The 56,985-nt window shown below is 71.9% G+C and carries 52 protein-coding genes (1 of these 52 running past the window's edge); 38 read left to right on the top strand and 14 right to left on the bottom strand.

Annotated elements, in window-relative coordinates:
• Positions 1–35: 35 nt before the first annotated feature.
• The 3 genes from J2Z30_RS01285 to J2Z30_RS01275 form a co-directional block, all read right to left on the bottom strand.
• The gene (locus tag J2Z30_RS01285; protein ID WP_078956959.1) at positions 36–734 is read right to left on the bottom strand and encodes a hypothetical protein; all 699 of its coding nucleotides are present in this window, start codon (positions 732–734) and stop codon (positions 36–38) included.
• Positions 735–818: 84 nt separating this feature from the next.
• Entirely contained in the window at positions 819–1,835 is a 1,017-nt protein-coding gene (locus J2Z30_RS01280; RefSeq protein ID WP_078956960.1) for a thioredoxin domain-containing protein, read from the bottom strand.
• A 93-nt stretch (positions 1,836–1,928) separates the two neighbouring features.
• A complete protein-coding gene (locus tag J2Z30_RS01275; RefSeq protein ID WP_044576934.1) occupies positions 1,929–3,254 on the bottom strand; it encodes a DUF2252 domain-containing protein in 1,326 nt (441 codons plus the stop codon).
• 214 nt (positions 3,255–3,468) lie between these two features.
• On the opposite strand from J2Z30_RS01275, the gene dnaE reads away from it, so the two are divergent.
• Complete coding sequence (gene dnaE / locus J2Z30_RS01270; RefSeq protein ID WP_044576937.1) at positions 3,469–7,014, top strand: DNA polymerase III subunit alpha; 3,546 nt, start codon at positions 3,469–3,471, stop codon at positions 7,012–7,014.
• Between the two features lie 213 nt (positions 7,015–7,227).
• Here the strand turns inward: dnaE and J2Z30_RS01265 are convergent, their stop codons facing one another.
• Positions 7,228–7,407, bottom strand: coding sequence for a hypothetical protein (locus J2Z30_RS01265; RefSeq protein ID WP_044576941.1), 180 nt, complete (start codon positions 7,405–7,407; stop codon positions 7,228–7,230).
• A gap of 303 nt (positions 7,408–7,710) precedes the next feature.
• On the opposite strand from J2Z30_RS01265, the gene J2Z30_RS01260 reads away from it, so the two are divergent.
• From J2Z30_RS01260 to J2Z30_RS01245, 4 genes are all read left to right on the top strand, one after another.
• Positions 7,711–9,027, top strand: coding sequence for an NYN domain-containing protein (locus tag J2Z30_RS01260; protein WP_044576944.1), 1,317 nt, complete (start codon positions 7,711–7,713; stop codon positions 9,025–9,027).
• A 675-nt stretch (positions 9,028–9,702) separates the two neighbouring features.
• On the top strand, positions 9,703–10,743 hold the full coding sequence (locus J2Z30_RS01255; protein WP_044576947.1) for an ABC transporter ATP-binding protein: 1,041 nt from the start codon (positions 9,703–9,705) through the stop codon (positions 10,741–10,743).
• Positions 10,744–10,983: 240 nt separating this feature from the next.
• A complete protein-coding gene (locus J2Z30_RS01250; RefSeq protein WP_020872096.1) occupies positions 10,984–11,742 on the top strand; it encodes an ABC transporter permease in 759 nt (252 codons plus the stop codon).
• 59 nt (positions 11,743–11,801) lie between these two features.
• Positions 11,802–12,560 carry a magnesium transporter gene (locus tag J2Z30_RS01245; RefSeq protein WP_044576950.1) on the top strand — a complete coding sequence of 253 codons (759 nt, stop codon included), beginning with the start codon at positions 11,802–11,804 and terminating at the stop codon, positions 12,558–12,560.
• 1,081 nt (positions 12,561–13,641) lie between these two features.
• On the opposite strand, the gene ybaK is transcribed toward J2Z30_RS01245, so the two are convergent.
• The 3 genes from ybaK to J2Z30_RS01230 are packed head-to-tail and all read right to left on the bottom strand — an operon-like array spanning position 13,642 to position 16,548.
• Positions 13,642–14,145: a Cys-tRNA(Pro) deacylase gene (gene ybaK / locus J2Z30_RS01240; protein ID WP_044576956.1), complete on the bottom strand. Its 504-nt coding sequence runs from the start codon at positions 14,143–14,145 to the stop codon at positions 13,642–13,644.
• A gap of 11 nt (positions 14,146–14,156) precedes the next feature.
• Positions 14,157–14,897 carry an LON peptidase substrate-binding domain-containing protein gene (locus J2Z30_RS01235; protein WP_044576960.1) on the bottom strand — a complete coding sequence of 247 codons (741 nt, stop codon included), beginning with the start codon at positions 14,895–14,897 and terminating at the stop codon, positions 14,157–14,159.
• 55 nt (positions 14,898–14,952) lie between these two features.
• Positions 14,953–16,548, bottom strand: a complete 1,596-nt coding sequence (locus J2Z30_RS01230; RefSeq protein WP_044576963.1) for a hypothetical protein — start codon at positions 16,546–16,548, stop codon at positions 14,953–14,955.
• Positions 16,549–16,704: 156 nt separating this feature from the next.
• Between J2Z30_RS01230 and hisD the strand changes: the two genes are divergently transcribed.
• From hisD to hisF, 8 genes are read left to right on the top strand one after another with little or no spacing between them, the layout of a single operon-like run.
• Entirely contained in the window at positions 16,705–18,030 is a 1,326-nt protein-coding gene (gene hisD, locus J2Z30_RS01225) for a histidinol dehydrogenase (RefSeq protein ID WP_044576966.1), read from the top strand.
• A complete protein-coding gene (locus tag J2Z30_RS01220) occupies positions 18,027–19,145 on the top strand; it encodes a histidinol-phosphate transaminase (protein WP_044576969.1) in 1,119 nt (372 codons plus the stop codon). The genes hisD and J2Z30_RS01220 overlap by 4 nt, the downstream gene beginning before the upstream one ends.
• Complete coding sequence (hisB, locus tag J2Z30_RS01215) at positions 19,142–19,735, top strand: imidazoleglycerol-phosphate dehydratase HisB (RefSeq protein ID WP_044576972.1); 594 nt, start codon at positions 19,142–19,144, stop codon at positions 19,733–19,735. Before J2Z30_RS01220 ends, hisB begins: the two co-directional genes overlap by 4 nt.
• A gap of 1 nt (position 19,736) precedes the next feature.
• Positions 19,737–19,901 (top strand): CG2302 family histidine operon protein, encoded by a 165-nt coding sequence (locus J2Z30_RS01210; protein ID WP_044576976.1) that lies wholly within the window; start codon positions 19,737–19,739, stop codon positions 19,899–19,901.
• Complete coding sequence (hisH, locus tag J2Z30_RS01205; RefSeq protein ID WP_372453217.1) at positions 19,898–20,536, top strand: imidazole glycerol phosphate synthase subunit HisH; 639 nt, start codon at positions 19,898–19,900, stop codon at positions 20,534–20,536. Before J2Z30_RS01210 ends, hisH begins: the two co-directional genes overlap by 4 nt.
• Positions 20,537–20,590: 54 nt before the next feature.
• A complete protein-coding gene (gene priA / locus J2Z30_RS01200) occupies positions 20,591–21,322 on the top strand; it encodes a bifunctional 1-(5-phosphoribosyl)-5-((5-phosphoribosylamino)methylideneamino)imidazole-4-carboxamide isomerase/phosphoribosylanthranilate isomerase PriA (protein ID WP_044576982.1) in 732 nt (243 codons plus the stop codon).
• Positions 21,319–21,729, top strand: coding sequence for a Rid family hydrolase (locus tag J2Z30_RS01195; RefSeq protein ID WP_044576985.1), 411 nt, complete (start codon positions 21,319–21,321; stop codon positions 21,727–21,729). Before priA ends, J2Z30_RS01195 begins: the two co-directional genes overlap by 4 nt.
• The gene (gene hisF, locus J2Z30_RS01190) at positions 21,726–22,508 is read left to right on the top strand and encodes an imidazole glycerol phosphate synthase subunit HisF (protein WP_044576987.1); all 783 of its coding nucleotides are present in this window, start codon (positions 21,726–21,728) and stop codon (positions 22,506–22,508) included. Before J2Z30_RS01195 ends, hisF begins: the two co-directional genes overlap by 4 nt.
• Positions 22,509–22,757: 249 nt before the next feature.
• Here the strand turns inward: hisF and J2Z30_RS01185 are convergent, their stop codons facing one another.
• Positions 22,758–23,123 (bottom strand): MerR family transcriptional regulator, encoded by a 366-nt coding sequence (locus J2Z30_RS01185; RefSeq protein WP_044576992.1) that lies wholly within the window; start codon positions 23,121–23,123, stop codon positions 22,758–22,760.
• 81 nt (positions 23,124–23,204) lie between these two features.
• Between J2Z30_RS01185 and J2Z30_RS01180 the strand changes: the two genes are divergently transcribed.
• Complete coding sequence (locus tag J2Z30_RS01180; RefSeq protein WP_044576995.1) at positions 23,205–24,305, top strand: alkene reductase; 1,101 nt, start codon at positions 23,205–23,207, stop codon at positions 24,303–24,305.
• A gap of 2 nt (positions 24,306–24,307) precedes the next feature.
• Here the strand turns inward: J2Z30_RS01180 and J2Z30_RS01175 are convergent, their stop codons facing one another.
• Positions 24,308–24,778 (bottom strand): OsmC family protein, encoded by a 471-nt coding sequence (locus J2Z30_RS01175; RefSeq protein ID WP_044576998.1) that lies wholly within the window; start codon positions 24,776–24,778, stop codon positions 24,308–24,310.
• A 193-nt stretch (positions 24,779–24,971) separates the two neighbouring features.
• Between J2Z30_RS01175 and J2Z30_RS01170 the strand changes: the two genes are divergently transcribed.
• The 3 genes from J2Z30_RS01170 (at position 24,972) to J2Z30_RS01160 (ending at position 27,781) form a co-directional block, all read left to right on the top strand.
• Positions 24,972–25,706, top strand: coding sequence for an SDR family oxidoreductase (locus J2Z30_RS01170; protein ID WP_044582081.1), 735 nt, complete (start codon positions 24,972–24,974; stop codon positions 25,704–25,706).
• Positions 25,707–25,813: 107 nt separating this feature from the next.
• Entirely contained in the window at positions 25,814–26,677 is an 864-nt protein-coding gene (locus J2Z30_RS01165; RefSeq protein ID WP_044577001.1) for a polysaccharide deacetylase family protein, read from the top strand.
• Between the two features lie 273 nt (positions 26,678–26,950).
• Positions 26,951–27,781 carry an endo alpha-1,4 polygalactosaminidase gene (locus J2Z30_RS01160; RefSeq protein ID WP_044577003.1) on the top strand — a complete coding sequence of 277 codons (831 nt, stop codon included), beginning with the start codon at positions 26,951–26,953 and terminating at the stop codon, positions 27,779–27,781.
• A 66-nt stretch (positions 27,782–27,847) separates the two neighbouring features.
• Here the strand turns inward: J2Z30_RS01160 and J2Z30_RS01155 are convergent, their stop codons facing one another.
• Positions 27,848–28,480, bottom strand: a complete 633-nt coding sequence (locus J2Z30_RS01155) for a TIGR03085 family metal-binding protein (RefSeq protein ID WP_044577006.1) — start codon at positions 28,478–28,480, stop codon at positions 27,848–27,850.
• 341 nt (positions 28,481–28,821) lie between these two features.
• Positions 28,822–29,790 (bottom strand): hypothetical protein, encoded by a 969-nt coding sequence (locus tag J2Z30_RS01150; protein ID WP_245387424.1) that lies wholly within the window; start codon positions 29,788–29,790, stop codon positions 28,822–28,824.
• 143 nt (positions 29,791–29,933) lie between these two features.
• Between J2Z30_RS01150 and hisI the strand changes: the two genes are divergently transcribed.
• The 18 genes from hisI to J2Z30_RS01065 all read left to right on the top strand — a co-directional run bounded on the left by hisI (position 29,934) and on the right by J2Z30_RS01065 (position 51,374).
• Complete coding sequence (hisI, locus tag J2Z30_RS01145) at positions 29,934–30,323, top strand: phosphoribosyl-AMP cyclohydrolase (protein ID WP_044577009.1); 390 nt, start codon at positions 29,934–29,936, stop codon at positions 30,321–30,323.
• Positions 30,324–30,362: 39 nt separating this feature from the next.
• A complete protein-coding gene (locus tag J2Z30_RS01140; RefSeq protein WP_308279610.1) occupies positions 30,363–31,898 on the top strand; it encodes an anthranilate synthase component I in 1,536 nt (511 codons plus the stop codon).
• Positions 31,899–32,036: 138 nt separating this feature from the next.
• The gene (locus J2Z30_RS01135) at positions 32,037–32,732 is read left to right on the top strand and encodes a TIGR02234 family membrane protein (protein WP_044577016.1); all 696 of its coding nucleotides are present in this window, start codon (positions 32,037–32,039) and stop codon (positions 32,730–32,732) included.
• 1,140 nt (positions 32,733–33,872) lie between these two features.
• Positions 33,873–34,136 carry an HGxxPAAW family protein gene (locus J2Z30_RS01130; protein WP_044577019.1) on the top strand — a complete coding sequence of 88 codons (264 nt, stop codon included), beginning with the start codon at positions 33,873–33,875 and terminating at the stop codon, positions 34,134–34,136.
• 117 nt (positions 34,137–34,253) lie between these two features.
• Positions 34,254–34,664, top strand: a complete 411-nt coding sequence (locus tag J2Z30_RS01125) for a DUF2752 domain-containing protein (protein WP_044577022.1) — start codon at positions 34,254–34,256, stop codon at positions 34,662–34,664.
• Between the two features lie 157 nt (positions 34,665–34,821).
• Positions 34,822–35,631 (top strand): indole-3-glycerol phosphate synthase TrpC, encoded by an 810-nt coding sequence (trpC, locus tag J2Z30_RS01120; protein WP_044577025.1) that lies wholly within the window; start codon positions 34,822–34,824, stop codon positions 35,629–35,631.
• Positions 35,632–35,654: 23 nt separating this feature from the next.
• Positions 35,655–35,807 carry a tryptophan biosynthesis modulator TrpM gene (gene trpM, locus J2Z30_RS51605; protein ID WP_372453215.1) on the top strand — a complete coding sequence of 51 codons (153 nt, stop codon included), beginning with the start codon at positions 35,655–35,657 and terminating at the stop codon, positions 35,805–35,807.
• A 69-nt stretch (positions 35,808–35,876) separates the two neighbouring features.
• Complete coding sequence (gene trpB / locus J2Z30_RS01115; RefSeq protein ID WP_044577028.1) at positions 35,877–37,124, top strand: tryptophan synthase subunit beta; 1,248 nt, start codon at positions 35,877–35,879, stop codon at positions 37,122–37,124.
• Positions 37,124–37,942 (top strand): tryptophan synthase subunit alpha, encoded by an 819-nt coding sequence (gene trpA / locus J2Z30_RS01110; protein ID WP_044577031.1) that lies wholly within the window; start codon positions 37,124–37,126, stop codon positions 37,940–37,942. Before trpB ends, trpA begins: the two co-directional genes overlap by 1 nt.
• A 72-nt stretch (positions 37,943–38,014) precedes the next feature.
• Positions 38,015–38,833: a DsbA family protein gene (locus tag J2Z30_RS01105; RefSeq protein WP_044577034.1), complete on the top strand. Its 819-nt coding sequence runs from the start codon at positions 38,015–38,017 to the stop codon at positions 38,831–38,833.
• Positions 38,834–38,903: 70 nt separating this feature from the next.
• Positions 38,904–39,896 carry a prolipoprotein diacylglyceryl transferase gene (lgt, locus tag J2Z30_RS01100; RefSeq protein WP_044577038.1) on the top strand — a complete coding sequence of 331 codons (993 nt, stop codon included), beginning with the start codon at positions 38,904–38,906 and terminating at the stop codon, positions 39,894–39,896.
• A 188-nt stretch (positions 39,897–40,084) separates the two neighbouring features.
• On the top strand, positions 40,085–40,816 hold the full coding sequence (locus J2Z30_RS01095; protein WP_044577041.1) for a VIT1/CCC1 transporter family protein: 732 nt from the start codon (positions 40,085–40,087) through the stop codon (positions 40,814–40,816).
• A 300-nt stretch (positions 40,817–41,116) separates the two neighbouring features.
• Entirely contained in the window at positions 41,117–45,667 is a 4,551-nt protein-coding gene (gene gltB / locus J2Z30_RS01090; protein WP_078956961.1) for a glutamate synthase large subunit, read from the top strand.
• Positions 45,660–47,120 carry a glutamate synthase subunit beta gene (locus J2Z30_RS01085; protein ID WP_044577045.1) on the top strand — a complete coding sequence of 487 codons (1,461 nt, stop codon included), beginning with the start codon at positions 45,660–45,662 and terminating at the stop codon, positions 47,118–47,120. The genes gltB and J2Z30_RS01085 overlap by 8 nt, the downstream gene beginning before the upstream one ends.
• 275 nt (positions 47,121–47,395) lie before the next feature.
• Positions 47,396–47,818: a GntR family transcriptional regulator gene (locus J2Z30_RS01080; RefSeq protein WP_044577047.1), complete on the top strand. Its 423-nt coding sequence runs from the start codon at positions 47,396–47,398 to the stop codon at positions 47,816–47,818.
• Positions 47,815–48,747 carry an ABC transporter ATP-binding protein gene (locus J2Z30_RS01075; protein ID WP_044577050.1) on the top strand — a complete coding sequence of 311 codons (933 nt, stop codon included), beginning with the start codon at positions 47,815–47,817 and terminating at the stop codon, positions 48,745–48,747. Before J2Z30_RS01080 ends, J2Z30_RS01075 begins: the two co-directional genes overlap by 4 nt.
• Positions 48,744–49,817 carry an ABC-2 membrane transporter-related protein gene (locus J2Z30_RS01070; RefSeq protein ID WP_044577053.1) on the top strand — a complete coding sequence of 358 codons (1,074 nt, stop codon included), beginning with the start codon at positions 48,744–48,746 and terminating at the stop codon, positions 49,815–49,817. Before J2Z30_RS01075 ends, J2Z30_RS01070 begins: the two co-directional genes overlap by 4 nt.
• Before the next feature lie 57 nt (positions 49,818–49,874).
• On the top strand, positions 49,875–51,374 hold the full coding sequence (locus tag J2Z30_RS01065; protein ID WP_044577056.1) for a glycosyltransferase family 39 protein: 1,500 nt from the start codon (positions 49,875–49,877) through the stop codon (positions 51,372–51,374).
• A gap of 58 nt (positions 51,375–51,432) precedes the next feature.
• Here J2Z30_RS01065 and J2Z30_RS01060 read toward each other — a convergent pair whose 3' ends face one another.
• A complete protein-coding gene (locus J2Z30_RS01060) occupies positions 51,433–51,906 on the bottom strand; it encodes a PPOX class F420-dependent oxidoreductase (protein WP_044577059.1) in 474 nt (157 codons plus the stop codon).
• Positions 51,907–52,026: 120 nt separating this feature from the next.
• On the bottom strand, positions 52,027–52,914 hold the full coding sequence (locus tag J2Z30_RS01055) for a hypothetical protein (RefSeq protein WP_044577062.1): 888 nt from the start codon (positions 52,912–52,914) through the stop codon (positions 52,027–52,029).
• Between the two features lie 241 nt (positions 52,915–53,155).
• Between J2Z30_RS01055 and J2Z30_RS01050 the strand changes: the two genes are divergently transcribed.
• The gene (locus J2Z30_RS01050) at positions 53,156–53,953 is read left to right on the top strand and encodes a S1 family peptidase (RefSeq protein ID WP_044577065.1); all 798 of its coding nucleotides are present in this window, start codon (positions 53,156–53,158) and stop codon (positions 53,951–53,953) included.
• A 63-nt stretch (positions 53,954–54,016) separates the two neighbouring features.
• Here the strand turns inward: J2Z30_RS01050 and J2Z30_RS01045 are convergent, their stop codons facing one another.
• The gene (locus J2Z30_RS01045; RefSeq protein ID WP_044577068.1) at positions 54,017–54,403 is read right to left on the bottom strand and encodes a VOC family protein; all 387 of its coding nucleotides are present in this window, start codon (positions 54,401–54,403) and stop codon (positions 54,017–54,019) included.
• A 717-nt stretch (positions 54,404–55,120) separates the two neighbouring features.
• On the opposite strand from J2Z30_RS01045, the gene J2Z30_RS01040 reads away from it, so the two are divergent.
• Both J2Z30_RS01040 and pepN read left to right on the top strand, forming a co-directional pair.
• Positions 55,121–55,507 carry a chorismate mutase gene (locus J2Z30_RS01040; RefSeq protein WP_044582083.1) on the top strand — a complete coding sequence of 129 codons (387 nt, stop codon included), beginning with the start codon at positions 55,121–55,123 and terminating at the stop codon, positions 55,505–55,507.
• A 79-nt stretch (positions 55,508–55,586) separates the two neighbouring features.
• Positions 55,587–56,985, top strand: partial view of an aminopeptidase N gene (pepN, locus tag J2Z30_RS01035; protein WP_044577072.1) — the 5' portion only. Its footprint extends 1,223 nt past the window's final position; only the first 1,399 of its 2,622 coding nucleotides appear in the window; the start codon lies at positions 55,587–55,589; its stop codon lies beyond the right edge, outside the window.

Genomic DNA, 56,985 nt, shown 5'->3' with positions numbered 1-56,985 from the left:
GTCAGTGATGCGTACGGGGGTGTGGAGCGCTGTGCTCAGGCAGCGGCCGAGCGGGGCGGTCCACGACGCACCACGGAGTGCACGAGGAGAGGGAGCGCCGGTGCCGGGCGCACCGGCCGTACGGGCCGGGGGGCCCGGCGGCGGGGCAGCAGGGCCGCCGTATGGACCGCGACGGCCAGCAGCAGCGGTCGGAAGGCGAAGGCGGCCAGGGAGACCAGCAGACGGCTCAGGGCGGCCTCGCCGCGCCGCAGCCAGGCCGCGGCGATCAGACCCACCGCGATATGCGCGGCGAGCAGCAGCCAGGGGGTGGCGGAGCTCACGGCGGCCGCCAGCGGGGTGGCGACGCCGTTCTGGGAGACGCCGGGCAGCGGACCGCCGAGGTCGCCCCCGCCACACAGCACGGTGACCCCCATGGAGCGCAGGGAGCCCGCCACCGGGCCGCCGGACTCTCCATAACACGCCTGCTGGCCGGTGGTGAAGATCGTGTCGGCGGCCAGCTCCAGGGGGATCATCAGGGCCGCTATGGACCAGAAGCCCCGCTCCCGGCCCGCGAGGGCGTACGCGACGGCGAAGACGGCCACCGCGAGCGCGCCGACGGTGCCCAGCGGCAGCGGGGCCCGTGACAGCAGGACATGCGAAGCCGAGGACAGCGTGACGCACAGCGCCGTGAAGAGCGCCGCGCGCACTGCCCTCAGCTGCGGTCCGGTGCCGTCCATGACTTCGAATTCTGCCATGAACGGCTGTAGGGACCATGTGAAGAGTCGGCCTGGCCGTCGGCTACCCGCCTGACCTGCTGGTTCACCCCTTGACCTGCTGGTTCACCCCTTGAGCTGCTTGTTCACCGCGTCCGTGAACTCCGTCGCGGTCGCGGGGGTGGAGCCGCCGCTGCCGGTCAGCTGGGAGCCGTCGAGCTTGACGGTGGGGGTGCCGCTCACCCCGGAGGCGTCGTAGTCGGCGATCATCTTCTTCGCCCAGGGGTCGTAGGTGCCCTCGCGCAGAGCCTCCCGGAAGGAGGCGTTCGTCTTGAGCGCGTACACCTCCTGGGAGACGGCCATCAGCTGGTTGTCGTCGGCGTAGGAGTCCTTGCTCTCCTCGGGGTGGTTCTTCGGCGACATCAGGGCGGCCTTGTAGTCGAGGAAGGCGTCGGTGCTCACGTCCAGTGCCGCCCCGAGGGCGCTCAGGGCGTTCGCGGAGCCGTTGCCGCCCATGGTCTCGTCGAGGATGGCGGCGAAGTGGAACGAAACCTTGTACTTGCCTGCCTTGATGTCCTTGGCGATGGTCGGCCCGACCGACTGGTCGAAGGAGGCGCACGGCGGGCAGCGCAGATCCTCGTAGACGTCGAGGGTGTGCTTGGCATCGGCCTCGCCGATCACCACGGTGGTACCGCTCGGCCCGGAGCTGTGGGCGGGCGTGACGAGATCTCCCGAGCTCTCCGAGCCGCCCCCGGAGCCGTCCGGGTCCCCGGAACCGCCGGAGCCGCCCGAGCCGTCGGAACCGCCCGAGCCGTCGGAGCCCGGCGGGCCCTGGACGACAGCGTCCGACGAGCCGCCCCCGGAGCCCTTGTCGTCATCCGTGAACACGAGAACGCCCGCGAACACCGCGGCGGCGGCCGCCACCGCGATGACGGCCGTAAGGCCGCCGTTGCGCTGCCGGTCCGCCGGTCCTGGCGCGCCGCCCCAGGGCCCGCCATCCGGGCCGGGCGGCGGGCCCTGGGGCGGCGGGGGAGCGGGCGGGAAGCCCGGAGGCTGATCCGGGGGCGGCGGATGACCCGGCTGCTGGTACGGATTCTGCTGCGGGTCTCGCTCGCCCCCCGGCGGCTGCTGTCCAGGCCACATGACAGACAACGATAGGGGGGCGAGCGCCCCCCGGCCATGGCCGGGGTGACGATCAACGGCCCCGGGGGACGGACGCTCCCGGGGAGGAGGCGATCAGAGGCCGGGGATGCGGCCGTTGCGGAAGAGGTCCACGAAGATCTGGTGGTCGGCGCGGGCGCGGGCACCGTAAGAGTGCGCGAAGTCCACCAGGAGCTCGGCGAAGCCGTCCTCGTCGGCGGCGATCACCGCGTCGATGGCGCGCTCGGTGGAGAACGGCACCAGCGAGTGGCCGCTCTGGTCGTCCGCGGCCGCGTGCATGGTGGCCGTGGCCCGGCCCAGGTCGGCCACGACCGCCGCGATCTCGGCCGGGTCGTCGATGTCGGACCAGTCCAGGTCCACCGCGTACGGCGACACCTCGGCGACCAGCTGCCCCGCCCCGTCCAGCTCGGTCCAGCCCAGCCACGGGTCGGCGTGGGCCTGGAGCGCGCGCTGGGAGATCACGGTGCGGTGGCCCTCGTGGTGGAAGTACGACCGCACCTGCTCATCGGTGATGTGCCGGGAGACCGCCGGGGTCTGCCCCTGCTTCATGTAGATCACCACATCGTTCTCCAGGGCGTCGCTGTTGCCCTCCAGAAGGATGTTGTACGAGGGGAGCCCGGCGCTGCCGATGCCGATGCCCCGGCGGCCCACCACGTCCTTGACGCGGTAGGAGTCCGGGCGCGAGAGACTGGATTCGGGGAGCGTCTCCAGATAGCCGTCGAAGGCGGCCAGGACCTTGTAGCGGGTGGCCGCGTCCAGCTCGATGGACCCGCCGCCGGCCGCGAAGCGGCGCTCGAAGTCGCGGATCTCGGTCATCGAGTCCAGCAGCCCGAAGCGGGTCAGCGAGCGGGCGTCACGCAGCGCGTCCAGCAGCGGGCCCTCCGCGGTCTCCAGGGTGAAGGGCGGCACCTCGTCGTTCTTGGCGCCGGTGGCCAGGGCGTGGACGCGCTCGCGGTAGGCGCCGGCGTACGTCCGCACCAGCTCGGTGATCTTCTCGTCGCTGAGCGCCTTGGTGTAGCCGATGAGCGCCACGGAGGCGGCGAAGCGCTTGAGGTCCCAGGTGAAGGGGCCGACGTACGCCTCGTCGAAGTCGTTCACATTGAAGATCAGCCGGCCGTTGGCGTCCATGTAGGTGCCGAAGTTCTCGGCGTGGAGGTCGCCGTGGATCCACACCCGGCTGGTGCGGTCGTCGAGGTACGGCCCGCCGGAGCGCTCCCGCTCCACATCGGAATAGAACAGGCATGCGGTGCCGCGGTAGAACGCGAACGCCGAGGCGGCCATCTTCCGGAACTTGACGCGGAAGGCGGCCGGGTCGGCGGCGAGCAGCTCGCCGAAGGCGGTGTCGAATACGGCGAGGATGTGCTCGCCGCGCTGTTCCGCCTGGGTCTGCTGGGTCGACATCGCGGAACGCCTCCTGGGGCATGGGAGAAGTGATCGGTGGGGCAGATACGACAGGGTATGTTCCGTCTCGCCGGGTGCGTGGGAAGACCGGATGACCCGTCGGGATCAACGCCTGAGGCTACTCGTGAGTGCCCGGCTCTTGTCAGTGCGGAGGGGTAACCTTCGGAGCTGTCTCGCCCCGCAGTCATCGATTGTTCGCCGGAGGTCTTCCACCGTGACCAAGCCGCCCTTCACGCACCTGCATGTCCATACCCAGTACTCGCTGCTGGACGGTGCGGCGCGGCTCAAGGACATGTTCAACGCGTGCAACGAGATGGGCATGACCCACATCGCCATGACCGACCATGGCAACCTCCACGGCGCGTACGACTTCTATCAGCAGGCGACGGGCGCGGGGATCACCCCGATCATCGGCATCGAGGCGTATGTGGCCCCCGAGTCGCGGCGCTACAAGCGGCGGGTGCAGTGGGGCCAGCCGCACCAGAAGCGCGATGACGTCTCCGGTTCCGGTGGTTACACCCACAAGACCATCTGGGCGTCGAACAAGACCGGTCTGCACAACCTCTTCCGGCTCTCCTCGGACGCCTATATGGAGGGCTACTTCGTCAAGTGGCCGCGGATGGACAAGGAGACCATCGCCCAGTGGTCCGAGGGCCTGATCGCCTCCACCGGCTGCCCCTCGGGCGAGCTCCAGACCCGGCTGCGGCTCGGCCAGTTCGACGAGGCCCTCAAGGCCGCCTCCGAGTACCAGGACATCTTCGGCAAGGAGCGGTACTTCCTGGAGCTGATGGACCACGGCATCGAGATCGAGCGCCGGGTCCGGGACGGGCTGCTGGAGATCGGCAAGAAGCTGGACATCCCGCCGCTGGTCACCAATGACTCGCACTACACCTACTCCCGCGAGTCCGTGGCGCACGACGCGCTGCTGTGCGTCCAGACCGGCAAGAACCTCTCCGACCCCGACCGCTTCCGCTTCGACGGCACCGGCTACTACCTCAAGTCGACGGAGGAGATGTACGCCATCGACTCCTCCGACGCCTGGCAGCAGGGGTGTGCCAACACCCTGCTGGTCGCCGAGCAGATCGACGCCACCGGATGGTTCGAGAAGCGCGACCTGATGCCGCGGTTCGACGTGCCCGAGGGGTACACCGAAGTCACCTGGTTCCAGGAGGAGGTCCGCAAGGGGATGGCCCGCCGCTTCCCCGGCGGCGTCCCCGAGGACCGTCAGAAGCTCGCCGAGTACGAGATGGACGTCATCATCCAGATGGGGTTCCCGGGCTACTTCCTCGTGGTCGCCGACTTCATCATGTGGGCCAAGAACAACGGCATCGCGGTCGGCCCCGGCCGAGGCTCCGCGGCCGGTTCGATCGTCTCGTACGCGATGGGCATCACCGACCTCGACCCGGTCGAGCACGGGCTGATCTTCGAGCGGTTCCTCAACCCCGAGCGCGTCTCCATGCCGGATGTCGACATCGACTTCGACGAGCGCAGGCGCGGTGAGGTCATCCGGTACGTGACCGAGAAATACGGTGCCGACAAGGTCGCCCAGATCGGCACCTACGGCACCATCAAGGCCAAGAACGCCATCAAGGACTCCGCCCGGGTGCTCGGCTATCCGTACGCGATGGGCGACCGCATCACCAAGGCCATGCCCGCCGACGTCCTCGGCAAGGGCATCCCGCTCTCCGGTATCACCGACGAGAAGCACCCCCGCTACAGCGAGGCGGGCGAGGTGCGCGGGATGTACGAGAACGAGCCGGATGTGAAGAAGGTCATCGACACCGCGCGCGGAATCGAGGGCCTGGTCCGGCAGATGGGCGTGCACGCGGCCGGCGTGATCATGTCCAGCGAGACGGTCACCGACCATGTGCCCGTCTTCTCGCCGAAGAACGACGGCCAGGTCGTGACCCAGTGGGACTACCCCACCTGTGAGTCGCTCGGCCTGCTGAAGATGGACTTCCTGGGGCTGCGCAACCTCACCATCATGGACGACGCCGTCAAGATGGTGCGCGCCAACAAGGGCGTCGACCTGAAGATGCTCGATCTGTCCCTGGACGACCCCAAGACCTTCGAACTGCTGTGCCGCGGTGACACTCTGGGCGTCTTCCAGTTCGACGGCGGCCCCATGCGTTCCCTGCTGCGCATGATGAAGCCCGACCACTTCGAGGACATTTCCGCCGTCTCGGCCCTCTACCGGCCGGGCCCGATGGGCATGAACTCGCATATCAACTACGCGCTGCGGAAGAACGGCCAGCAGGAGATCACCCCGATCCACCCCGAGCTGGAGGAGCCGCTCAAGGAGGTCCTGGGCATCACCTACGGCCTCATCGTGTACCAGGAGCAGGTGCAGAAGGCCGCCCAGGTGCTCGCGGGCTACTCGCTAGGACAGGCCGACCTGCTGCGCCGCGCGATGGGCAAGAAGAAGCAGGAGGTCCTCGACAAGGAGTTCGTGCCCTTCCAGAAGGGCTGCCGCGAGCGCGGCTACTCCGACCAGGCCATCCAGGCGGTGTGGGACGTGCTGGTCCCGTTCGCCGGATACGCGTTCAACAAGGCGCACTCCTCCGCGTACGGCCTGGTCACCTACTGGACCGCGTACCTCAAGGCCAACTACCCCGCCGAGTACATGGCGGCGCTGCTCACCTCGGTCCGCGACGACAAGGACAAGTCGGCGGTCTATCTGAACGAATGCCGCCGCATGGGCATCAAGGTGCTGCCGCCGAACGTCAATGAGTCCGAGGCCAACTTCACCGCCCAGGGTGATGATGTGATCCTCTTCGGTCTCACGGCGGTCCGTAACGTCGGTCAGAACGTGGTGGAGGCGATCATCCGCGGCCGCAAGGCCAAGGGGAAGTACACCTCGTTCCCGGACTACCTGGACAAGGTCGAGGCGGTCGTCTGCAACAAGCGCACCACCGAATCGCTGATCAAGGCGGGCGCCTTCGACGAGATGGGCCACACCCGGAAGGGGCTCACGGCGCACTACGAAGCCCTGATCGACAATGTGGTCGCGGTGAAGCGCAAGGAGGCCGAGGGGCAGTTCGACCTCTTCGGCGGCATGGGCGGCGACAGCGGGGAGGGCGACGGGCCGGGCTTCGGGCTCGACGTCGAGTTCGCGGACGTCGAATGGGACAAGAGCTATCTGCTGGCCCAGGAGCGGGAGATGCTGGGCCTGTATGTCTCCGACCATCCGCTGTTCGGCATCGAGCATGTGCTGAACGAGAAGGCGGATGCCGCGATCTCCGCGCTCACCGGCGGTGAACACGCGGACGGCGCGATCGTCACCATCGGCGGCATCATCTCCGGTCTCCAGCGCAAGATGACCAAACAGGGCAACGCCTGGGCCATCGCCACCGTGGAAGACCTGGCAGGCTCCATCGAGTGCATGTTCTTCCCGGCCACCTATCAGCTGGTCTCCACCCAGCTGATCGAGGACGTGGTCGTCTTCGTCAAGGGACGGCTGGACAAGCGTGAGGACGTGCCCCGGCTGGTCGCCATGGAGCTGATGGTCCCCGATCTGTCCGAGGCGGGCGCCAACGCGCCCGTGACGATCACCATTCCCACGGTCAAGGTCACCCCGCCGCTGGTCGAGAAGCTGGGCGAGGTGCTCACCCACCACCGCGGCTCCACCGAGGTGCGGATCAAGCTCCAGGGGGCGCGGAAGACCACCGTGCTGCGGCTCGACCGGCACCGCGTCACCGCCGACCCGGCCCTCTTCGGCGATCTCAAGGTGCTGTTGGGGGCGTCCTGCCTGGCGGGGTGACCGCCCGGCCCTGACGTATGCCGCGGCCGCCTGGCGTTGACGTATGCCGCGGCCGCCCGGCCCTGGCGGAGGCAATGACCGCCCGGCCCTGACGAAGGACGAAAGCGGCGGCTCCGGCGAGAACGCACAAGGGGCGCGCCCGTGTCGGGCGCGCCCCTGGGGCCATGTCACACGGCCTGCCACCGCGGTGGCCCAGCGCCGGTGCGCGGTGCGTCAGTTGTGGCCGAAGCTCTTCTGCCGGTCCTTGCGCGGCGTCGAGGGGGCGCCCTCCGACCGCATCGCCTGCGACTGCGTGTCCATCGAGGACTGCTGGTCGGCGGGGCGGTCGGCCATGCCGCGCTCCTGACGCCGCTCCTGCTGCTGCTTGCGATCGCGGTTCTTGTTCTTACCCATGGTGGTGTTCCTCCAGTTGGGATCAGCCCCCCGGTGAAGGACCCTCCGGGAGATGCCCTTCGGAAGAAGCCCCTCGGGAAGAACAGTGACATGCCGAGGTGACCCGTGCATTTCGGGCAATTACGGTGAGTGAGAAGGGGGGTCTTGGCGGGTAAGCCGTATCCGCCACGCCGGTGATCCAGTTCGGACTGATAACCCCCGCACGGTCGGGCAGACTCGAAGGAAAGCCGAAAGACCACATCCGTGGACGGCTGTGCGCGGGGGGCGACCGAGGACTGGATTCGTCAGGGAAGAGGGTGGAACGTGGACCGCTGCGTCGTCCTGGTGGACGCCGGGTACCTGCTGGGCGCCGCCGCGAGCCTGCTGGCCGGGGAGCCCGCCCGATCGCGTATTTCCGTAGACCACGCGACCCTCATCCAGGGCCTGCGGGAGCGGGCCGAGGCCGAGACCGAGCGCCCGCTGCTGCGGATCTACTGGTTCGACGGCGCCCCCGACCGCGTACCCCAGCCCGAGCACCGGCGGCTGCGCGTGATGCCCCGGGTCACCGTGCGGCTCGGCGCGCTCACCCGCAGCGACGGCCGCTGGGCCCAGAAGGGCGTGGACGCCGCCATGCACGCCGAGCTCACCGAGCTCGCCCGCAACCGGGCCTGCTCCGACATCGTCCTCGTCACCGGCGACGGGGATCTGCTGCCCGGACTGATGTCGGCCAAGGAGCACGGCGTCGCCGTCCACCTCTGGGCGGTGCAGGCCGCCGACGGCGACTACAACCAGTCCGAGGACCTCGTGGCCGAGGCCGATGAGCGCCGCGTCCTGGACCGCGTCTGGATCACCCGGGCGGTGCGCGCCAAGGAGCTTCCCGGGCCCTGTGCGCCCGTCTCCGAGCCGCGCCCGGAGATCGCGGCCATTCTCTCCGCCCCGCTGCCGGAGACCGCCGCTGCCGCCGCTGCCGCCGCGGCGGCAGCGGCGCCCGGCGCCGCGGAGGCGGCCCCCGGCCGCAACGGCGCCGCCCGGCCCGGCACCGATGTGACCGGCCCGGCCGCCGGCCCCGGCCGTTCCGCCGCCGGGGCCGCCGATGCGGGCGCGGACGTCGCGGCAGGGGCCGCGGCCAAGGGCGTGCCCACCCCCAAGGACCTCGCCGACCTGGGCCGCGGCGCCGCCGGGCCCGGCGGCCAGGCGGACCGGCCGCCGGCCGGCGCCACCCTGCGCTGGTCCTCCGACAAGGGCTGGATCGACCGGGGCCCCGGCTCCGGGGTGGGGGAGCCGCCGGAGACCGCCAACCTTCCCATGCTGGCCCAGCTCACCAGCGCCGAACAGCGCTGGGCCGACCGCGAGGAGGACATCACCGCGGTCAGCGGCGACCCCTTCGAGGTCGGCCAGGTCTTCGCTCGCCGCTGGACCGACCGGCTCGCCGATTCGGGCCACCTCCAGCAGCTCTCCACGGAGTACCCCCGCATCCCGCACCGCATCGACGGTGAGCTGCTGCGCTATGCGGCCCGCTTCGGGCTGCTGGCCCACAAGGACGACCAGATCGACGAGCACGACCGCTATGCGATTCGGGCGGGCTTCTGGCGCGAGATCGACCTCCGCTCGGCGGCGGAGCACGCCCAGACGGGCGGGTAGGGGGTATCCGGCGGATCGTGCCGCCTGCGGCGGGCTTGTTCCCCTCCCCGCCCCTTCCCGAACCTGGGGCTCCGCCCCAGCCCCCGGCCCAGGACTCGGCCCCAGCCCTGGTCCGGTGCTCTGCCCCAGAACCCCCGTGCCGGCGCTTCGCGCCAGACCTCCGGGCCGGGGCTCGGCCCCAGTCCCCGGGCCGGGGCTCTGCTCCAGACCCAGACGGGCGGGTGGGGGGTTTCCGGCGGATCGTGCCGTCTGCGGCGGGCTTGTTCCCCTCCCCGCCCCTTCCCGAAACTGGGGCTCCGCCCCAGCCCCCGGACCAGGGCTCTGCTCCAGCCCTGGGCCGGGGCTCTGTCCCAGGCCTCTGGGCTGGGGTTTCGTGCTTGGCCTCCGGGTCGGGGCTCTGTCCCAGGCCTCCGGGCTGGGGCTTCGCTTCAGGCCTCTGGGTCGGGGCTTCGTGCCTGGCCCCCGGGCCGGGGCTCCGCCCCTTTCCCGTGGTATCGATATGCGGCTCCGCCGCATGGCGGGGTCCAGGGGCGGTGCCCTTGGTAACGGGAAGGGGCGGGGAGGGGAGAGACCCGCCGGACACCCCGTAGGCCGCAGTCCGGCCCCGCCCGGCGAACCGCGCCCCGAGGGCCCCGAGGGCGGGAGCGGGTGTTTGGGCGCGTACCCTCATAGCTCGTGAGGACGGGCGCGAAACAGGCGACGAGTGGCGATGTGGTGTGCACCGTGCGCGGCCTGGTCAAGACCTATCCCGCGGCGCGCGGCCGACGCGGGGCGCCCGCCACGCCCGCCGTCCGGGCCAGCGACGGCATCGACCTCGATGTGGTGCGCGGCGAGGTCTTCGGGTTGCTCGGGCCCAACGGCGCCGGTAAGTCCACCCTCGTACGGCAGCTCACCGGGCTGCTGCGGCCCGACGAAGGCCAGGTGCGGGTGCTCGGTCACGATCTCGTACGTCATCCCGAGCGCGCCGCCCGGCTGCTGAGCTATCTCGGCCAGGACTCGACCGCGCTGGACGAGCTGACCGTCGGCCTCGCCGCCGAGACCACCGCGCGGCTGCGCGGCCTGGAGACCCGCGCGGCTCGCGACGAGCGCGACGCGGTGATCGAGGAACTGGGGCTCGGGGAGGTCGCCGGGCGTCCGCTGAAGAAGCTCTCCGGGGGGCAGCGGCGGCTGGCCTGCGTCGCCGCCGCGCTGGTGGGGGAGCGGCCGCTGCTGGTGCTGGACGAGCCCACCAGCGGGATGGACCCCGTCGCCCGGCGCGCCGTATGGGCGGCCGTGGACCGGCGGCGGGCCGAGCGGGGGGTGACGGTGGTACTGGTCACCCACAATGTGATCGAGGCGGAGACGGTGCTGGACCGGGTCGCCGTGCTCGACCGCGGCCGGGTCATCGCCTGCGACACGCCCGCCGGGCTCAAGGCGCTGGTGGCCGACGAGGTGCGGCTCGAGCTGGTGTGGCGCACCGAGCCGCCGCTGGAGGTGCCCGAGGTCGCCGCCCTGTGGAAATCCGCCGAGGCGGCCCGCGCCGCCGGCGGCGCCTCCGGGCGGCGCTGGACGCTCCGGCTGCCGCCGGACGACGCGCGCGCCGCCATCGCCACCGTGACCGGCGGCCCCGCCTTCGCCGCGCTGGACGATTTCACCCTTGCCACACCGAGCCTGGAGGATGTGTACATCGCCCTGGGGGGCCGTGCGGAGGGCGCGGAGGGGCTGGTGAAGGTGTGACCGCCGGGGCGAGCCGGTGAACGCGCCGGTGAACGCGTCGGTGACCGTGACCGTATTCGAGCCGTAAGAGGCGAAGAGGAGCAGCACAACGTGAGTGTCATGCCCGCCGTGTCCGGTGTATCCGGTGTGTCCGGGACCACTGGTGTGCCTGGTGTGTCCGGTGCGTCTGCTGGGCTGCCCGGTGCGTCCGGTGTCTCCGGCACCTCGGGGGTGTCCGGTGACGCCGGTGAGGCCGGTGACATGCCCGCGCCGCTGGCGGCACGGGCGCGGCTCTTCCCCGCGCTCGTCGCGGTCTACCGCGCCCAGCTCTCACGGGCCCGGGTGGCCCGGATCCCGCTGCTCTTCGTGGCCACCTTCCAGTCCATCGGGATCATGATCCTGATGCGCGGGGTGGTGGACGGCGGAAGCGAGGCGCGGTCGGTGGTGGCCGGCTCGAGCGTGCTGGTCGTCGCCTTCGTGGCGCTCAACCTGCTCGCGCAGTACTTCGGCCAGCTGCGGGCCAGCGGCGGTCTTGACCACTACGCGACCCTGCCGGTGCCACCCTCGGCCGTGGTGCTCGGGGCGGCCGCCGCGTACGCCTCCTTCACCGTGCCCGGGACCGCCGTCACCGCGGTGATGGGCAGTGTGCTCTTCCAGCTGCCCATGACCAACCTGTGGATCCTCCTCGCCGTGATCCCCCTGTCCGGCGCCGCCCTCGCCGGACTCGGCGCCGCGTTGGGGCTGCTCGCCCCGCGCCAGGAACTCGCCACGCTGTGCGGGCAGTTGGGGATGTCCGCCGCGCTGCTGCTCGGCGTGCTGCCCGCGGCCCGGATGCCGCAGGTGGTGTCGTACGCGCGCGATCTGCTGCCGTCGACGTACGGTGTGGAGGCCCTGGCCCGGTCCTTCGACGGGCAGCCCGACTGGTGGGTGGTCTGCGCCGACCTCGGGGTGTGCGCCGGGGTGGCCGTGGTGTCCCTCGCCGCCGCGACCTGGGCCTATCGGCGGGCGGCGGTGCGGTGACGCGCCGCAGCGAACGTCCCGCCGACCGAAGTACGCCATCCGCCTGGCACGATGACGGGGTGACCGCACCGTTGACGCCACATGATCAGCACTCGCCGCACGACGAGCCCGCCGAGGGCCGGCCGCCGTCCCCCGAGCAGCCTGCCGGGGACGCCGCTGTGCCGTACCCCACCGGGTATCCCGCGCACCCGGGGCAGGCTTCGGGGCATCCGGAGCACGCTGAGCACTCCGATGAGCACGCTGAGTTCTCCGAGCACTCCGAGCATTCCGAGCACTCCGAGCCTGGGCCCGAGTTGCGTGCCGAACTGGTGCAGGCGTCGCTGGTCGCCATCGCGGTGGCGGTCTCCGGGGTGCTTCTCGGGCTGCTGTGGCTGTGGTTGGCGCCGAAGGTTCCCCTGGTCTCGGACGGTTCCGCCGTCTATCTGAAGAACTCGGAAGGGGAGGACGCGGTCGGCGCGGACGGGATGTTCACGCTGCTCGGACTCGCCTTCGGTGCCGTCTCGGCCATCATCGTCTTTCTGCTCTTCCGCCACGGCGGTATCGCGCTGGTCGTCGGTCTGGCGATCGGCGGGGTGCTCGCCTCGGTGATCGCCTGGCGGCTGGGCGTATGGCTGGGGCCCACCTCGGACGTTGTGGCGCATGCCAAGGCGGCGGGTAAGGGTGTCACCTTCGACGGGCCGCTCAAGCTGGGCGCCAAGGGGGCGCTGCTGGCGTGGTCTATGGCGGCGATGGTGATCCACCTGGCGCTGACCGGGCTGTTCGGCCCCCGGGACCCGGAGCCCGCGTTGGCGCCCGCGCCAAGCCCGGAAGCGCGCTAGGCCAGGCCGCCCGGGGGTGTCCGGCGGATCGTGCCGCCTGCGGCGGGCTGTTCCCCTCCCCGCCCCTTCCCAAAACTGAGGCTCCGCCCCAGCCCCCGATACCAGGCCTTCGCCCCGGCCAGGGCTTCGCCTCGAATTCCCGGGCCAGGGCTCTGCCTCGGCTTCCCGGGCCAGGGCTTCGCCGCGGATCCCGGGCCAGGGCTCTGCCCCGGATCCGCTGAGCCAGGGCTCTGCCTCAGCCCTCGGGCCGTGCTTTGCCCCGGATCCCCGGCCAGGGGCTTCGTCCTTGGTCCCTGGGCCGGGGTTCTGCCTTGGGTCCCTGGGCCAGGGCTTCGCCGCGGATCCCGGGCCAGGGCTCTGCCCCGGATCCGCTGAGCCAGGGCTCTGCCTCAGCCCTCGGGCCGTGCTTTGCCCCGGATCCCCGGCCAGGGGCTTCGTCCTTGGTCCCTGGGCCGGGGTTCTGCCTTGGGTCCCTGGGCCAGGGCTTCGCCGCGGATGCCGGGCCAGGGTTCTGCCCCAGACCCCGATACCAGGGCTCTGCCCCAGCCCCCGGGCCGGGCTTTGCCCCGGATCCCCGGCCAGGGCCTTCATCCCGGATCCCGGGTCAGGGCTTCGCTCCAGCCCCCGGGTCAGGGCTTCGCCCCGGATCCCGGTCATGGGCTTCGCCTCCAGACTTGGTCAGGGGCTTCGCTCCAGATCCCGGGGTCCAGGGGCGGAGCTCCTGGTATCGGGAAGGGGCGGGGAGGGGAAAGCATCGACGTGCGGCTCCCCCGCGTGGTCCGCCGGACACCCCGCAGGCCCGCGCCCGCGCCCGCTTCAGCCGCTCGCCGCCCAGCCCGGCCACGGAGCCGTGAGCGGGCGCTGGGCCGCCCCGCGGGCCATGAGTCGGGGCGCCGGGCCGCCCGCGAGCCATGAATCCGCGACCCATGAGTCGGGGCGCTGGGCCGCCCCCGTGGGCCGTGGGCGGGGGCTGGCTGCCCCGTGGGCCGTGGGCGGGGGCTGGGCCGCCCCGCCGGTCATGGGCGGGGCGCTGGGTTGGCCCGCCGGGCTAGCGCCGTGGCGGGCAGGGCCGCCACGGCGGCTATGGGCGGGCGATCGGTGCCACCACCGCGTCCGTCAGCGATGCCAGGTCCTTGGGGGACAGCTCGACCTCCAGCCCGCGGCGGCCCGCCGAGACGCAGATCGTCTCGTGGCCGTCGGCCGACACGTCGAGGGCCGTCGGGAGGCGCTTGCGCTGGCCGAGTGGGGAGATTCCGCCTCGCACATAGCCCGTGGTGCGCTCGGCCACCGCCGGGTCCGCCATCGTGGCGCGTTTGCCGCCGACCGCCGCGGCGAGCGCCTTGAGGTCGAGCGTGGCCGAGACGGGCACGATGGCGACCGTAAGGCGGTCATCGACGCTCGCGACGAGGGTCTTGAAGACCCGCTCCGGTTCGACGCCGAGCGCCTGGGCGGCCTCCTCGCCGTAGGACGGGGCCGCCGGGTCGTGCTCGTAGGAGTGCACGGTGAAGTCGGTGCCCGCGGCGGTGAGGGCGGTGGTGGCGGGGGTGCCCGCCGAGCTCTTCTTGGTCTTCTTCGGCTTCGGCATGTTCGTCCGCGTCAGTTGGGGCTGGTGGGACCGCGGGTCAGATCGACGGCAGGGAGCGACGGGAGCTTACCGATGACCGCGCTCTCGGCGCGAAGGAGTTTGAGCTCGTCGGCCAGCCGGCTCGCGGTGTCCGGCGCCTGCAGCAGCCGCTGCTTCGCGGGCGTGTCGAGCACGGCCGCGGCGGCCACCAGGTAGGAGAGGACGGACGGCTCGCCCGGCAGCTCCTGCTCGGCCGCCAGGGTGCGCTCCCGGGCGCCGGCGAGCCGCTTCTGGTACATCCGGAAGGCCCGTACGACCCCCGAGGCCAGCGCCCCGGCGCCCTCGCCCTGCTCCTCGTCCAGCTCCTTGACCTCGGCCGTCAGATACGGGCCCGAGGAGTCCACGGAGACCAGCTCGAAGCGGGTGGTACCGGTGGCCAGCACCTCGAAGGTGCCGTCCTCCTGCTCCCGGATGGTGGCCGCGTCCGCCACGCACCCCACGGAGTAGAAGGACTTGGCGGGGTCCGGGCCGAACCCGGCCGCGGGACCGGGGTCCGGCAGCGTGAGGGAGTCCGGGAGGCCGATCGCGCTCGGAGCGACCTCATGGCCGTCCCTGATCGCGATCACTCCGAACCGGCGCGGCGCGTCCTCGGGGAGCGCCGACAGATCGCGCATCAGGGAGCGGTACCGCTGCTCGAAGACGTTCAGGGGCATGACGAGCCCCGGGAACAGCACCGTGTTCAGCGGGAAGAGCGGAAGGCGCGCGGAGGTCACGGGGCGTAAGCCTAATGGCCCCGCGCGTTCCCTTTCACTGGCGCCGGAGCAGCGGTCACTGGCGGCGCAGTAGCCGGGACGCGCCGGCGGCGACCGCGGTGGCCAGCACCCAGCCCAGAAGGATCATGACGATGGAGGCCCATTGGACGGCGCCCTGGGGTTTCCAGTAGCCGTCCATGCCCAGGTCGATGACCGGGATCAGCAGATCGAGCGAGTACAGCGAGGCGTTCCAGTTCGGTGATTCGTCGGGCTTCAGCGCCTCCGGCCGGTTGTGGGCGAAGAACACCGAGCCGACCGCCCACAGCACCGCCATCCACACCGCCGCCCGGCCCGGACGGTAGCCGTAGGCCACCGTCCAGTCCTGGAGGTAGCCCCACACCTTCCCGGCGACCGGCAGCGTCTCCCGGCGGCGCCGCTGCTTGGCGAGCTGCACCTCGCGCGCGTCGGCGTCCTCGCCGCTGGCCCGCATCGTGTTGGCGAGCATCTCGTACGGCTCGGGCGCGTACTCGGGCGTGGCGGCGGCCACCCACTCCAGCCGCCGGGCCAGCGGGAAGTGGCCGCGCGGGATCAGGCACTCATAGCTGAACCCGGCCATGGTCAGCCCGCCGGGGCCCGGCCAGCTCACCGACTTGTCGACAAGGTTGACCACCCGGGCGCCGGAGAGGATCACCCGTCCGCGCTGCGGCCGCTCCCCGAGGAAGCGCAGCTCGGGCGTCTGGACCCGGCGCAGCGACAGCTCCTGGTCGTTCTCCATGATGAAGCGGGCCTGGTCGAGGTCGATCGCGTCGCCGATCCGCCCGTCGTCCAGCCGGATCCCGCCCTCGCACTCGAAGCGCTGGATCCGGGTGCCGCGGGTGGGGGTGGAGGCGGTGCCGTACGGCGGGGTGGAGCCGCTGGAGTACGTGCTCACCCCGCCCGCGGTGAGGTACAGGCTGCGCTCCACGGTCAGCTGCGGCGCGTTCAGCGCGCGGCGGCCGTAAGGGTTGCGCAGCCTGCTGCCGCGCAGGCTGAGCGACACGCCGATCTGCGCCCCGCGCAGGCTCAGCTCGCCGTACGACTCGATCATGTCGGCCTGGAAGTCCTGGGCGACGGTCAGCCCGTCGGCGCTGATCGACATGCCCCGGCGGTCGCGGCGCACGATGAGCTGGTTGAGCAGTAAATCGGTGCCGATATGGGCGTCGGTGAGCCGGATACCGTGCTCGACCACACAGCGCGGCAGATGCAGATCGCCCTCGGTGCGCAGCCGGGCCGCCTCCAGCCGGGGGAGGGAGCAGCCCACCAGGCGCAGGGTGGTGAACTGCGCCTCGGGGACCAGCACCTCCCGCTCGAAGCGGCAGTTCTTGAGCTCCACATAGGGCTCGATGTTCCCGCCGGCCAGATCGAGCGTGCCGGTGATGTGCACCCCGTTGAGCTTGAGCGCCGAGACCCGGCCCGGCTGCGCGGGCGGCCCGTCCAGCAGCAGGAGGGCCACGACACGCGCGCGGACACTGCGCTCCGGGCCCCAGGCGTACGGTCCTGAGGGGTCGTTCCGCTGGGGGTGGGAGGTGCGCAGATCATGGGTGCTGCCATTGCGGAACGCCTGCCACATGCCCCATTCGGCGGTGGTCAGATCGAGGCCCGGGGGTGGGTCGCCATCGTGCGGCTCGGTCACAGCCGTGTCCCCTCCTGATTCTCCGTGTCCCCGTACGGAGCACATTCCCGCTGAGTAACCGGTTGAACGCCAACGGTCAGGGTCAACTTAGGGGGTCCGTATCACTGGCTGATACGGGGGGAGGGGCCTCGTGGCGGGTCTGAGACAATTGATCGCGTGATCTCCCGTATCGATCTGCGCGGCGCCGCCTTCCCGGAGGGCGGGATCGACCGCGACCTGCTGCCCCGTGCCGAACTCGACGTCGAGGCCGCCCTGGAGAAGGTGCGGCCCATCTGCGACGACGTGCGCCATCGCGGTACCGCTGCGCTGATCGACTACGCCCATCGGTTCGACGGCGTGACCATGGAGCGGGTGCGGGTCCCCGCGGAGGCGCTGGAGAGCGCCCTCGCCGAGCTGGACCCGGCCGTGCGGGCCGCCCTGGAGGAGTCCATCCGGCGGGCCCGGCTGGTCCACCGCGAGCAGCGGCGCACCGACCACACCACCCAGGTGGTGCCCGGCGGCACGGTCACCGAGCGCTGGGTGCCGGTCGAGCGCGTCGGTCTTTACGTACCGGGCGGGCGCTCGGTCTACCCCTCGTCCGTGGTGATGAACGTGGTGCCCGCGCAGGAGGCCGGGGTCGCCTCGATGGCCGTCGCCTCCCCGCCGCAGGCGGAGTTCGGCGGGCTGCCGCACCCCACGATCCTCGCGGCGTGCGCGCTGCTGGGCGTGGCCGAGGTGTACGCGGCGGGCGGCGCCCAGGCCGTGGCGATGTTCGCCTACGGCACCGAGGACTGCCGTCCGGTCTCGATGGTGACCGGTCCTGGCAACATCTGGGTCGCCGCGGCCAAGCGGCTGCTCAAGGGCCGGATCGGCATCGACGCCGAGGCCGGGCCGACCGAGATCGCCATCCTGGCCGACGCCACCGCCGACCCGGTGCATGTCGCCGCGGACCTGATCAGCCAGGCCGAGCACGACCCGCTGGCCGCGTCCGTGCTGGTCACCGACTCCGAGGAGCTGGCGGCCGCGGTCGAGAAGGAGCTCGAGGTCCAGGTGGGGGCCACCAAGCATGTCGCGGACCGGATCGGTCCGGCGCTGGCCGGGCGGCAGTCCGGCATCGTGCTGGTGGACGGTCTGGAGCAGGGCCTGGCCGTCGTGGACGCGTACGCGGCCGAGCACCTGGAGATCCAGACCGAGGACGCGGCGGCCGTCGCGGCCCGGGTGCGCAACGCCGGGGCGATCTTCGTCGGGGCCTACGCCCCGGTGTCCCTCGGCGACTACGCGGCGGGCTCCAACCATGTGCTGCCCACCGGCGGCTGCGCCTGCCACTCCTCGGGGCTGTCCGTGCAGTCCTTCCTGCGCGGCATCCATGTGGTGGACTACACCCGGGACGCGCTGGCCGAGATCGCCGGCCATGTGGTGACGCTGGCCGAGGCGGAGGATCTGCCCGCCCACGGCGCCGCGGTGAAGGCAAGGTTCGACTGGAAGGTGCCACCGAGCAAGTGACCGGCATTGACGATCTCCCGATCCGGGACGAGCTCCGTGGCAAATCCCCGTACGGCGCTCCGCAGCTGGACGTGCCCGTACGGCTGAACACCAACGAGAACCCCTATCCGCTGCCCGAGCCGCTGGTCGCCCGGATCGCCGAGCGGGTCGCCGAGGCGGCCCGGAACCTCAACCGCTACCCGGACCGGGACGCGGCCGAGCTCCGCACCGGGCTGGCCCGCTACCTCAGCCGTACGGCCGGTCTCGAGGTCGGTGTCGCCCAGGTCTGGGCGGCCAACGGGTCCAACGAGGTGCTCCAGCAGCTGCTGCAGACCTTCGGCGGCCCGGGGCGCACCGCGATCGGCTTCGAACCCTCGTACTCGATGCACGCGCTGATCTCCCGTGGCACCGGCACCGGCTGGATTTCCGGTCCCCGGAACGACGATTTCACCATCGATGTCGATGCCGCCCGTAAGGCCATCGCCGAGCACCGCCCCGATGTCGTCTTCATCACCTCGCCGAACAATCCGACGGGGACGGCGGTCGGCGCCGAGACGGTGCTGGCGCTGCACGACGCGGCGCAGGACGCCAGGGCGGACACCGCCGGGGCGCTCGTCGTCGTGGACGAGGCGTACGGGGAGTTCAGCCACCGTCCGTCGCTGCTGCCGCTGATCGAGGGGCGGCCGCGGCTGGTGCTCTCGCGGACCATGTCCAAGGCGTTCGGCGCGGCCGGGCTGCGGCTCGGCTACCTCGCCGCCGACCCGGCGGTCGTCGACGCCGTCCAGCTGGTCCGCCTGCCGTACCACCTGTCCGCCGTCACCCAGGCCACCGCGCTGGCCGCCCTGGAGCACACCGATACGCTGCTGGGGTACGTCGAGGCGCTCAAGGCCGAGCGCGACCGGCTGGTGAGCGAGTTGCGCACCATCGGCTGCGAGGTGACCGACTCCGACGCCAACTTCGTCCAGTTCGGCCGCTTCGAGGACGCCCATGCGGCGTGGCAGGGCCTGCTGGACCGGGGCGTCCTGGTCCGGGACAACGGGGTACCGGGATGGCTGCGGGTCACCGCGGGGACCCCGACCGAGAACGACGCGTTCCTCGACGCGGTACGCGAGCTGATGAAGGAGAAGAGCGCATGACCCGCGTGGGACGCGTGGAGCGCAGCACCAAGGAGACCTCGGTCGTCGTCGAGATCGACCTCGACGGCACCGGCCAGGTCGATGTGTCGACAGGGGTCGGCTTCTACGACCACATGCTCGACCAGCTCGGCCGCCACGGCCTCTTCGACCTCACGGTCAAGACCGAGGGCGACCTGCACATCGACACCCACCACACCATCGAGGACACCGCCCTCGCGCTGGGCGCCGCCTTCAAGCAGGCGCTCGGCGACAAGGTGGGCATCTACCGCTTCGGCAACTGCACGGTGCCGCTGGACGAGTCGCTGGCCCAGGTGACCGTCGACCTCTCCGGCCGCCCGTACCTGGTGCACACCGAGCCGGAGAACATCGCGCCGATGATCGGCACCTACGACACCACGATGACCCGGCACATCCTGGAGTCCTTCGTGGCCCAGGCGCAGATCGCCCTGCATGTCCACGTGCCCTACGGGCGCAACGCCCACCACATCGTGGAGTGCCAGTTCAAGGCCCTGGCGCGGGCCCTGCGCTACGCCAGCGAGCGCGACCCCCGCGCCGCCGGGATCCTCCCCTCCACGAAGGGCGCCCTCTGACGTGAACGGCCTGTCGACCGTATTCATCCTCGTGGGGCTGTTTCTGCTCGGCGGGGTCATCTCCTTCGTCAAGCAGGGCATGTCCAAGAGCATTGTCACGCTGCTCGGGATCGGCGCCACGATGGCGCTGCTCGCCGGCGTCCTGCGGCTTGAGGTATGGAATTGAGCAACAAGAGCGTCGTTGTCCTCGACTACGGCTTCGGCAACGTCCGGTCCGCCGAGCGGGCCCTCGCCCATGCCGGCGCGCAGGTCGAGATCACCCGTGACTACGACAAGGCCATGGCCGCCGACGGGCTGCTCGTCCCCGGTGTCGGTGCCTTCGCCGCCTGCATGGAGGGGCTGCGCGCGGCGCGCGGCGACTGGATCGTGGGGCGTCGGCTGTCCGGCGGCCGCCCGGTCATGGGCATCTGCGTCGGCATGCAGATCCTCTTCGGGCGCGGTATCGAGCACGGCATCGAGGCCGAGGGCCTGGACGAGTGGCCCGGCGCGGTCGAGCCGCTGCGCGCCCCCGTCGTCCCCCACATGGGCTGGAACACGGTCAAGGCGCCGGGGGACTCGCAGCTCTTCGCGGGCCTGGACGAGGGCGAGCGGTACTACTTCGTCCACTCCTACGCGGTCCGCACCTGGGAGCTCGAGGTCACCAACCCGCATGTCCCCGCCCCCAAGGTCACCTGGTCCACCCATGGCGAGCCGTTCGTCGCCGCCGTCGAGAACGGCCCGCTGTGGGCCACCCAGTTCCACCCCGAGAAGTCGGGCGACGCCGGGGCGCGGCTGCTCCGCAACTGGCTCGACACGCTCTGACCGGCCCCCGCGCCAGCTCTCACCGCCCGCACGCTCCCACCGAAGGTTGTCCGCATGCGCACGCACCGCCTCGAACTCCTCCCCGCCGTCGATGTCCGCGACGGCCAGGCCGTCCGCCTCGTCCACGGCGAGTCCGGCTCCGAGACGTCGTACGGCGACCCGATGGAGGCCGCCCTGGCCTGGCAGCGGGCGGGTGCCGAGTGGCTGCACCTGGTGGACCTCGACGCCGCCTTCGGCACCGGGGACAACCGCGCGCAGATCGCCGAGGTGGCCCGCGCCATGGACCTCAAGGTCGAGCTGTCCGGCGGGATCCGCGACGATGCCTCGCTGGCCGCCGCCCTGGCCACCGGCTGCGCCCGGGTGAACCTCGGCACGGCCGCCCTGGAGTCCCCCGAGTGGGTCGCCAAGGTCATCGCCGAGCACGGCGACCTCATCGCCGTGGGCCTCGATGTGCGCGGCACCACGCTGCGCGGCCGCGGCTGGACCCGCGACGGCGGCGATCTGTACGAGACGCTGGCCCGCCTCGACTCCGAGGGCTGCGCCCGCTACGTCGTCACCGACATCGCCAAGGACGGCACCCTCCAGGGCCCCAACCTGGAGTTGCTGCGCAACGTCTGCGCCGCGACCGACCGGCCCGTCGTCGCCTCCGGCGGCGTTTCCTCGCTTGACGACCTGCGTGCCCTTGCGACCCTGGTACCGGAAGGTGTCGAGGGCGCCATCGTGGGCAAGGCGCTCTACGCCAAGGCATTCACCTTGGAAGAGGCGTTGGAGGCGGTGGCCGTATGACCTCACCCGAGATCGGGCGACGGGTCCAGACCGAGAGTCCCTGGGAGCAGACCATCGGGTTCGCCCGAGCCGTCGAGGCCGGTGACCTGGTGCTCGTCGCCGGGACGATGCCGCTCGCGGAGCGCGGTGTGCTGGAGGGCGAGGGGGATCCGTACGAGCAGACGCTTGCGGCCTTCCGCCATGCGCTGGACTCGCTGAAGAAGTTCGACCTCGGCGTCGAATCGGTGGTCCGCACCCGTATGTACCTCACCCACGCCCGCGACGTGGACGAGGTGGGCCGCGCCCACAAGGAGCTCTTCGACGCCGTGCGCCCCGCCGCGACGCTGGTCGTGGTGTCCGGCTTCGTCGACTCGCGCGTCCTGGTGGAAGTCGAACTGGAAGCATTCCGAGGAGCACGACAGTCATGACCCTGGCGGTCCGAGTCATCCCCTGCCTGGACGTGGACAACGGCCGGGTGGTCAAGGGCGTCAACTTCCAGAATCTGCGCGACGCGGGCGACCCGGTCGAGATGGCCAAGATCTACGGCGAGGAGGGCGCGGACGAGCTGACCTTCCTCGACATCACCGCCTCCTCGGGCGACCGCGAGACCACCTACGACGTGGTCCGCCGCACCGCCGAGCAGGTCTTCATCCCGCTCACGGTCGGCGGTGGCGTCCGCACCCCGGAGGACGTCGACAAACTGCTGCGCGCCGGGGCGGACAAGGTCGGCGTCAACACCGCCGCCATCGCCCGCCCCGAGCTGATCCGCGAGATCGCCGAGCGCTTCGGCAGCCAGGTGCTCGTCCTCTCGGTCGACGCCCGCCGCTGCACGCCTACTCCCGACGGGGCATCGGTGACCCCCTCCGGCTACGAGGTCACCACCCACGGCGGCCGCCGCGGCACCGGCATCGACGCCGTCGAATGGGCCCACCGCGCGGCGGAGCTGGGCGCCGGGGAGATCCTGCTGAACTCCATGGACGCGGACGGCACCAAGGACGGCTACGACACGGCCATGATCGAGGCCGTCCGCAAGCACGTCACCGTCCCGGTGATCGCCAGCGGCGGTGCCGGTAAGCTCACCGACTTCGCCCCGGCGGTCGCGGCGGGCGCGGACGCGGTGCTGGCCGCCTCCGTCTTCCACTTCGGCGATCTGCGGATCGGACAGGTGAAGGACGCGCTGCGGGATGCGGGGCACCCGGTGCGCTGAGGCGCGGCCGCACCGCCGTCCAGGGGGTGTCCGGCGGATTGGGACGCCTGCGGCGGGCTGTCCCCTCCCCGCCCCTTCCCACAACTGGGGCTCCGCCCCGGACCCCGGGTCCAGGGGCGGAGCCCCGGCCCGAGGTCTGGGGTGCATATCCATGCCGCGGGCGCGCCTGGTATCACTTCGCGGCGGAGCCCGGCCGCTCGCGGTAGTGGTCGACGGCGCGGGCGCTTACGGGATGTCCGGCGCGCCCGGCTACTCGGCCGGGACCGACGCCGCCTCGATCACCTCGTCCAGGACCTCACGGGAGCGGAGCAGGTCCGCGATCATGCGGTCGATGCGCTCCCGCTCCACCGTCAGGTCGGAGACCAGCTGCCCGTTGGCCGTCCGCAAGGGGCCGCCGTCCGAGTCCCGCATGCAGGGGAGCAGCTGGGCGATCTTCTCGCTGCACAGCCCCGCTGCGAACAGCTCCTGGATGCGGATGACGCGGTCCACCGAGCCCTCCCCGTACTCGCGATGGCCGCCCGGGGTGCGCTCGGCCGTCATCAGGTCCTGCTTCTCGTAGTAGCGCAGGGAGCGCTCGCTGACGCCGGTGCGCCGCGCCAGTTCGCCGATCCGCATTCCTCACCTCGCCCGCCGGTCCGGGGTTGAAGCCGACATCAGCTTGAATCTGACATCAATGGCAAGTTTTACCGTACCCGCATGACGCACACACCCGAGATACCCAGCCTCTTCGAACCCGCCCGACTCGGCCCTCTCGACCTCCCCAACCGCCTGGTCATGGCACCGATGACCCGTAACCGCGCCGCCGCCGACGGCGTGCCCCTGCCGATCATGGCCACCTACTACGCCCAGCGCGCCACGGCCGGGCTGATCGTCGCCGAGGCCGCCACGCCCAGCGCGGTGGGCCAGACCTACCCCGATATCGCCGCGATCCACAACGCGGCGCAGGTGGCCGGATGGCGGCGGGTGACCGACGCGGTGCACACGGCGGGCGGCCGGATGTTCCTCCAGCTTCAGCACGGCGGCCGGGTCGGCCACCCGGACACCAGCGGGCTGATGCCGGTGGCGCCCTCGCCGGTCCCGCTCCCGGAGACGATCTTCACCCCGAACGGCCATCAGCAGGCCGTCGTACCGCGCGAGATGACGGTCGAGGAGATCCGTTCCACCGTCGCCGACTTCGCCGCCGCCGCGCGTAACGCCCGGGGCGCGGGCTTCGCCGGAGTGGAGGTGCACGCCGCCAACGGCTACCTCCTCCACCAGTTCCTGGCCCAGGGCACCAATCGCCGCACCGACGCCTACGGCGGTTCGGTGGCCGGGCGCGTCCGGTTCGTGGCCGAGGTGGTCCACGCCGTCGCCGACGCGATCGGCCCCGAGCGGGTGGGCCTGCGCGTCTCGCCCGGATCCACCGTCAACGGCATCGAGGAGGGCGACACCGAGGCCCTCTACCCCGCGCTCATCAGGGAGCTCGCGGACACCGGCCTCGCCTATCTGCACATCGTCCGCGCCCGGCCGGACCAGCCGCTCTTCCGGGAGCTCCGCGCCTCCTGGCCGGCCACGCTGATCGCCAACCCGTCACTGTCCGGCGACGGCGTCCCCGCCGACGGCGGTATGCGCCGGGCCGGGGCGCTGCTGGCCGAAGGCGCCGACCTGATCGCCCTCGGCCGCACCTTCCTGGCCAACCCCGACCTGGTGACGCGCCTGCGCACCGGCGCCCCGCTCAACCCCATCCGGGACGCCTATCTGATGTACGTGGGCGGCGAGACCGGCTACACGGACTACCCCACCCTGACCGCGGCCTGAGCTCAGCCGACCCGGACGGCCGGCTGATGGCGGACGGGGAAGTTGACCGAGTTCGCGATGAAGCACGCCTGATGGGCGTCCTTGTGCGCCGAACGCGCCCGCTCCAGCATCGCCTCGTCCGCGACGGTGACCACCGGATTGAGCACCACCTCGGTGAAGCGCCCGCTGTGCCCGGCCGTCTCCTCCATGACCCCGGCGGCGACGTCCTCGTACGCCGTGACCGTCACCCCGTCCCGGGCGCAAACGGACAGGTAGGTCAGCATGTGGCACTGCGAGAGCGAGGCCAGCAGGAACTCCTCCGGATTCCAGCACTCCGGATCCCCCAGGAACGCGGGATCGGCACTGCCCCGCAGGGTCGGCTTCCCCTCGCCGAAGATGTCGTGCGACCGCCCGTAGTCCCGGTAACCAGTCGTCCCCGAACCGGTGTTACCGGTCCACCGGACGGTTGCGCGGTAGGTGTGCTGTCGGCCCATTGTCTGTGCGCTCCCCTTCGTGTCCCAGCGGTGGCGGAACTGGCCCCCGCCCATCGTGCCGTGCTGACTGGGAGTGTCGCACCCAGGAGAAGTGCGTCCTGGTACGGGGGCTCTGACCTGCGCAGACTCGGTGGGGTCGGCACAGAGCCGCACAGGGACGGAAAGGGATACCGCCATGAACGCCAAGAACGACATGACCGGGACCGGCAAGGTCGTGCTCATCACCGGGGCCAGCAGCGGGATCGGCGCGGCGACCGCGCGTCGGCTCGCCGCCGACGGGCACCGGGTCTATCTGGGGGCGCGGCGGACCGAGCGGCTGGGGGAGCTGGCCGGGGAGATCACCGCCGAGGGCGGCAGCGCGGCGTACCAGAGGCTGGATGTCACCGCGGCCGATGACATGCGGGCCTTCGTGGCGGCCGCCCGGGAGCGGTTCGGGCGGGTGGACGTGATGGTCAACAACGCCGGGGTGATGCCCCTTTCACCGCTCGAGGCGCTGAAGGTCGACGAATGGGACCGGATGCTCGATGTGAATGTGCGCGGTGTGCTGTACGGCATCGCCGCGGCCCTGCCGGTGATGCGGGAGCAGGGCGGCGGGCACGTCGTGAACATCGCCTCGGTCGGCGCGTACGAGGTATCGCCCACCGCCGCGGTGTACTGCGCCACCAAGTTCGCCGTGCGCGCCATCTCGGAGGGGCTGCGCCAGGAGTCGGCCGGTGACATCCGGGTCAGCCTGGTCTCCCCGGGCGTGACCGAGTCCGAACTCGCCGAGTCCATCTCCGACCCGAGCGCCCGTGAGGCCATGAAGACCTACCGTTCGGTGGCCATCCCCGCCTCCGCGATCGCCGACGCCATCGCGTACGCCATCGGACAGCCGCGGGAGGTCGACGTCAACGAGATCGTGGTGCGCCCGGTGGCGAGTGCCCAGTAGAGGCGGGCCGTCCAGGAAGGGGGCCGTCCAGAAGGGGGCGGGCCCGTCCAGGAGGGGTGGGCGGAAAACCGGTGGGGCGATCGCTGACGGCGGCTCACACTGAGGGCATGGACGGAGTCACGTCGAGTCAGCTGCTGGGGTTCCCGCCCGATGCGCGGGTGCTCATCGTCAACTGCGACGACCTCGGCATGCACGAGTCGGTCAACGTCGCCGTCATCGACGCGATCGAGGAGGGGATCGCGAGCTCCTGCAGTCTGATGGTGCCGTGCCCGGGGGCGTCGCAGGCCCTGCGGATGCTGCGCGCGCGACCGGGCGTCCCGTTCGGCATTCACCTCACGCTCGTCCGCGACGCGGATCACCTCCGGTGGGGACCGCTGAGCGCGAAGGGGAAGGTGGCGTCTCTGCTCGACGAGCGGGGCGAGCTCTTCACCGCCGACCGGCGGGAGGAGCTGTTCGCGCGGGCGCGCCCCGAGGAGATCGAGCGGGAGTTCCGGGCCCAGATCGAGGTCGTGGCCGACACGGGACTGACGCCGACTCACCTGGACTGGCACTGCCTGGCCGACGGCGGCCGCGAGGACGTCTTCGAACTGACCGTGGCGCTGGCGGGGGAGTACGGACTGGCGGTACGGGTCTGGCTCGACGGCGGCCGCCGGACGGCGCGCGGGCGGGGGCTGCCGGTCACCGACCATGACTTCCTGGACAGCTTCGCCCTCGACATCGACGGTAAGGCGGCCCGCTACGCCGAGCTGCTGCGCGCTCTTCCGTCCGGGCTCAGCGAGTGGGCGGTCCACCCCGGTCTTGACGACGCCCGGTCGCGGGCCGCCGAGCCCGGCGGCGGATGGCGGGTGCGCCACGGCGACCACGCGTTCCTGACGTCGGCTCGGGCCCGCGAAGTGCTGGCGGAGGAGGGCGTCATGGTGATCGACTACCGGCCGCTCCAGCGGATCTGGTCCCGGGGGCCGCTGACTTGAGGCCATCCGGTCCAGGGGCGACGGCTGACCTGAGGCCATCCGGTCCAGGGGGACGGCTGACGTGATGCCATCCGGCCGAGGGGGACGGCCGACTTGACGCCGTTGCCGGGGCCCGCTTTGATCGCAGCAGCCGCACGGTGTACTTGCCCCGTGCCGCGCAAGAGGTGCGCCCAGCCGGTAGGGACCCGGTGCCGGTCCCGAGCCCGGACACAGTCGCCAGGACGGCGGATGCCATCCGAGGCGGGGACGCTACCCGCGAGTGTTGGAGCTTTCATGCCAGCCAGCCATGCCGCACGCCTTCGTCGCCGCTGGGCCCTCGCGTCGGTGGTGACGGCCGCCGCCGCTGCGGCCGCCGTCGCGACCGTGTCCATGTCCTCGGGAGCCAGCGCGTCCGAAGTGGCGCTGCCGCCCGTCCACGGTGGCTTCGACTACCAGATTGGCGGGGCGTACACCCCGCCGAAGGGTGTCGACATCGTCAGCCGCGACCGCGGGGACTCCCCGGCGAACGGGCTGTACAACATCTGCTACGTCAACGCCTTCCAGGTCCAGCCGGGCGAGCGCGACCAGTGGCCGGACGACCTGCTGCTGCGCGACCGCAACGGCGATCTCGTCATCGACATCAAGTGGAAGGAACCGCTGCTCGACCTCCGTACCGCCGAGAAGCGCGAGCGGGTGGCGGACAAGGTCAACGGGTGGATCGACGGCTGCGCCGACAAGGGGTTCGACGCCGTCGAGCCCGACAACTACGACAGCTACGAACGCTCCAAGAAGCTGTTGACCACCGCTCACGCCAAGGCGTTCATGGCCCTGCTGTCGGAACACGCCCACGCCCAGGGGCTGGCCATCGCGCAGAAGAACACCGCGAAGCTCCTCCCCGACCGGGAGGCGGCCGGGCTGGACTTCGCGGTGGTCGAGGAGTGCGGCGAGTACGACGAGTGCGGTGAGTTCGCCAAGGCGTACGACGACCATGTGGTGGCGGTCGAGTACGGCGACGAGGGCTTCGCCAAGGCGTGCGAGGGCTGGGGCGACCGGCTCAGCGTCGTCCGGCGGGACGAGGACGTCTCGCCCGCGGGCGAGGACGGCTACGTTCGCGAGACCTGTTAGGGGATTTCCTCGTGTCGTCCCCGTCCGCCCCGCGCGGGCGGGGGCGCGTCGCGTTCGGCGGGCGGCTCAGATGCCCAGCTCGGCCTCGTGCGCCGCGGCCACGGCCTCCTTGTCGCCCTCCAGCTCGACCCGGGCGGAATCCTGGCGGCCGGTGAGGAAGAGCGCCAGCTCGCCCGGTTCGCCGGTGACCGTGACGACCGGGGTGCCGCGGCGGGCCACCGCCGTACGGCCGTCCGGGCGGCGCAGCACCAGGCCGACGGGGGAGCGGCGGCCGAAGATCCGGGCGCCGCGCTCGATGCGGGACCACAGCGTGTCGGCGAAGACCGGGTCCAGCTCGCGCGGTGTCCAGTCCGGCCGGGCGCGGCGCACATCCTCGGCATGGACGTAGAACTCGAAGCTGTTGGCCGCCTCGTCCACCTGCTTCAGCGCGAACGGCGACATCCGCGGCGGACCGGTGCGGAACAGCTGGAGCAGCTCTTCGTACGGCCGCGCCGCGAACTCCTCCTGCACCCGGGCCAGCCGCGCCGCCAGCGGCTTGACCAGCACCCCGGCGGCCGCGTCGGGGCGGCGCTCGCGGACCACCAGATGGGCCGCCAGATCGCGGGTGGTCCAGCCCTCGCACAGCGTCGGGGCCCCGGGGCCCGCGCCGTCCAAGAGGTCGGCGAGGAGCAGGCGTTCGCGCTTCGCGTGAGTGGACATGCGTCCACCCTACGACCGGGGCCCGCCCGCTGCCATGAGGAGCGCCGCCGCGCCCCGGCGGGGCGTACGGGGTGTGCGGCTCCGCCGCGTGGCAGGGGCACCGCCCCTGGGCCCCGGGTCTGGGATGGAGCCCGGTCCCGGGCGGAACCCCGGTCCGGGGTATGCGCGGAGCCCCTGGTCCCTGGGTCTGAGGCGGAGCCCGGTCCATGGTGCGGGGCGGAGCCCCGCCCGGGGTCTGGGGCGGAGCCCCTCACGCGGCGGAGCCGCAGATTGTCAGGTGGGCGGAAGGGGCGGGGAGGGGAGCAGCCCGCCGCAGGCGTACGCGTACCGCCGGACACTCCCTACCCCGGCAGGGGCTTGCTCAGCTTCTTGCCGTCGCGCCCGGCGCTCAGCGTGAGCGCGCAGGAGACCTGGTCCTCGCCCTGGATGGAGTACGTGCCCAGCGCGGGGTACAGCGCGTAGTAGTAATACATCCGGCCGTCGTTGGGGACGCTCTTGAGCCGCTTCTTGGCATCCGTCGCGCACAGTGCGAGCGCCTTGGTCTGAATCGCCTTCTCGGTGGAGAAGTCGCCGCTCAGCGTCTCGTTGGCGATCACCTCGCCGTCGTGCGGGCCGTGGCAGGACCGCTTCTCGACCTTGGTGACGCTGCTGTCCATCGCCGGGTGGTCGAAGCACTTGCCGGGGTCGAGCACCACATACGGCACCTTGTCACCGGGCGCGCCCGACTCCGACGCGTCCGGGGCCGCCGACTCCGAGGCGGCCGGATCCCCGTCGGGGGCCTCGCTTCCGCCGCCCAGCGGCGCGCCCTCGCCGGGGTCCTCCGAGCCCGACGGGGCGGCGGACGACTCGGCGTCCGAGGGCGAGGAGAGGGGGCGGTCCGAGGCCGAGGCGGATGGGCCGACGTCGGCCGACGTCTCCTTGCCGCCGTCGTCCTTCGTCCCGATGACGATCGCGCCGACGACCACCGCCACGGCCACCACCGCCGCGATGACGATCGCCGTGGTCCTGGAGCCGCCGGGGCCGGGCGGCGGGGGAGGGGGCGGCAGCGCGCCCGGGGGTATGGACCCTGGCGGCAGCGCGCCCGGGGGCGGGCCGCCGGGCAGCAGAGCCGGTGGGGCGGGCGGACCGAAACCGCCGCTCGGCTGGGCGGGCGGACCGGGCTGGTCCGCCGGGGGCGGTGGCCCGAAGCCTTGCTGCGGCTGCGGCTGCGCGGGCTGTGGCTGTGGTTGCTGCTGCGGCTGCGGCGGTGGACCGAACCCCCCGCCGTTTCCAGGCCGGTTGGGCTCGTTCGACGGCGGCGGAAACGTCATGCCCGAAGCATGCCCCATTCCACTGACAATCCGTCCATCGGGCCCGGCCTACCGGCCGGTTTCCCAGCCCGGCCTCCGGTCCGGCCTCCGGTCCGGTGGAGATCATTCGCGGGGACCCCCCTCCGGACGTGCAGAATGGTCGCATGACCGGCTCCGACCGCCCCTCCGCCCTCGACCCGGCCCTCGCCGCCCGCCTCAAGCGCGGCGCCGACGGCCTGCTGCCCGCCATCGCCCAGCAGTACGACACCGGTGAGGTGCTGATGCTCGGCTGGATGGACGACGAGGCGCTGCACCGCACCCTCACCACCGGCCGCTGCACCTACTGGAGCCGCAGCCGCCAGGAGTACTGGGTCAAGGGCGACACCTCCGGCCATGTCCAGCTGGTCAAGTCCGTCGCGCTCGACTGCGACGCCGACACCGTGCTCGTCAAGGTCGACCAGGTCGGCGGCGCCTGCCACACCGGCGACCGCACCTGCTTCGACGCCGACGAGCTTCCGCTCGGCCCGCAGACCGGCCCGCAGACCGGCCAGTAGACCGGCCACCGCCCCGCCCAGCCTTCCAGTCCCAGCCCCGTGCCCCGCCGGGCTCCCCAGCCCCAGACCCAGGACGCTGTCACGATGGATCTCGAGACCTTCCGCAAGCTGGCGGCCGACCGCCGCGTCATCCCCGTCAGCCGCAAGCTGCTCGCGGACGGCGACACCCCCGTGGGCCTCTACCGCAAGCTGGCCGCCGAGCGCCCCGGCACCTTCCTCCTCGAATCCGCCGAGAACGGCCGCTCCTGGTCCCGCTACTCCTTCATCGGCGTCCGCAGTGCCGCCACCCTCACCGAGCGCGACGGCCGCACCCACTGGCTGGGCACCCCGCCGGTCGGCGTCCCCACCGACGGCGATCCCCTCCAGGCGCTGCGGGCCACCGTCGAGACCCTGCACACCCCCCGGGATCTCGGCGGGCTGGTCCAGCTGCCGCCGTTCACCGGCGGCATGGTCGGCTACCTCGGCTACGACATCGTCCGCCGCCTGGAGAAGGTCGGTGAGCACGGCCGGGACGATCTGCGACTGCCCGAGCTGACCATGCTGCTCACCTCGGACCTCGCGGTGCTGGACCACTGGGACGGCACCGTGCTGCTGATCGCCAACGCGATCAACCACAACGACCTCGACACGGGTGTGGACGAGGCGTACGCGGACGCCGTGGCCCGGCTCGACGCGATGGCCGCTGACCTGGTCCGCCCCGTGGCGACCGACCCCGCCGCGCTGCCCGAGTCCGAGCTGCCGGAGTACACCGCGCTATGGGGCGGCGAGGACTTCATGGAGGCGGTGGACGACATCAAGGAGCGCATCCGCGCGGGCGAGGCGTTCCAGGTCGTCCCCTCGCAGCGGTTCGAGACGCCGTGCTCGGCCAGCGCCCTCGATGTCTACCGGGTGCTGCGGGCCACCAACCCGAGCCCCTATATGTACCTCTTCCGGTTCGAGGGCTTCGATGTGGTGGGCTCGAGCCCGGAGGCGCTGGTCAAGGTCGAGGACGGCCGGGCGATGCTGCACCCCATTGCCGGCACCCGTCACCGGGGGGCCACCCCGCAGGAGGACGCCGCGCTCGCCGAGGAGCTGCTCGCCGACCCCAAGGAGCGGGCCGAGCACCTGATGCTCGTCGACCTCGGGCGCAATGACCTCGGGCGGGTCTGCGAGCCGGGCAGCGTGGAGGTCGTCGACTTCATGTCGATCGAGCGCTACAGCCATGTCATGCACATCGTCTCGACCGTCACCGGCAGCCTCGCCGAGGGCCGTACGGCCTTCGACGTGCTCACCGCCTGCTTCCCCGCGGGCACCCTCTCCGGCGCCCCCAAGCCGCGGGCGCTTCAGATCATCGAGGAGCTGGAGCCGAGCCGCCGCGGGCTGTACGGCGGCTGTGTCGGCTATCTCGACTTCGCGGGCGACTCCGACACCGCGATCGCCATCCGCACCGCGCTGCTGCGCGAGGGCACGGCGTATGTCCAGGCGGGCGCCGGGATCGTCGCCGACTCCGATCCGGTGGCCGAGGACTCGGAGTGCCGCAACAAGGCGGCGGCGGTGCTGCGGGCGGTGCACGCGGCGGGCCGCCTGGAGCGGTAGTCCGCTCGCCCGGAGCGGTAGTCCGCGGCGGCCGGTGGCTCCCCAGGGCGGTGGTTCCCGGTGGCCGGTGGCTCCCGGTAGGTCCCATATCCCCCACCCGGGAACGATCCCGTACCCGGGTGGGGGATAGTGGTAGGCGTGACTGCAGCAGCCGTACCCCAGCCCAGGGCCGAGCACGAGCCCTCCGCCCCCGCCGCGCGCGGCCGCCGAAGCAGCCTTGCCATCGCCCTGCTCGCCGGTGCGCTCGGCGCCGCCCTCGTCCTGCTGGCCACCAGCCGCAAATGGGCCGAGGGCACCGCCTCCGTCGCCCAGGGATCCCTCTCGCAGAGCGCCAACGGCGATGACATCACCGGACTTCCCGGTGCGCTGGCGGTCGTCGGCCTGGCCGCGCTGGTCGCGGTCTTCGCCGTGCGCCGCCTCGGCCGTGCCGTCGTCGCGGCGCTGCTGGCCCTCTGCGGCGCGGGCATCGTGATCAGCTCCGCCCTCGGCGCGTCCGACAAGGCGGCGCTGGAGGAGAAGGCGTCCAAGGTGAGCGGGCTGACCCACAGCCCGATCCATGACGTTGCTTACACCCCCTGGCCGTGGGTCGCCGCGGCGGGCGGGGTGCTCCTGCTGCTCGCGGGCGTGCTCGCCCTGGGCTACGGCCGTCACTGGCCCGCCATGTCCGGCCGGTACGAGCGCGCGGGCACCGCGGGCACCCCGGCCCGGAGCCGCACCCGGCGCGGCGCCGCCGCCTCCGACCCGGACCGCCCCGAGGAGCTGTGGAAGGCCCTGGACCGTGGCGAGGACCCGACGGAGGCCCCGGCGCGGCAGGAGGCCGAGCGCGGCGCCTAAGGGGTGTCCGACGGGCCTCGACGCCTGCGGCGGACTGTTCCCCTCCCCGCCCCTCCCCTCAACCGGGGCTCCGCCCCAGACCCCGAACTGGGGCTTCGCCCCAGGCCCTGTACTGGGGCTCCGCCCCAGACCCCGTACCGGGGCTTCGCCCCAGGCCCTGTACCGGGGCTCCGCCCCCGTACCGGCTCCGCCCCAGACCCCGTACCGGGGCTCCGCCCCAGACCCCGTACCGGGGCTCCGCCCCAGGCCCCGTACCGGGGCTCCGCCCCAGACCCCGTATCCGGGCTCCGCCTCAGGCCCCGCACCGGGGCTTCGCCCCAGGCCCCGTACCGGGGCTCCGCCTCAGATCCCGTACCGGGCTTCGCCCCAGGCCCCGGATCGGGGTTCCGCCCCAGATCCCGTACCGGGCTCCGCTTCAGGCCCCGTACCGGGGCTCCGCCTCAGGCCCTGTATCGGGGTTCCGCCCCAGGCCCCGCACCGGGGCTCCGCCTCAGGCCCTGTATCGGGGTTCCGCCCCAGGCCCTGTACCGGGCTTCGCCCCAGGCCCCGGATCGGGGTTCCGCCCCAGATCCCGTACCGGGCTACGCTTCAGGCCTCGGATCGGGGTTCCGCCCCAGGCTTCGGATCGGGGCTTCGCCTCAGGCCCCGTACCGGGGCTTCGCCCCAGGCCCCGTACCGGGGCTTCGCCCCAGGCCCCGTACCGGGGCTCCGCCCCAGGCCCCGTACCGGGGCTCCGCCTCAGGCCCTGTATCGGGGTTCCGCCCCAGGCCCCGCACCGGGGTTCCGCCCCAGGCCCCGCACCGGGGCCTCGGACCGGGGTTCCGCCCCAGACCCCGGATCGGGGCTCCACCTCAGACCCCGTACCGGGCCTCCGCCCCAGGCCCCGGGGTCCAGGGGCGGAGCCCCGGGTGACGGGAAGGGGCGGGGAGGGGAAAGCATCGGCTTGCGGCTCCGTCGCGTGGTTCGCCGGACGCCCCCGTAGACCCGCCCCTTCAGGGCGACGTCCTCGCGCCCGCCCTCCCGTCTCGCACCGTAAGGTCCCACCCCCGCTCAAGGGCGTTTCGCGCATCGGGGACAATGGCGTGGGAGCGTTCGCCCCCGAGCGCCCGGACCAGGCGCGTACAGATACGAGGAGAATTCATGGCGGGTCACGACCACGGACACACCCCGGCCGCCTGGACCGGTGTCACCATCGCCTTCATCGGCTTCTGCGTCGCCGGCGCGTTCACCGTGGCGGCCAACCCGCTCGGCTTCTGGGCAGGCATGGTGATCATCGCCCTCGGCGGCGTCGTCGGCGCGGCGATGCGCGCGGCCGGGCTGGGCATGCCCAAGGCTCAGCACCCGCCGCAGCCGCGGCCCGCGACGCAGGCGCAGTCGCAGGCGCAGGCGCAGACCCAGAGTTGAGCCCCGGCGCGGCCCGGGGCCGCGCCCGCCTCCACCGCATGCGGCACTGAGCCGTACGGAGGCCGGTGCATCGGCCCTGAGCTGCGCCTTCGTGGCTCCCCGGGCAGACTCGGCGGTGTGACCGAACCACCGCCGACCGCCCTCGTCCCCCTGGCGCGGCGTCTGGCCGCCCCGTTGGGTGTGCTCGCGGGCGTTCTCGCCGCCTTCGGCTACGTCGGCGCCGTGGACCCCCGGGAGCCGGGCCACTACCCCGTCTGCCCGCTGCTGCGGCTCACCGGGCTGTACTGCCCCGGCTGCGGCGGGCTGCGCGGCGCCCATGCCCTGGCCCATGGCGATCTGACGGCCGCGCTGCGTGACAACGCCCTCGCCGTCGGCTGTTACGCGGTTTTCGCCGTCTGCTGGGCGGTGTGGTGCGTACGCGGACGCTTCCCGGCGCCGCGGCTGTGGCACGCGGGGGCGCTCGGCGTGGTGGCCCTGGTCTTCACAATCGTCCGGAATTTCCCGTTCGGGGGACTACTGACGCCGTGACCGTTGTTGTGTATGTGCATGTGGCGGGCGTCCGCGTCAACCGGATGCGAGACCTCGGCCTACCGGCGGCTACCATCGCAGTGCCAGGTGAAGCGGTGGACCGCCCCACCCGGTACAGATCAGAAGCTTCATCCCCGTCACGGAAGGGGGCCGCTCGGTGAGTGTGCTCGACGAGATCATCGACGGAGTCCGTGCCGACCTCGCGGAGCGGCAGGCGCGCGTCGCCCTCGACGAGCTCAAGGAGCGGGCGGCCAAGGCCCAGCCGGCGAAGGACGGTGTCGCGGCGCTCAAGGGCGACAGCGTCAAGGTGATCTGCGAGGTCAAGCGGTCCAGCCCCTCCAAGGGCGCGCTCGCCGCGATCGCCGACCCCGCCGGGCTCGCCGCGGACTACGAGGCGGGCGGCGCGGCCGTGATCAGCGTGCTGACCGAGCAGCGGCGGTTCGGCGGATCGCTGGCCGACCTGGAAGCCGTAAGGGCGAAGGTCGACATTCCGGTGCTCCGTAAGGACTTCATCGTCACCTCGTACCAGCTGTGGGAGGCGCGGGCGCACGGCGCCGACGTCATCCTGCTGATCGTCGCCGCGCTGGAGCAGCAGGCGCTGGTCTCGCTCATCGAGCGGGCCGAGTCGATCGGGCTGACGCCCGTGGTCGAGGTGCACGACGAGGAGGAGACCGCCCGAGCGGTTGACGCCGGGGCCCGGGTGATCGGCGTCAACGCGCGTGACCTCAAGACCCTCCAGGTGGACCGCTCGAACTTCACCCGGATCGCACCGGAGATCCCGGACCACATCGTCAAGATCGCGGAGTCCGGGGTGCGCGGCCCGCACGACCTGATCGCCTACGCCAACGACGGCGCGGACGCGGTGCTGGTCGGTGAGTCCCTGGTGACCGGGCGCGACCCCAAGGCCGCGGTGGCCGATCTGGTGGCGGCGGGCGCCCATCCGGCGCTGCGCCACGGCCGGGACTGACGACGGGGCGGGATCGGCGGACCATGGAGACGTACGCGCGCCTGGCACGGGGCTGTCGGCCCCGGGGCTGCCGCGCGCCCGCGAGGCGGGTGCGGGGGCGGCGCGTGCGCTACCACATCGGATGCGAGCCGGGGCAGATCAACGGGCGGCGATGGCGCCGGGCGGCAGTGCGCTGAGCGCACGCCGCATGCTTCCCAGCCATCCCACCTGTCGCGGGGCGCTGCCCCGATCGAGGAGTACGTCGCATGTCCTCTGATTTCTTCATCCCTGACCCGGAGGGCCAGGTGCCCAGCGCCGAGGGGTATTTCGGTGCCTTCGGCGGCAAGTTCATCCCCGAGGCGCTCGTCGCCGCGGTCGACGAGGTCGCCGCCGAGTACGAGAAGGCCAAGGCGGACCCCGCCTTCGCGGCCGAGCTCGAGGATCTGCTGGTCAACTACACCGGCCGGCCCAGCGCGCTGACCGAGGTGGAGCGGTTCGCCGAGCACGCCGGGGGTGCCCGGGTCTTCCTCAAGCGGGAGGACCTCAACCACACCGGCTCCCACAAGATCAACAACGTGCTGGGGCAGGCCCTGCTCACCCGGCGGATGGGCAAGTCCCGCGTCATCGCCGAGACCGGCGCCGGCCAGCACGGGGTGGCCACGGCCACCGCGTGCGCGCTGTTCGGGCTCGAGTGCACCATCTACATGGGCGAGATCGACACCCAGCGGCAGGCGCTCAACGTGGCGCGGATGCGGATGCTGGGCGCCGAGGTCATCGCCGTGAAGTCCGGCAGCCGCACCCTCAAGGACGCCATCAACGAGGCGTTCCGGGACTGGGTCGCCAATGTCGACCGCACCCACTACCTCTTCGGCACCGTGGCCGGGCCCCACCCCTTCCCGGCGCTGGTGCGCGACTTCCACCGGGTGATCGGCGTGGAGGCGCGGCGGCAGATCCTGGAGCGGACCGGGCGGCTGCCGGACGCGGTCGCGGCCTGCGTGGGCGGCGGATCCAACGCGATCGGGCTGTTCCACGCCTTCCTGTCGGACGAGAGCGTGCGGATCGTCGGCTTCGAGCCCGCCGGGCACGGTGTGGCCACCGGAGAGCACGCGGCCACGCTGAGCCAGGGCGAGCCCGGGATCCTGCACGGCTCCCGGTCCTATGTCCTCCAGGACGAGGACGGCCAGATCACCGAGCCGTACTCGATCTCGGCCGGTCTCGACTACCCCGGCGTCGGCCCCGAGCACGCGTATCTGAAGGACATCGGCCGCGCCGAGTACCGGGCGGTCACCGACGACGAGGCCATGCGGGCGCTGCGGCTGCTCTCGGAGACCGAGGGCATCATCCCGGCGATCGAGAGCGCCCACGCGCTCGCGGGCGCCCTGGACCTCGGCCGGGAGCTGGGGAGCGACGGCCTGGTGCTGGTCAATCTCTCCGGGCGCGGCGACAAGGACATGGACACGGCGGCCCAGTACTTCGGGCTCTACGACCAGCAGGGCGACGAGGGGGCGAAGTGATGGCCGGGAACCTGGATCTGCTGGGGTCCGTCCTGGCGGGCGCCAAGGACGAGGGGCGCGCCGCGCTCGTCGGCTATCTGCCCGCCGGTTTCCCCACCATCGACGGCGCGGTGGACGCGATGACCGCCATGATCGAGGGCGGCTGCGACATCGTCGAGGTCGGGCTGCCGCACAGCGATCCGGTGCTCGACGGGCCGGTGATCCAGACCGCGGACGACATCGCGCTGCGCAACGGGGTCCGGATCCGCGATGTGATCCGCACGGTGGGGGAGGCGCACGCCCGCACCGGCGCCCCGATCCTGTGCATGACGTACTGGAACCCTGTGGACCGGTACGGCGTGGAGCGGTTCGCCGCCGATCTCGCCGAGGCGGGCGGCGCGGGCTGCATCCTGCCCGATCTGCCGGTCGAGGAGTCGGAGATCTGGCGGAAGGCCGCCGAGCAGCACGGTCTGGCGACCGTGTTCGTGGTCGCGCCCAGCAGCCGTGATGAGCGGCTGGCGAAGATCACGGCGGCGGGCAGCGGTTTCGTCTACGCGGCGTCCCTGATGGGCGTCACCGGAACGAGGGAATCGGTGGGCCAGGAGGCGCGCGCTCTGGTGGAGCGCACCCGCTCCACCACCTCGCTCCCGGTGTGCGTGGGCCTCGGCGTCTCCAATGCCACGCAGGCGGCGGAGGTCGCGGCGTTCGCCGACGGGGTCATCGTGGGCTCGGCCTTCGTCAAGCGGCTGCTGGACGCCGAGGGTGACACCGAGGCCGGTCTGGCGGGGCTGCGCGAGCTCGCGGGTGAGCTGGCGGAGGGCGTCCGCACCGCCCGTTAGAGGGTCGCTCGTTCGAGGGAACAACGGGGCGGAGGAGCTCAGCGGTGCTCCTCCGCCTCGTTAGGCGAGGGCGTGAGCCAGAGAAACCGTGAGGGAAAGCGCGGCGCCCGAGAGCGCCTGCGGGAACAGCGCGAGCGGGACCGGGCGCGTGTGAAGCGTAAGCGGACGCTGGGCGTCCTGGGGGCGGTGGTGGCCGTCCTCGGCGCGGCGGTGGGCGTGGGCATCGTCGCGTCCAGGACCGACGACGACTCGGGGAAGTCGGGCAGCGCCCTGGTGCCGCCGCGCGGAGCCGTCGGCAAGGGACGTCTGGTGATCCCCTCGGGGAAGTCGGAGAAGGCCGGGCAGGAGGGGAAGGCGGGGAAGTCGGGCCCGGTGACCCTGACGGTCTACGAGGACTTCCGCTGCCCGGGGTGCAAGCAGTTCGAGGACGTCTTCCGCAAGACCGTCCACGAACTGCAGGACACCGGCCGGATGAGGGTCGAGTACCACCTGGTGACGATCATCGACGGAAACCTCGGCGGCACCGGTTCGGTCCGCGCCGCGAACGCGGCGGCCTGCGCCCAGGACAAGGACCCCGCGAAGTTCCGCGCGTACCACGATGTGCTCTACCGCCATCAGCCCCAGGAGACCCGGGACACCTACGCCGACAACGGCAGGCTGATCAAGCTCGCGGACCAGGTCCCGGGGCTGGTCACGCCCGCCTTCCGGCGTTGCGTCGAGGACGGCAGGCACGACGCCTGGGTGCGCAAGTCCAACGACGTCTTCGCCCACTCCGGCTACGCCTCCACGCCGACCGTGCTGCTGGCCGGGAAGTCGATCTACGGCGACCCCAAGAAGCCGCTGAGCCCCAACAAGCTCGAGCGCATGGTCCTCGCGGCGGCCCGCGACTGATCCTTGTTACGCAGCCGTTGCCGGGTGGGTTGCCGCATCTCCCGCCCGGCACGGTAGCGTCGGTCCTGTCATGGACCTCCTCGCTTACATTCCCAGCCCGTCGTCCGGCGTGATCTATCTCGGTCCGGTCCCGCTGCGCGGCTATGCGTTCTGCATCATCATCGGCGTCTTCGTCGCGGTCTGGTACGGCGGGCGGCGCTGGGTCGCCCGTGGCGGCCGGGTCGGCACGGTCGCCGACATCGCCGTCTGGGCGGTGCCATTCGGCCTGGTCGGCGGCCGCCTCTACCACGTCATCACCGACTACGAGCTGTACTTCACCGACGGCCGTGACTGGGTGGACGCCTTCAAGATCTGGCAGGGCGGCCTGGGGATCTGGGGGGCCATCGCGCTGGGCGCGCTCGGCGCCTGGATCGGCTGCCGCCGCCGGGGGATCCCGCTCCCGGCGTACGCGGACGCCATCGCCCCCGGAATCGCCTTCGCCCAGGCCATCGGGCGCTGGGGCAACTGGTTCAACCAGGAGCTGTACGGCAAGGCCACCACGCTGCCCTGGGCGCTGAAGATCGACGGCGACGCCGACGCGGGCCGGGTGGCCGGCACGTACCACCCGACCTTCCTGTACGAGTCGCTGTGGTGCGTCGGTGTGGCGCTGCTGGTGATCTGGGCGGACCGCCGCTTCAAACTGGGGCATGGCCGGGCGTTTGCCCTCTACGTCGCGGCGTACACCGTGGGCCGCTTCTGGATCGAGTACCTCCGGGTGGACGACGCCCACCATGTGCTGGGGCTGCGGCTCAACAACTGGACGTCCGTCGTGGTCTTCCTGGCCGCGGTGGCCTACCTGGTGATCTCCGCGAAGCGGTCCCCGGGCCGCGAGGAGGTCGTGGAACCGGCGGCGATCGAGGACGGCGCTGCCCCGGCCACCGGGACGAGCGGCGACGCCCCGGCCGGGAGCGCGGCCAAGAGCGGCGACGCCCCGGCCAAGAGCGGCGGCACTCCGGCCGAGAGCGACGGCGCGGACGAGGCCGGTGCGGTGGTCGCCGAGGCGGAGCCCACCAAGAACCCCTGACGCGCGCCGATATGCGCCCATCGGGCCGCCGGATCCCTCGGGATTCGGCGGCCCTTCTGCGTTTGCGCAGGTCAGCGAGGTAAGTTCGGCCTTCCTTGCTGGCGGAGCGGGGGAATTCGTGCGTACCTTCGAACCGTTGGGGTGAGGGCCGCATCGCCACACCCTTCTCGAAGGGAGCACATCTTCATATGTCCGTCATTGACAGCGCCGAGTCACCGCACATCGCCCACCGCGACAACCACACCCACCGTGATGTGAACGGCGGCTGGCTGCGCCCCGCCGTCTTCGGCGCCATGGACGGCCTGGTCTCCAACCTCGCGCTGATGACCGGTGTGGCCGGTGGCGCGGTGGACCGGCAGACGATCGTGATCACCGGTCTCGCGGGTCTCGCCGCCGGTGCCTTCTCGATGGCCGCCGGTGAGTACACCTCCGTCGCCTCCCAGCGCGATCTGGTCCAGGCCGAGCTGGAGGTCGAGCGGCGCGAGCTGCGCAAGCACCCGGTGGACGAGCTGGAGGAGCTGGCGGCGCTCTACGAGTCCCGTGGGGTGGAGCCGGCCCTGGCCCGTGAGGTGGCCGAGCAGCTTTCCCGCGACCCCGAGCAGGCGCTGGAGATACACGCCCGCGAGGAGCTGGGCGTGGACCCGGACGATCTGCCGTCGCCGCTGGTCGCGGCGGTGTCCTCGTTCGGCTCCTTCGCGCTGGGCGCGCTGCTGCCGGTGCTGCCGTATCTGCTGGGCGCCGCGGCGCTGTGGCCGGCCCTGGTGCTGGCGCTGATCGGGCTCTTCGGGTGCGGTGCGGTGGTGGCGCGGGTGACCGCCCGGAGCTGGTGGTACAGCGGGCTGCGGCAGCTGGCGCTGGGTGGCGCGGCGGCGGGTGTGACCTATGCCCTGGGCGCTTTCTTCGGAACGGCCGTAGGATGACAGTCATACGGCGAGCCGCATAATCACGCCGTTACTCCTCGGTTTCGATCCTTTTACGGGCGGGCATAAGCCCGAAGCGCTTGGGCAGTGTCGCCCGATCCGCGCCATGGCGACGCCGGTCGCCCCATCCCCAATGCCCGTACTGCCTCACCTCACCCCACCCCTGGGGTGTCCGCATGATGGAACGGAATTTCCGCTTCCCGAGATTCGCCCCATCATGTAACCTGCACGAAATTCTCGCGGAGGGCCAACGTCGTCCCTCGGCACACGCAAAATGCCATGACGACGACGGGAGAGCCGATGCGTTCCGCATCCCACCCTGCCCGCCAAGGGATGTACGACCCACGCAATGAGCACGACGCCTGTGGCGTCGGCTTCGTGGCGACCCTCACCGGTGAGGCCAGCCATGAGCTCGTGGAGCAGGCTCTCACCGTGCTGAGGAACCTCGAGCACCGCGGCGCCACCGGTTCCGAGCCCGACTCCGGCGATGGCGCGGGCATCCTCATCCAGGTTCCGGACGCCTTCCTGCGGGCCAGTGTGACCGGCTTCGAGCTGCCCGAAGCCGGTGCCTACGCGGTGGGCATCGCGTTTCTCCCGGAGGGTGAGACCGAGGGTGCGGCCGCCGCGGAGCACATCGAGCGGCTCGCCGCCGAGGAGGGCCTGACCGTCCTCGGCTGGCGCGAGGTGCCCGTCGCCCCCGAGCTGCTGGGCAACGGCGCGCGGGCCACCATGCCCGCCTTCCGTCAGCTCTTCGTCGCCGACGGCACCACCACCGGCGTGGCCCTGGACCGCAAGGCGTTCATGCTGCGCAAGCGCGCCGAGCGCGAGGCGGGGGTCTACTTCCCCTCGCTGTCCGCGCGCACCCTGGTCTACAAGGGCATGCTGACCACCGGTCAGCTGGAGCCGTTCTTCCCGGACCTCTCCGACCGCCGTTTCGCCACGGCCGTCTCGCTGGTCCACTCCCGGTTCTCCACCAACACCTTCCCGAGCTGGCCGCTGGCCCACCCGTACCGCTTCGTCGCCCACAACGGTGAGATCAACACCGTCCAGGGCAACCGCAACTGGATGCGCGCCCGGGAGTCCCAGCTGGTCAGCGACCTGTTCGGGGAGAAGGGCCTGGAGCGGATCTTCCCCGTCTGCACCCCGGACGCCTCCGACTCGGCGACCTTCGACGAGGTCCTGGAGCTGCTCCACCTCGGCGGCCGCTCGCTGCCGCACTCGGTGCTGATGATGGTCCCCGAGGCGTGGGAGAACCACCCCTCCATGGACCCGGCCCGGCGCGCCTTCTACCAGTACCACTCCACGATGATGGAGCCCTGGGACGGCCCGGCCTGTGTCACCTTCACCGACGGCGTCCAGGTCGGCGCCGTGCTGGACCGCAACGGTCTGCGACCCGGGCGCTACTGGGTCACCGACGACGGTCTGGTCGTGCTCTCCTCCGAGGTCGGCGTCCTGGACATCGACCCGGCCAAGGTGGTCCGCAAGGGCCGGCTCCAGCCGGGCCGGATGTTCCTGGTGGACACCGCCGAGCACCGGATCATCGAGGACGACGAGATCAAGGCCGAGCTGGCCGCCGAGCAGCCGTACGGCGAGTGGCTGGAGGCCGGTCTGATCGGCCTGGCCGACCTGCCCGAGCGCGAGCACATCGTGCACACCCACGCCTCGGTCACCCGCCGCCAGCAGACCTTCGGCTACACCGAGGAGGAGCTGCGCGTCCTGCTCGCGCCGATGGCCAAGGCCGGCGCCGAGCCGATCGGCTCGATGGGCACCGACTCGCCGATCGCCGCCCTCTCCGAGCGGCCGCGGCTGCTGTTCGACTACTTCACCCAGCTGTTCGCGCAGGTCACCAATCCGCCGCTGGACGCGATCCGCGAGGAGCTGGTCACCTCGCTGATCTCCTCGCTGGGCCCGCAGGGCAATCTGCTGGAGCCGACTTCGGCCTCCTGCCGCAGTGTCACCCTGTCCTTCCCGGTGATCGACAACGATGAGCTGGCCAAGCTCATCCACATCAACGCCGACGGGGACATGCCGGGCCTCAAGGCGGCGAACCTCTCGGGCCTGTACCGGGTCGGTGGCGGCGGTCAGGCGCTCGCCGCCCGGCTGGACGAGATCTGCGCCGAGGCCGACCGCGCCATCGAGGACGGCGCCCGGCTGATCGTGCTCTCCGACCGCCACTCGGACGCCGAGCACGCCCCGATCCCCTCGCTGCTGCTCACCTCCGCGGTCCACCACCACCTCATCGGCACCAAGCAGCGCACCCAGGTGGGGCTGCTGGTCGAGGCGGGCGACGTCCGCGAGGTGCACCATGTCGCGCTGCTGATCGGCTACGGAGCCGCGGCCGTCAACCCGTACCTGGCCATGGAGTCGGTCGAGGACCTGGTCCGGGCCGGCACCTTCCTGCCCGGCGTCGAGGCCGAGACCGCGATCAAGAACCTCATCAAGGCGCTCGGCAAGGGCGTCCTGAAGGTCATGTCCAAGATGGGCATCTCGACCGTGGCCTCCTACCGGGGCGCGCAGGTCTTCGAGGCCGTCGGCCTGGACGAGTCCTTCGTGGACACCTACTTCCACGGCACCGCCACCAAGATCGGCGGCGCGGGCCTGGACATCGTCGCCAAGGAGGTGGCCGCCCGCCACGCCAAGGCGTACCCCGCCTCCGGCGTCCCCTCCGCCCACCGCACGCTGGAGATCGGCGGCGAGTACCAGTGGCGCCGCGAGGGCGAGCCGCACCTCTTCGACCCCGAGACGGTCTTCCGGCTCCAGCACTCCACCCGGTCGCGCCGCTACGACATCTTCAAGAAGTACACGGCGCGGGTGAACGAGCAGTCCGAGCGGTTGATGACGCTGCGCGGTCTGTTCTCCTTCAAGGGCGAGCGCACCTCGATCCCGATCGAGGAGGTCGAGCCGGTCAGCGAGATCGTCAAGCGGTTCTCCACCGGCGCCATGTCGTACGGCTCCATCTCCCAGGAGGCGCACGAGACCCTCGCCGTCGCCATGAACCAGCTGGGCGGAAAGTCCAACACCGGTGAGGGCGGCGAGGACTCCGACCGGCTGCAGGACCCCGCCCGGCGCTCCTCGATCAAGCAGGTGGCCTCCGGCCGCTTCGGCGTGACCAGCGAATACCTGGTCAACTCCGATGACATCCAGATCAAGATGGCCCAGGGCGCCAAGCCCGGCGAGGGCGGCCAGCTGCCCGGCCACAAGGTCTACCCGTGGGTGGCCAAGACCCGGCACTCCACCCCGGGCGTCGGCCTGATCTCCCCGCCGCCGCACCACGACATCTACTCGATCGAGGATCTCGCCCAGCTGATCCACGACCTGAAGAACGCCAACCCGCGGGCCCGGATCCACGTCAAGCTGGTCTCCGAGGTCGGCGTCGGCACGGTGGCCGCGGGCGTCTCCAAGGCCCACGCCGATGTGGTGCTGATCTCCGGCCACGACGGCGGCACCGGCGCCTCGCCGCTCACCTCGCTCAAGCACGCGGGCGGCCCCTGGGAGCTCGGCCTCGCCGAGACCCAGCAGACGCTGCTGCTCAACGGGTTGCGCGACCGCATCGTGGTGCAGACCGACGGCCAGCTGAAGACCGGCCGCGACGTGGTGATCGCCGCGCTGCTCGGCGCCGAGGAGTACGGCTTCGCCACCGCGCCGCTGGTGGTCTCCGGCTGCGTCATGATGCGCGTCTGCCATCTGGACACCTGCCCGGTCGGCATCGCCACCCAGAACCCGGTGCTGCGCGAGCGCTACAGCGGCAAGGCCGAGTTCGTGGTGAACTTCTTCCAGTTCATCGCCGAGGAGGTCCGCGAGCTCCTCGCCGAGCTGGGCTTCCGCTCCCTGGACGAGGCCATCGGCCACGCCGAGCTGCTGGACACCGCCCGCGCCGTCCAGCACTGGAAGGCGCAGGGACTGGACCTCGCCCCGCTGCTGTACGTGCCCGAGCTGCCCGAGGGCGCCGTCCGCCACCAGGCCATCGAGCAGGACCACGGCCTGGCCAAGGCGCTCGACAACCAGCTGATCAAGCTGGCGGCCGACGCGCTGAACGCCGAGAGCGCCGAGGCCGCCGAGCCGGTCCGGGCCCAGGTCGCGATCCGCAACATCAACCGGACCGTCGGCACCATGCTCGGCCATGAGGTGACCCGTACGTTCGGTGGCGCGGGCCTGCCCGAGGACACCATCGACATCACCTTCACCGGCTCGGCCGGTCAGTCCTTCGGCGCGTTCCTGCCCCGCGGTGTCACCCTGCGGCTCGAGGGCGACGCCAACGACTACGTCGGCAAGGGCCTGTCCGGCGGCCGCGTGATCGTCCGCCCGGACCGGGGCGCGGACCACCTCGCCGAGTACTCGACGATCGCGGGCAACACCCTCGCGTACGGCGCGACCGGCGGTGAGATGTTCCTGCGCGGCCGGGTCGGCGAGCGGTTCTGCGTCCGCAACTCCGGCGCCACGGTCGTCTCCGAGGGCGTGGGCGACCACGGCTGTGAGTACATGACCGGCGGTCGCGCGGTCGTCCTCGGCCCCACCGGCCGTAACTTCGCGGCCGGGATGTCCGGCGGTATCGCCTATGTGATCGACCTCGACCCGGACAATGTCAACGTCGATCTGCGGGACACCCTCGGCGCGCTGGACGAAACCGACCAGCGGTGGCTGCACGACGCGGTGCGCCGCCACCACGAGGAGACCGGCTCCACCGTCGCGGGCGCGCTGCTCGACGACTGGGAGACCGCCGTCACCCGCTTCAGCAAGATCATCCCCGCTACGTACCAGGCCGTGCTCGCCGCCAAGGACGCCGCCGAGCGGGCCGGGCTCTCCGAGTCCGAGACCCACGAGAAGATGATGGAGGCGGCGATCAATGGCTGACCCCAAGGGCTTCCTGAGCACTGACCGCGAGGTCGCCGAGACCCGTCCGGTGGAGACGCGCGTCAAGGACTGGAACGAGGTCTACGTCCCCGGTTCGCTGCTGCCGATCATCAGCAAGCAGGCCGGCCGGTGCATGGACTGCGGCATCCCGTTCTGCCACAACGGCTGTCCGCTCGGAAACCTCATCCCCGAGTGGAACGACTACGCCTACCGGGAGGACTGGCGCGAGGCCAGCGAGCGGCTGCACGCGACCAACAACTTCCCGGAGTTCACCGGGCGGCTGTGCCCCGCCCCGTGTGAGTCGGCCTGTGTGCTCGGCATCAACCAGCCGGCGGTGACCATCAAGAACGTCGAGGTCACCATCATCGACAAGGCGTGGGACTCCGGTGACGTCACCCCGCAGCCGCCCGAGCGGCTCAGCGGCAAGACCGTCGCCGTCATCGGCTCGGGCCCGGCGGGCCTGGCCGCCGCCCAGCAGCTGACCCGGGCCGGTCACACGGTCGCCGTCTACGAGCGGGCCGACCGCATCGGCGGGCTGCTGCGCTACGGCATCCCCGAGTTCAAGATGGAGAAGCGGCACATCAACCGCCGTATCGAGCAGATGCGCGCGGAGGGCACCAAGTTCCGCACCGAGACCGAGATCGGCCGCGACATCGACGCCGCCAAGCTGCGCAAGCGGTACGACGCCGTGGTCATCGCGGCCGGCGCCACCACCTCGCGCGACCTGCCGGTCCCGGGCCGGGAGCTGAACGGCATCCACTTCGCGATGGAGTACCTGCCGCTCGCCAACAAGGTGCAGGAGGGCGATCTCACCACGTCCCCCATCACCGCCGAGGGCAAGCACGTCGTGGTCATCGGCGGCGGTGACACCGGCGCGGACTGTGTCGGCACCGCCCACCGGCAGGGCGCCGCCTCCGTCACCCAGCTGGAGATCATGGCCAAGCCGGGCGAGGAGCGTGCCCCGGGCCAGCCCTGGCCCACCTTCCCGATGCTCTACAAGGTCACCTCGGCACACGAGGAGGGCGGCGAGCGGATCTACTCCGTCTCCACCACCCACTTCGAGGGCGACGAGGACGGCAATGTCCAGTGGCTGCATCTGATCGAGGTGGAGTTCAAGGACGGCAAGCTGGAGCAGAAGCCGGGCACCGAGCGGAAGATCCCGGCCCAGCTGGTCACCCTCGCCATGGGCTTCACCGGCACCGACCAGAAGAACGGCCTGGTCGAGCAGTTCGGCCTGGAGCTGGACGAGCGCGGCAACATCGCGCGCGATGCCGACTTCGCCACCAATGTGCCGGGTGTCTTCGTGGCCGGTGACGCGGGCCGCGGCCAGTCGCTGATCGTCTGGGCCATCGCCGAGGGCCGCTCCGCGGCGCGCGGGGTGGACCGCCATCTGGCCGGGGCCAGCGAGCTGCCTGCCCCGATCCGCCCCACCGACCGGGCCCTCATGGTCTGACCCGGTCTCCCGGCTTTCCCGGATCTCCGCCCGTACAACGGCGTACGGACCGGCCGCGCGGCGCCTTCCCCCTCCCGACCGGGGGAAGGCGCCGCGTGGCGTTTTCGGCTGACGTTCTCTCGGACCGGCTGACCAGGCCGACTGGCCAGGCCCGCTGACCAGGTCGGCTGACCAGGCCGACTGACCAGGCCGACTGACCAGGTCGGTTGACATTCCCTCGGGCTCACTCCACCATCATTCCACTAACAGATTAGTGAAAGGGTGGTGGAGGGCGGATGGTCGAATACCGCATCGACCGGCGCAGCGGCATCGCCACCTATCTGCAGATCGTCCAGCAGACCAAGCAGGCGCTCCGCCTCGGACTGCTGGAGCCCGGGGACCGGCTGCCCACGGCCAAGGAGGTCGTCGCGGCCACCGCCATCAACCCCAACACCGTCCTGAAGGCGTACCGCGAGCTGGAGCGCGAAGGGCTGGTCGAGCCCCGGCCGGGTCTTGGCACCTTCGTCCGCCGGTCGCTGGCCCGGCCCGGCGCCGCCGCGGACTCACCGCTGCGCGCGGAGCTCGCCGACTGGACCGACCGGGCCCGCGCCGCCGGGCTCGACCGCGAGGACGTGACGGCGCTGGTGGCCTCGGTCCTCGAAGAGCGTTTCGGCGAGACCGCCGCCCCCGGCGAGCGTGGACACAAGGAGAACGGGTGACCGACGAGATCGACGCGACCGGCGCGCTGGAGGCGTCCGGGCTGGGCAAGAAGTACCGACGCGGCTGGGCCCTCAGAGACGTCGCCTTCCGGCTGCCCGCCGGGCGGATCTGCGCCCTGGTGGGCCCCAACGGCTCCGGCAAGAGCACCCTGCTGTCCCTCGCCGCCGGACTGCTGACCCCGACCACCGGCACCGTGCGGGTCTTCGGCCGGCCCGCCTCCGACCCCGGCACCCGCGAGCGCATCGCCTTCGTCGCCCAGGACAAGCCGCTCTACCCGCGCTTCTCCGTGGCCGACACCCTGCGCCTGGGCCGGGAGCTCAACCCCCGCTGGGACCAGAGTGCCGCCGAACGGGTGGTGGCGGAGGCCGATGTGCCGCTGTCCGCCCGGGTCGGCTCGCTCTCCGGCGGCCAGCGCACCTGTGTGGCCCTCGCCCTCGCCCTCGGCAAACGCGCCGATCTGCTGCTCCTGGACGAGCCGATGGCCGATCAGGACCCACTGCGCCGCCGCCGGATGATGGGCTCCCTGATGGCCGAGGCCGCCGAGCGCGGCACCGGCGTGGTCATCTCCACCCATGTACTCGCCGAACTCGACGGCGTCTGCGACTACCTGCTGCTGATGGGCGGCGGCCGGATCCGTCTGGCGGGCGGGACGGATGCCCTCCAGGCCGCCCACCGCCTGGTCACCGGCCCGAGCGCGACCGGCGGCGGAACACCGGACGCGCTCGCCCGCCACACCGTGGTCGAGTCCCGTACGACGGGCCGTCAGCTCACCGCGCTGATACGCCCGGAGGGCGCCCCGGCCGGGGACGGCTGGATCGTCACCGAGCCCTCCCTCGAGGACGTGCTGCTCGGCTATCTACGCGCTCCCGACGCTCCGCCGATGTTCACGGCCGAAGCGCGCGCGACCGTTACGGAGGTGGGGGCATGAGCTCGATCGGTATCCGGCTCCGGGCACCCGGCGCACGGCTCCGCGCCCGAGGGCTGGTGTGGCTGGTGGCGCGCCAGCACCGGGCCGCCCTGTGGGCGGGCCTGGCCGTGGTCGTGGCGATCGCCGCGTACATCGTCTGGCAGCGCGCCGAGATGATCGGCTATGCGCGGGCGCACAACGTCCAGGGCTGCGCGGACTGGAACTGGAAGGCGCTCTGCCACGGCAGGGAGATCAGTTCCGAGAAGGGGGCCAACCCGACGGCCGAGGTGTTCCGCCACCTCACCGACACCTACCGCACACCGCTGCTCCACACCGGACGGCTGCTCATCGCGTTGCCCGTGTTGATCGGCGTCTTCGTCGGCGCGCCGCTGTTCGCCCGGGAGCTGGAGACGGGCACCCACCAGATGGTGTGGACCCAGTCCGTCGGCAGGACCCGCTGGCTCATCGCCAAACTCGCGCTCCCCCTCGTCGCCGTCACGGCCGGCACCTCGGTCCTCGTGGCCTTCTACACCTGGTGGTGGCGGGTGGCCCGGATCCAGTTCCAGGACGTCGCCTGGGGCACCGCCGTACCGTTCGACGCGACCGGCCCGGCGGCGGTCGCCCTCGCCCCGCTGTCCTTCCTCATCGGCGCGGCGGCCGGGCTGCTGCTGCGGCGCACCCTGCCCGCCATGGCGGTCACCCTGGGGGCCACCGCCGGTGTCCAGTACGGGCTGAACGCCCTGCGCCCCCATCTGCTGACACCGCGGACGATCGTCGACGAACCCGACGCCTCCGGCCAATACGCGACCACCCCCCTTCGGCCCCTCTTCAACGCGTGGCGTGGCATCGGCGACGGCTATCTGAGCCGGTCCGGGGAGAAGATCCCCCTGGAGCGCTGCTCGTCCGCCGTCGGTGCGCACGGCTGGGACCGCTGCTTCGCCCGGCTCGGCGCCACCGACAGGTGGTACGAGGAGGTGCACCCGGCGAGCCACTACTGGCCCATGCAGTGGATGCAGGCCGGGATCTGCCTGGTCGCGGCCGTCGCGCTCGCCGCCCTCTGCGTGTGGTGGATCGGCCGCAGACGGGCCTGACCGGCGCCACTTTCCTCCACCAGCAGCCCTTTCGCTCCGATCGGAGTTCCCCTTCCCATGTCCATCTCGCCTGCCCTCGACACCGCCGGGGCCAGTCCACGCGCCCACCGGGCGTCCCCGGAGCCCCCGGCCTCCCGCCCCGCCGGGCGTACCGGGCGCGCCGCCGTCGGGCTCGCACCGGCCGGGCTGGCGCTGGCGCTCGGCCTGTGGGGGATCCGCCGCGAGAACAGCATGTGGCGGGACGAGTCGACGACGTATCAGGTCGCCCACCGCGGCGTCGCCGACATCTGGCATCTGCTCGGCCAGGCCGATGTCGTCCACGGCCTGTACTACCTGCTCATGCACGGTGTGTTCGCCCTCTGGGACGGTGGTCTCGTCGCCCTCCGGCTGCCCTCCGTGCTGGCCATGGCCGCCGCGGCCGCCGGGGTCGGCCTGCTCGGGCAGCGGCTCGCGGGGACCCGCGCCGGACTCGCCGCCGGGCTGGTCTTCCCGCTGTTCCCGGTGGTGCAGCGGTACGCGCAGGAAGGGCGCTCCTACGCCCTGGTCTGCGCCGTGGTCGTCTGGGCCACGCATCTGCTGCTGAGCGCCGTGGCCAGGCCCCGCAAGCGGACCTGGACCGGCTATGCCGTCGTCGCGGCACTGGCCTGTCTGCTGCACGAGTTCGCGATCCTGGCCGTCGCCGCACATGGCGTGGCGCTCTACCGGGCCCGGGTGCCGGCGGCGCTGGGCTGGGCCTGGGGCCAGGCCGCCGCGGCGGCGGGCTTTGTGCTGGCCCCGCTGGTGATCGTCAGTCAGCAGCAGGTGGCGCTGGTCGGATGGATCTCACCCCCGGGCACGAGTCAGCTGCTCGGCTTCGGCGTGCCCGCGCTGGCGGGCGTCCTGTGCGCCAGGGCGCCGGGACCGGCGCGCGGGCCCATCGCGCTCGGCGATCTCGCGCTGCCCCTGCTGATCCTGCCCCCGGCCGTGCTGATCGCGGTGTCGTATCTGCACCCGCTGTACGTCGACCGCTACGTGATCTACGTCTACGTCGGCCTCGCACTGTTGGTGGGCGCGCGGCTGGAGCGGCTGCTGCGCACCTCCCCGGCCCCGAGGACGGCGGCCGCCGCGCTGGCGGTGGTGGCGGCGGCCGCCCTGCTCCCGTACTCGGCCCAGCTGCGGACCCCGCAGAGCCGCATCGACGACACCATGGCCGCCGCACGCGCCGTACGGGAGCTGAGCCGGCCCGGCGACGGCGTGCTCTTCATGCCCGCCCGCCGCCGGGAGCCGATCATGTCGAGCCCGGGGGACTTCCGCGGGCTGGAGGAACTGGCCCTGGCCGAGCGCCCGGTGCCCTCGGGCACCCTGCACGGCATCGAGCTGCCCGCGCCGCGCATCCGGATCCGGATGCTGACGGCCCGCCGGATCGTCACGGTCAACGACTCGCCCGGCCAGCCACTGGACGACACCCCTCAGGAGAACGTCAAGCGGGGGGTGCTGAAGAAGTACTTCCAGCGGTGTGCCGTCAGGGACGTCACGGGGATGCGGATCGTCCTGTACGGGCGCCCCGGCAGCTGCTGATCCGGCGCCCCGTCAGCTGCTGATCCGGCGCCCCGGCACGTGCTGATCCGGCGCCCCGTCAGCCCTCGTCCTCCACCAGCCGGGCCGGGAAGCCGCCCGTGGCCACTGGGCCCCAGCGCTCGGGGGTGACCCGGATCAGCGATTTGCCCTGCTTGCGCATGGCCTCGCGGTACTCGTCCCAGTCCGGGTGCTCGCCCGCGATATTGCGGTAGTACTCGACCAGCGGCTCGACGGACTCCGGGGTGTCGATCACCTCGGCGGTGCCGTCGATCTGCACCCACGGGCCGTTCCATTCGTCGGACAGCACGACGAGGCTCACGGCGGCCTCGCGCTTGGCGTTGCGCACCTTGGCGCGCTCGGGGTAGGTGGACATCACGATCCGGCCGGAGTCGTCGACTCCGCAGGTCAGCGGGGACGCCTGGGGCGAGCCATCCGTCCGGCGGGTCATCAGCAGCGCACGGTGGCGCGGGCGTACGAACTCCAGCAGCTCGTCGAGGCCGACTTGGGTGTTGGTGGCGATGGAGGGGCTCATGCAGGCGAGCGTACGACGTCGAGCGCACTCCAAGGCCGTACGGCGCCGCGGACCCGCGCCGCGACCTCGCCGCGGACCTGCGCCGCGTCCGAAGCCGCGTTCACGTCGTCCGGCGTCGCGTCATGTGTCGCACTCCAGCACCGTACGGCACAGCCCGCAGCGGGCCCGCAGCCGCCCGCGCACCGGGACCCGGATGCGCTGACGGCAGGTCGGGCAGGGGAAGGAGACGCTCAGCGGAGGGCCGGCGTCGAAGGCGTAGTCCCCTCCGGTGGGGGAGGGGTGGCCGGACTGGGCCGACCGGCGGTCCTTGGCGTAGCGGCGGCGGCCGGTCCAGCCGGCGGCGGTGAGCGGCGGCCGGGCCTGCTCGCGGCGGGCCAGCGCCAGCCCCTTGGCGTACGCCTCGTACGCCTGCGGAGAGGTGAACCAGGGGGAGGGGTCCTCGTCGAAGAGCAGCGCCCGCATGGCCAGGACGTAGCCGAACTCCTCCGGTGTCAGATAGCCCAGTTTCTGGCTGGAAACCGAGTCCTGGCGATAGGCGTCGAGCAGCAACCAGCCCGTGCCGAGATAGGCAGCGGTGGTGTCGGTGAGGATTTCGTTGTCGCGTGTGCCGGGGAACGACAGGTCCAGGCGGTGCAGATACACATGTGTGACCTCGTGGGCCAGGGCCGCGCCGATGTCCCGGCGGTGGGTCTTGAAGCGGGAGTTGAGCTCGATGAAGTACTCCGGGCCCGCGGCCAGCTCCACGTTCCCCGCGTGTCGCATCTCCCGGAAGCTCACGATCATCCGGGCGTCGGGCAGCCGCAGATGCTGCACCATGACCCGGGCCACCCGCTGTACGCCCAGGTAGAGGTCGTCCTGGTCGGAGAAGGCCACATCGCCGGGGACCACGCTGAGTCCGAAGGTGTCCACCGTGTCGCGGGACAGGCGATGGTAGAGCGCGGTGATCGCGGCCCGGACGGTGTCCAGGTGGGGATAGCCGTGCTCGATGTCGCTGCCCGGTGCCGCCACGCCGTCACCCCGTGCCCGTCGCCAGCCGTGCGCCCTGTCTCACGTCAACCTTACGGTCGTTCGGTGGGGCGGTGGGTAGGCCGCGCTGGCTGGAAACCGACCCTTGTCACCCCGTTCACCCGGTCCACATAATCACAGGGCGTTTTACCGGCTCATCCACGGGATTTCGGAGAGGTTTCCGGATTTTTTGATTGGCATGAGCCTGACATGCGCCTCGAACCCCCCACGAAAGGACAGTCCGTTGCGGAACACGCTGAAGCACATCAAGAGAGCCTCGGCCCTCGGCGCGGTCGCCCTCACCGCCTTCAGCCTCACCCCCGGCAGCGCCAACGCCCAGGCCACCGGCCCCGAGCCCAGCCCCTCCGTGGTCGGCGGCACCCGCGCCGCGCAGGGCGAATTCCCCTTCATGGTCCGGCTGTCCATGGGCTGTGGTGGTGCCCTCTACACCCAGGACATCGTCCTCACCGCCGCCCACTGTGTGGACGGCAGTGGCGCGAACACCTCCATCACGGCCACCGCGGGCGTCGTGGACCTCCAGAGCTCGAGCGCCATCAAGGTCAAGTCCACCCGGGTGCTCCAGGCCCCCGGCTACAACGGCACCGGCAAGGACTGGGCGCTCATCAAGCTCGCCAAGCCGATCAACCAGCCCACCCTGAAGATCGCCGAGACCACGGCGTACAACAAGGGCGACTTCACCGTGGCCGGCTGGGGCGCCGCGGTCGAGGGCGGCGGCCAGCAGCGCTATCTGCTCAAGGCCAGCGTGCCGTTCGTCGACGACGCCACCTGCAAGTCCGCCTACGACGAGCTCGTCACCGGCGAGGAGATCTGCGCCGGAAAGATGGCCGAGGGCGGCGTGGACACCTGTCAGGGCGACTCCGGCGGCCCGATGTTCCGCAAGGACGACAGCGGCCAGTGGATCCAGGTCGGCATCGTCAGCTGGGGCGAGGGCTGCGCCCGGCCCGGTAAGCCCGGCGTCTACACCGAGGTGAGCACCTTCGCCAAGGACATCAAGGCGGGCGCGACCCAGCTCGGCGGCTGACCCCTCCTCAGCATCGAGAACACGGAGAGCTGACCGGGGCGGCGGCCATCGGGCCGGTCCCGGTCAGCTCGGTTCCATCTGTCCGTAGCAGATGCAGAACGGGTGCCCGGCCGGATCGTTGAAGACCCGGAACCCCGAGCGCTCCCCGCCGCTGTCGTGCAGGAACGTCGCCCCGAGCTCGATCAGCTCCCGCTGCGCCCGCTCCGCGTCCGCGCGCGTCTCCACGTCGAAGTCCAGATGGATCTGCTGCGGGTGGGCCGGGTCCGGCCAGCGCGGCGGCTGGTGGTCCGGCGCCAGCTGGAAGGCCAGCTTACGGCCGTCCTCGGCGGTCAGGGTCGCCCACTCGGGATCGCTGTCGTCCACCCGCCAGCCCAGGATCTCGCCGTAGAAGGCGGCCAGCGCGGCGGGGTCGGGGCAGTCGATGACGGTGCACTGAAGTGTCGCGATCATGTGGGGACCCTACGGGGCGTCCGCCGGATCACGCGGCGGAGCCGCATAGCGATGCTCTCCCCGCCCCGCCCCTTCCCGCAGCGTCGGTATGCGGCTGCGCCGTGTGGCGGGGTTTCGCTCTCGGGGGTCTGGGGCGGGTCCCCGCTTTCCCTTCCCGCAGTGTCGGTATGCGGCTGCGCCGTGTGGCGGGGTTTCGCTCTCGGGGGTCTGGGGCGGGTCCCCGTTTTCCCCTTCCCGCAGTGTCGGTATGCGGCTGCGCCGTGCGGCAGGGGCTTCGCCCCCGGGGCCTGGGGCGGAGCCCCGGTGTGGGGTCTGGGGCGGAGCCCCAGTTGTGGGAAGGGGCGGGGAGGGGAACAGCCCGCCGCAGGCGCCAAAACCCGGCGGATACCCCCTAGCCCGGAACGGCTCGGTCCGGAGTGGGCCGTGACGAAAGTCGGACCGAAAGTCGGGTCGGAAGTCGGGCCGGAGGTGGAACCTCTCCCCGCCCAGGCGCCTCCTCCACGGTGGAGGCGCCGTACCGGGAGCGGTCCTCCACCACGACCGCCCCGCCCCCTTCCGCGCCCCCCGCGGGCCGGACCCCGAACCCCCCACAGGGGTCGGGGCGGTCCGAGGGCCCCGGACGCGGCCGACGCGGGCCGAAGCGCCCCCGGGCGGAACCGGGCCCCGGGCGGAACCGGGCCCCGGGGAAAAGTACTCTCGGGAGGCATGACGCACAGCATGAGCGACCACACCGCCGGACAGCCGGCGACGCCGGGGCCCCCCGAGGGGATCGACCCGTCCGTCCTCGACGAGCTGAGCCGGTTGCGCGACAGCATCGACAACATCGACGCGGCCGTGGTCCATATGCTCGCCGAGCGCTTCAAATGCACCCAGCAGGTCGGCCACCTCAAGGCCGCCCACCGGCTCCCCCCGGCCGACCCGGCCCGTGAGGCGCGCCAGATCACCCGGCTGCGGCAGCTCGCCGAGAGCGCCAAGCTCGACCCCGGCTTCGCCGAGAAGCTGCTCAACTTCATCATCGCCGAGGTCATCCGGCACCACGAGACCATCGCGCGCTCCGACAACGGCCCCGAGGGGACCGAGGGGCCCGAGGGCGCACTCCGGTAGTGCGCTCGGGCGGCCGTCCGCCCCGGGCAACCACTTCCCACCCGTGTGCGGCCCGCCGCACGTAGGGCAGCATGTCCCCATGTCCGTACTGACGCGCGAGGAAGCGCAGAACCGAGCCCGCCTCATCGAGGTCCACCGCTACACCATCGACCTCGACCTCACCCGCGGGGAGGAGCTCTTCGGCTCCACCACGACCATCCGCTTCAGCGCGCGCCAGGCGGGCGCGGACACCTTCGCCGAGCTCCAGCCGGCCGCCCTCCACCGCGCCGTGCTCGACGGCCGGGAGCTCGACCTCACCGGCGAGACCGCCGAGGCGCTCGCGGGCGGCCGGCTCCCGCTCACCGGGCTCGGTGAGGGCGAGCACGAGCTGCGCGTCGAGACCGACATGCGCTACTCCCACACCGGCGAGGGCATGCACCGCTTCACCGACCCGGCCGACGGTGAGACGTACCTCTACACCATGTGCTGCATGTCGGACGCGAACGACGTCTTCACCGCGTTCGACCAGCCCGACCTCAAGGCCGTCTTCGACGTCCGCGTCACCGCCCCGCCCGAGTGGACCGTCCTCGGCAACGGCATCGCCACCCGCGTCGGCGCCCCCGAGGAGGGCCGCTGGCAGCTCGCGCCCACCCCGCCCATCAGTACCTATCTGATGGCCCTGGCCGCCGGCCCGTACCACTCGGTGCGCACCGAGCACGCCGGACTCCCCTTCGGGCTGCATGTCCGCCGCTCCCTCGCGCCCTACCTCGATGCCGACGCCGACGAGCTCTTCGACATCACCCGGCGCTGCTTCGACCGCTACCACGAGATCTTCGAGGAGCCGTACCCCTTCGACTCCTACGACCAGGCGTTCGTCCCCGAGTTCAACTCGGGCGCCATGGAGAACCCGGGCCTGGTCACCTTCCGCGACGAATACGTCTTCCGCTCCGCCGTCACCGACGCCGAGCGCCAGACCCGCGCCATGGTCATCGCCCACGAGATGGCCCATATGTGGTTCGGCGACCTCGTCACCATGAAGTGGTGGGACGACATCTGGCTGAACGAGTCCTTCGCCGAGTACATGGGCTACCAGATCCTCACCGAGACCACCCGCTACACCGACACCTGGGCCGACTTCGGCGTCCGCCGCAAGAACTGGGGCTACGACGCCGACCAGCGCCCCTCCACCCACCCGGTCGCCCCCGCGCCCGAGCTGGTCCCCGACACCGCCGCCGCCCGCCTCAACTTCGACGGCATCTCCTACGCCAAGGGCGCCTCCGCGCTGCGCCAGCTCGTCACCTGGCTCGGCGAGAAGACCTTCCTCGACGGCATCAACGACCACTTCACCCGGCACCGCTTCGGCAACGCCACCCTCACCGACTTCATCGACTCCCTCGCCCGCTCCTCCGGCCGCGACGTCCACGCCTGGGCCGACCGCTGGCTGCGCACCACCGGCGTCGACACCCTCGCCCCCGTCGTCACCGCCAACGGCGACCGCT

The sequence above is a fragment of the Streptomyces iranensis genome (assembly GCF_017874715.1).
Classification (GTDB): domain Bacteria; phylum Actinomycetota; class Actinomycetes; order Streptomycetales; family Streptomycetaceae; genus Streptomyces; species Streptomyces iranensis.
The sequence above is the reverse complement of the archived record's forward strand: the minus strand, read 5'-3'. Positions and strand labels throughout refer to the sequence as shown.

Excerpts from the sequence above, each read along its gene's own strand:
- J2Z30_RS01285 (WP_078956959.1), bottom strand. The coding sequence starts at position 734 with ATGGCAGAATTCGAAGTCATGGACGGCACCGGACCGCAGCTGAGGGCA.
- J2Z30_RS01280 (WP_078956960.1), bottom strand. The coding sequence starts at position 1,835 with ATGTGGCCTGGACAGCAGCCGCCGGGGGGCGAGCGAGACCCGCAGCAG.
- J2Z30_RS01275 (WP_044576934.1), bottom strand. The coding sequence starts at position 3,254 with ATGTCGACCCAGCAGACCCAGGCGGAACAGCGCGGCGAGCACATCCTC.
- J2Z30_RS01265 (WP_044576941.1), bottom strand. The coding sequence starts at position 7,407 with ATGGGTAAGAACAAGAACCGCGATCGCAAGCAGCAGCAGGAGCGGCGT.
- J2Z30_RS01250 (WP_020872096.1), top strand. The coding sequence starts at position 10,984 with ATGCCCGCGCCGCTGGCGGCACGGGCGCGGCTCTTCCCCGCGCTCGTC.
- ybaK (WP_044576956.1), bottom strand. The coding sequence starts at position 14,145 with ATGCCGAAGCCGAAGAAGACCAAGAAGAGCTCGGCGGGCACCCCCGCC.
- hisB (WP_044576972.1), top strand. The coding sequence starts at position 19,142 with ATGACCCGCGTGGGACGCGTGGAGCGCAGCACCAAGGAGACCTCGGTC.
- priA (WP_044576982.1), top strand. The coding sequence starts at position 20,591 with ATGCGCACGCACCGCCTCGAACTCCTCCCCGCCGTCGATGTCCGCGAC.
- J2Z30_RS01195 (WP_044576985.1), top strand. The coding sequence starts at position 21,319 with ATGACCTCACCCGAGATCGGGCGACGGGTCCAGACCGAGAGTCCCTGG.
- hisF (WP_044576987.1), top strand. The coding sequence starts at position 21,726 with ATGACCCTGGCGGTCCGAGTCATCCCCTGCCTGGACGTGGACAACGGC.
- J2Z30_RS01185 (WP_044576992.1), bottom strand. The coding sequence starts at position 23,123 with ATGCGGATCGGCGAACTGGCGCGGCGCACCGGCGTCAGCGAGCGCTCC.
- J2Z30_RS01180 (WP_044576995.1), top strand. The coding sequence starts at position 23,205 with ATGACGCACACACCCGAGATACCCAGCCTCTTCGAACCCGCCCGACTC.
- J2Z30_RS01175 (WP_044576998.1), bottom strand. The coding sequence starts at position 24,778 with ATGGGCCGACAGCACACCTACCGCGCAACCGTCCGGTGGACCGGTAAC.
- J2Z30_RS01170 (WP_044582081.1), top strand. The coding sequence starts at position 24,972 with ATGACCGGGACCGGCAAGGTCGTGCTCATCACCGGGGCCAGCAGCGGG.
- J2Z30_RS01165 (WP_044577001.1), top strand. The coding sequence starts at position 25,814 with ATGGACGGAGTCACGTCGAGTCAGCTGCTGGGGTTCCCGCCCGATGCG.
- J2Z30_RS01160 (WP_044577003.1), top strand. The coding sequence starts at position 26,951 with ATGCCAGCCAGCCATGCCGCACGCCTTCGTCGCCGCTGGGCCCTCGCG.
- J2Z30_RS01155 (WP_044577006.1), bottom strand. The coding sequence starts at position 28,480 with ATGTCCACTCACGCGAAGCGCGAACGCCTGCTCCTCGCCGACCTCTTG.
- J2Z30_RS01150 (WP_245387424.1), bottom strand. The coding sequence starts at position 29,790 with ATGACGTTTCCGCCGCCGTCGAACGAGCCCAACCGGCCTGGAAACGGC.
- hisI (WP_044577009.1), top strand. The coding sequence starts at position 29,934 with ATGACCGGCTCCGACCGCCCCTCCGCCCTCGACCCGGCCCTCGCCGCC.
- J2Z30_RS01130 (WP_044577019.1), top strand. The coding sequence starts at position 33,873 with ATGGCGGGTCACGACCACGGACACACCCCGGCCGCCTGGACCGGTGTC.
- trpM (WP_372453215.1), top strand. The coding sequence starts at position 35,655 with ATGGAGACGTACGCGCGCCTGGCACGGGGCTGTCGGCCCCGGGGCTGC.
- trpB (WP_044577028.1), top strand. The coding sequence starts at position 35,877 with ATGTCCTCTGATTTCTTCATCCCTGACCCGGAGGGCCAGGTGCCCAGC.
- trpA (WP_044577031.1), top strand. The coding sequence starts at position 37,124 with ATGGCCGGGAACCTGGATCTGCTGGGGTCCGTCCTGGCGGGCGCCAAG.
- lgt (WP_044577038.1), top strand. The coding sequence starts at position 38,904 with ATGGACCTCCTCGCTTACATTCCCAGCCCGTCGTCCGGCGTGATCTAT.
- J2Z30_RS01095 (WP_044577041.1), top strand. The coding sequence starts at position 40,085 with ATGTCCGTCATTGACAGCGCCGAGTCACCGCACATCGCCCACCGCGAC.
- gltB (WP_078956961.1), top strand. The coding sequence starts at position 41,117 with ATGCGTTCCGCATCCCACCCTGCCCGCCAAGGGATGTACGACCCACGC.
- J2Z30_RS01085 (WP_044577045.1), top strand. The coding sequence starts at position 45,660 with ATGGCTGACCCCAAGGGCTTCCTGAGCACTGACCGCGAGGTCGCCGAG.
- J2Z30_RS01080 (WP_044577047.1), top strand. The coding sequence starts at position 47,396 with ATGGTCGAATACCGCATCGACCGGCGCAGCGGCATCGCCACCTATCTG.
- J2Z30_RS01070 (WP_044577053.1), top strand. The coding sequence starts at position 48,744 with ATGAGCTCGATCGGTATCCGGCTCCGGGCACCCGGCGCACGGCTCCGC.
- J2Z30_RS01065 (WP_044577056.1), top strand. The coding sequence starts at position 49,875 with ATGTCCATCTCGCCTGCCCTCGACACCGCCGGGGCCAGTCCACGCGCC.
- J2Z30_RS01060 (WP_044577059.1), bottom strand. The coding sequence starts at position 51,906 with ATGAGCCCCTCCATCGCCACCAACACCCAAGTCGGCCTCGACGAGCTG.
- J2Z30_RS01045 (WP_044577068.1), bottom strand. The coding sequence starts at position 54,403 with ATGATCGCGACACTTCAGTGCACCGTCATCGACTGCCCCGACCCCGCC.
- J2Z30_RS01040 (WP_044582083.1), top strand. The coding sequence starts at position 55,121 with ATGAGCGACCACACCGCCGGACAGCCGGCGACGCCGGGGCCCCCCGAG.